Origin of the sequence: Streptomyces sp. NWU339 (assembly GCF_003143855.1) — a bacterium.
GTDB lineage: Bacteria > Actinomycetota > Actinomycetes > Streptomycetales > Streptomycetaceae > Streptomyces.
The window spans coordinates 56,045-112,426 of record NZ_QFRK01000006.1 but is presented as its reverse complement, the minus strand read 5'-3'; the positions used below and the strand labels follow the sequence as shown (position 1 = coordinate 112,426).

54 protein-coding genes and 2 pseudogenes (2 of these 56 only partly in view) are annotated in these 56,382 nt (G+C 72.1%); 37 read left to right on the top strand and 19 right to left on the bottom strand.

Annotated features, from left to right (window positions below; translation table 11 throughout):
* Positions 1-531, bottom strand: the 5' portion of a protein-coding gene (locus DIZ27_RS09875; protein ID WP_109377964.1) for an RNA polymerase sigma factor SigF. The gene continues 264 nt to the left of window position 1, outside the view; 531 of the gene's 795 nt are visible here — the first part of the coding sequence; it begins with the start codon at positions 529-531; its stop codon lies beyond the left edge, outside the window.
* Positions 532-1,071: 540 nt separating this feature from the next.
* Between DIZ27_RS09875 and DIZ27_RS09870 the strand changes: the two genes are divergently transcribed.
* Positions 1,072-1,593 carry a hypothetical protein gene (locus DIZ27_RS09870; protein WP_109377963.1) on the top strand — a complete coding sequence of 174 codons (522 nt, stop codon included), beginning with the start codon at positions 1,072-1,074 and terminating at the stop codon, positions 1,591-1,593.
* A gap of 7 nt (positions 1,594-1,600) precedes the next feature.
* On the opposite strand, the gene hemC is transcribed toward DIZ27_RS09870, so the two are convergent.
* Complete coding sequence (hemC, locus tag DIZ27_RS09865; protein ID WP_109377962.1) at positions 1,601-2,536, bottom strand: hydroxymethylbilane synthase; 936 nt, start codon at positions 2,534-2,536, stop codon at positions 1,601-1,603.
* 118 nt (positions 2,537-2,654) lie between these two features.
* Positions 2,655-3,431 carry an NPP1 family protein gene (locus tag DIZ27_RS09860; RefSeq protein WP_109377961.1) on the bottom strand — a complete coding sequence of 259 codons (777 nt, stop codon included), beginning with the start codon at positions 3,429-3,431 and terminating at the stop codon, positions 2,655-2,657.
* Between the two features lie 336 nt (positions 3,432-3,767).
* Between DIZ27_RS09860 and DIZ27_RS09855 the strand changes: the two are divergent.
* Positions 3,768-4,149: pseudogene (locus DIZ27_RS09855) on the top strand (hypothetical protein).
* A gap of 72 nt (positions 4,150-4,221) precedes the next feature.
* Here DIZ27_RS09855 and DIZ27_RS09850 read toward each other — a convergent pair.
* Positions 4,222-5,052 carry an aldo/keto reductase gene (locus DIZ27_RS09850; protein WP_109377960.1) on the bottom strand — a complete coding sequence of 277 codons (831 nt, stop codon included), beginning with the start codon at positions 5,050-5,052 and terminating at the stop codon, positions 4,222-4,224.
* A gap of 144 nt (positions 5,053-5,196) precedes the next feature.
* Here DIZ27_RS09850 and DIZ27_RS09845 point away from each other — a divergent pair, with 144 nt between their 5' ends.
* Positions 5,197-6,216, top strand: a complete 1,020-nt coding sequence (locus DIZ27_RS09845; RefSeq protein ID WP_258308316.1) for a TauD/TfdA family dioxygenase — start codon at positions 5,197-5,199, stop codon at positions 6,214-6,216.
* Between the two features lie 37 nt (positions 6,217-6,253).
* Here the strand turns inward: DIZ27_RS09845 and DIZ27_RS09840 are convergent, their stop codons facing one another.
* Positions 6,254-7,009, bottom strand: a complete 756-nt coding sequence (locus DIZ27_RS09840) for a dienelactone hydrolase family protein (RefSeq protein ID WP_109377959.1) — start codon at positions 7,007-7,009, stop codon at positions 6,254-6,256.
* Between the two features lie 180 nt (positions 7,010-7,189).
* On the bottom strand, positions 7,190-7,810 hold the full coding sequence (locus DIZ27_RS09835) for an L-threonylcarbamoyladenylate synthase (protein ID WP_181383462.1): 621 nt from the start codon (positions 7,808-7,810) through the stop codon (positions 7,190-7,192).
* A gap of 172 nt (positions 7,811-7,982) precedes the next feature.
* Between DIZ27_RS09835 and DIZ27_RS09830 the strand changes: the two genes are divergently transcribed.
* The 5 genes from DIZ27_RS09830 to DIZ27_RS09810 all read left to right on the top strand — a co-directional run bounded on the left by DIZ27_RS09830 (position 7,983) and on the right by DIZ27_RS09810 (position 13,620).
* Entirely contained in the window at positions 7,983-9,503 is a 1,521-nt protein-coding gene (locus tag DIZ27_RS09830) for a helix-turn-helix domain-containing protein (protein ID WP_258308315.1), read from the top strand.
* Positions 9,504-10,104: 601 nt separating this feature from the next.
* Positions 10,105-11,763, top strand: a complete 1,659-nt coding sequence (locus DIZ27_RS09825; protein WP_109377957.1) for a catalase — start codon at positions 10,105-10,107, stop codon at positions 11,761-11,763.
* A 174-nt stretch (positions 11,764-11,937) separates the two neighbouring features.
* Complete coding sequence (locus tag DIZ27_RS09820; protein WP_109377956.1) at positions 11,938-12,261, top strand: hypothetical protein; 324 nt, start codon at positions 11,938-11,940, stop codon at positions 12,259-12,261.
* Between the two features lie 136 nt (positions 12,262-12,397).
* A complete protein-coding gene (locus DIZ27_RS09815; RefSeq protein ID WP_109377955.1) occupies positions 12,398-12,931 on the top strand; it encodes a DoxX family protein in 534 nt (177 codons plus the stop codon).
* A gap of 125 nt (positions 12,932-13,056) precedes the next feature.
* Positions 13,057-13,620: a hemerythrin domain-containing protein gene (locus tag DIZ27_RS09810; RefSeq protein ID WP_109378094.1), complete on the top strand. Its 564-nt coding sequence runs from the start codon at positions 13,057-13,059 to the stop codon at positions 13,618-13,620.
* A gap of 67 nt (positions 13,621-13,687) precedes the next feature.
* On the opposite strand, the gene DIZ27_RS09805 is transcribed toward DIZ27_RS09810, so the two are convergent.
* From DIZ27_RS09805 to DIZ27_RS09785, 5 genes are all read right to left on the bottom strand, one after another.
* A complete protein-coding gene (locus tag DIZ27_RS09805) occupies positions 13,688-14,227 on the bottom strand; it encodes a hypothetical protein (protein ID WP_109377954.1) in 540 nt (179 codons plus the stop codon).
* Between the two features lie 222 nt (positions 14,228-14,449).
* Positions 14,450-15,832 carry an alpha-lytic protease prodomain-containing protein gene (locus DIZ27_RS09800; protein WP_109377953.1) on the bottom strand — a complete coding sequence of 461 codons (1,383 nt, stop codon included), beginning with the start codon at positions 15,830-15,832 and terminating at the stop codon, positions 14,450-14,452.
* 405 nt (positions 15,833-16,237) lie between these two features.
* Positions 16,238-17,002 carry a metallophosphoesterase gene (locus DIZ27_RS09795; protein WP_109377952.1) on the bottom strand — a complete coding sequence of 255 codons (765 nt, stop codon included), beginning with the start codon at positions 17,000-17,002 and terminating at the stop codon, positions 16,238-16,240.
* Positions 16,999-17,286, bottom strand: a complete 288-nt coding sequence (locus DIZ27_RS09790) for a hypothetical protein (protein ID WP_109377951.1) — start codon at positions 17,284-17,286, stop codon at positions 16,999-17,001. The genes DIZ27_RS09795 and DIZ27_RS09790 overlap by 4 nt, the downstream gene beginning before the upstream one ends.
* Complete coding sequence (locus DIZ27_RS09785) at positions 17,283-18,026, bottom strand: nucleotidyltransferase family protein (protein WP_109377950.1); 744 nt, start codon at positions 18,024-18,026, stop codon at positions 17,283-17,285. Before DIZ27_RS09785 ends, DIZ27_RS09790 begins: the two co-directional genes overlap by 4 nt.
* A 303-nt stretch (positions 18,027-18,329) precedes the next feature.
* Between DIZ27_RS09785 and DIZ27_RS45630 the strand changes: the two genes are divergently transcribed.
* The 5 genes from DIZ27_RS45630 (at position 18,330) to DIZ27_RS09760 (ending at position 26,829) form a co-directional block, all read left to right on the top strand.
* The gene (locus DIZ27_RS45630) at positions 18,330-18,929 is read left to right on the top strand and encodes a hypothetical protein (protein WP_258308314.1); all 600 of its coding nucleotides are present in this window, start codon (positions 18,330-18,332) and stop codon (positions 18,927-18,929) included.
* 24 nt (positions 18,930-18,953) lie between these two features.
* Positions 18,954-23,303, top strand: coding sequence for a cation-translocating P-type ATPase (locus DIZ27_RS09775; RefSeq protein WP_109377948.1), 4,350 nt, complete (start codon positions 18,954-18,956; stop codon positions 23,301-23,303).
* A 481-nt stretch (positions 23,304-23,784) separates the two neighbouring features.
* The gene (locus tag DIZ27_RS09770; protein ID WP_109377947.1) at positions 23,785-24,390 is read left to right on the top strand and encodes a hypothetical protein; all 606 of its coding nucleotides are present in this window, start codon (positions 23,785-23,787) and stop codon (positions 24,388-24,390) included.
* A gap of 169 nt (positions 24,391-24,559) precedes the next feature.
* Positions 24,560-26,296, top strand: a complete 1,737-nt coding sequence (locus tag DIZ27_RS09765; RefSeq protein WP_109377946.1) for a SulP family inorganic anion transporter — start codon at positions 24,560-24,562, stop codon at positions 26,294-26,296.
* A 191-nt stretch (positions 26,297-26,487) separates the two neighbouring features.
* On the top strand, positions 26,488-26,829 hold the full coding sequence (locus tag DIZ27_RS09760; protein WP_109377945.1) for a metalloregulator ArsR/SmtB family transcription factor: 342 nt from the start codon (positions 26,488-26,490) through the stop codon (positions 26,827-26,829).
* 64 nt (positions 26,830-26,893) lie between these two features.
* On the opposite strand, the gene DIZ27_RS09755 is transcribed toward DIZ27_RS09760, so the two are convergent.
* A complete protein-coding gene (locus tag DIZ27_RS09755; protein ID WP_109377944.1) occupies positions 26,894-27,553 on the bottom strand; it encodes a bifunctional 2-polyprenyl-6-hydroxyphenol methylase/3-demethylubiquinol 3-O-methyltransferase UbiG in 660 nt (219 codons plus the stop codon).
* 147 nt (positions 27,554-27,700) lie between these two features.
* Here DIZ27_RS09755 and DIZ27_RS09750 point away from each other — a divergent pair, with 147 nt between their 5' ends.
* Positions 27,701-28,153 (top strand): flavodoxin family protein, encoded by a 453-nt coding sequence (locus DIZ27_RS09750; protein ID WP_109377943.1) that lies wholly within the window; start codon positions 27,701-27,703, stop codon positions 28,151-28,153.
* A gap of 24 nt (positions 28,154-28,177) precedes the next feature.
* Here DIZ27_RS09750 and DIZ27_RS09745 read toward each other — a convergent pair whose 3' ends face one another.
* Positions 28,178-29,245: a YihY/virulence factor BrkB family protein gene (locus tag DIZ27_RS09745; protein ID WP_109377942.1), complete on the bottom strand. Its 1,068-nt coding sequence runs from the start codon at positions 29,243-29,245 to the stop codon at positions 28,178-28,180.
* A gap of 103 nt (positions 29,246-29,348) precedes the next feature.
* On the opposite strand from DIZ27_RS09745, the gene DIZ27_RS09740 reads away from it, so the two are divergent.
* Entirely contained in the window at positions 29,349-29,981 is a 633-nt protein-coding gene (locus DIZ27_RS09740; protein WP_109377941.1) for a GNAT family N-acetyltransferase, read from the top strand.
* A gap of 342 nt (positions 29,982-30,323) precedes the next feature.
* Positions 30,324-32,273: a DUF1996 domain-containing protein gene (locus tag DIZ27_RS09735; protein WP_109377940.1), complete on the top strand. Its 1,950-nt coding sequence runs from the start codon at positions 30,324-30,326 to the stop codon at positions 32,271-32,273.
* Between the two features lie 96 nt (positions 32,274-32,369).
* Here DIZ27_RS09735 and DIZ27_RS09730 read toward each other — a convergent pair.
* Positions 32,370-32,999, bottom strand: a pseudogene (locus DIZ27_RS09730) (MMPL family transporter); the annotation flags it as partial.
* Between the two features lie 190 nt (positions 33,000-33,189).
* Here DIZ27_RS09730 and DIZ27_RS09725 point away from each other — a divergent pair.
* The 7 genes from DIZ27_RS09725 to DIZ27_RS09695 are packed head-to-tail and all read left to right on the top strand — an operon-like array spanning position 33,190 to position 38,695.
* Positions 33,190-33,777 (top strand): hypothetical protein, encoded by a 588-nt coding sequence (locus DIZ27_RS09725; protein WP_109377939.1) that lies wholly within the window; start codon positions 33,190-33,192, stop codon positions 33,775-33,777.
* A 35-nt stretch (positions 33,778-33,812) separates the two neighbouring features.
* On the top strand, positions 33,813-34,079 hold the full coding sequence (locus DIZ27_RS09720) for a hypothetical protein (RefSeq protein ID WP_109377938.1): 267 nt from the start codon (positions 33,813-33,815) through the stop codon (positions 34,077-34,079).
* Positions 34,080-34,133: 54 nt separating this feature from the next.
* Positions 34,134-35,057 carry an oxygenase MpaB family protein gene (locus tag DIZ27_RS09715; protein ID WP_109377937.1) on the top strand — a complete coding sequence of 308 codons (924 nt, stop codon included), beginning with the start codon at positions 34,134-34,136 and terminating at the stop codon, positions 35,055-35,057.
* A gap of 58 nt (positions 35,058-35,115) precedes the next feature.
* Positions 35,116-35,622, top strand: coding sequence for an SRPBCC family protein (locus DIZ27_RS09710; RefSeq protein WP_109377936.1), 507 nt, complete (start codon positions 35,116-35,118; stop codon positions 35,620-35,622).
* Positions 35,615-37,264: an NAD(P)/FAD-dependent oxidoreductase gene (locus tag DIZ27_RS09705; RefSeq protein WP_109377935.1), complete on the top strand. Its 1,650-nt coding sequence runs from the start codon at positions 35,615-35,617 to the stop codon at positions 37,262-37,264. Before DIZ27_RS09710 ends, DIZ27_RS09705 begins: the two co-directional genes overlap by 8 nt.
* 34 nt (positions 37,265-37,298) lie before the next feature.
* Positions 37,299-37,817, top strand: coding sequence for a hypothetical protein (locus tag DIZ27_RS09700; protein ID WP_109377934.1), 519 nt, complete (start codon positions 37,299-37,301; stop codon positions 37,815-37,817).
* Positions 37,814-38,695, top strand: a complete 882-nt coding sequence (locus tag DIZ27_RS09695; RefSeq protein WP_109377933.1) for an SDR family oxidoreductase — start codon at positions 37,814-37,816, stop codon at positions 38,693-38,695. Before DIZ27_RS09700 ends, DIZ27_RS09695 begins: the two co-directional genes overlap by 4 nt.
* A gap of 26 nt (positions 38,696-38,721) precedes the next feature.
* Here the strand turns inward: DIZ27_RS09695 and DIZ27_RS09690 are convergent, their stop codons facing one another.
* From DIZ27_RS09690 to DIZ27_RS09685, 3 genes are all read right to left on the bottom strand, one after another.
* Positions 38,722-39,411 carry an adenosylcobinamide amidohydrolase gene (locus DIZ27_RS09690; protein ID WP_109377932.1) on the bottom strand — a complete coding sequence of 230 codons (690 nt, stop codon included), beginning with the start codon at positions 39,409-39,411 and terminating at the stop codon, positions 38,722-38,724.
* A 152-nt stretch (positions 39,412-39,563) separates the two neighbouring features.
* Positions 39,564-39,713 (bottom strand): hypothetical protein, encoded by a 150-nt coding sequence (locus tag DIZ27_RS45625; RefSeq protein ID WP_181383461.1) that lies wholly within the window; start codon positions 39,711-39,713, stop codon positions 39,564-39,566.
* Positions 39,714-39,818: 105 nt separating this feature from the next.
* Entirely contained in the window at positions 39,819-40,796 is a 978-nt protein-coding gene (locus DIZ27_RS09685) for a DUF6745 domain-containing protein (RefSeq protein WP_375231947.1), read from the bottom strand.
* A 143-nt stretch (positions 40,797-40,939) separates the two neighbouring features.
* Here DIZ27_RS09685 and DIZ27_RS09675 point away from each other — a divergent pair, with 143 nt between their 5' ends.
* Together DIZ27_RS09675 and pgm are read left to right on the top strand one after the other, a co-directional pair.
* On the top strand, positions 40,940-41,368 hold the full coding sequence (locus tag DIZ27_RS09675) for a hypothetical protein (RefSeq protein WP_109377931.1): 429 nt from the start codon (positions 40,940-40,942) through the stop codon (positions 41,366-41,368).
* An 89-nt stretch (positions 41,369-41,457) separates the two neighbouring features.
* Positions 41,458-43,098 (top strand): phosphoglucomutase (alpha-D-glucose-1,6-bisphosphate-dependent), encoded by a 1,641-nt coding sequence (pgm, locus tag DIZ27_RS09670; protein ID WP_109377930.1) that lies wholly within the window; start codon positions 41,458-41,460, stop codon positions 43,096-43,098.
* A gap of 46 nt (positions 43,099-43,144) precedes the next feature.
* On the opposite strand, the gene DIZ27_RS09665 is transcribed toward pgm, so the two are convergent.
* Entirely contained in the window at positions 43,145-43,669 is a 525-nt protein-coding gene (locus tag DIZ27_RS09665) for a hypothetical protein (RefSeq protein ID WP_109378093.1), read from the bottom strand.
* Positions 43,670-44,144: 475 nt separating this feature from the next.
* Between DIZ27_RS09665 and DIZ27_RS09660 the strand changes: the two genes are divergently transcribed.
* The 7 genes from DIZ27_RS09660 (at position 44,145) to DIZ27_RS09630 (ending at position 50,880) form a co-directional block, all read left to right on the top strand.
* The gene (locus DIZ27_RS09660; protein WP_109377929.1) at positions 44,145-44,579 is read left to right on the top strand and encodes an AraC family ligand binding domain-containing protein; all 435 of its coding nucleotides are present in this window, start codon (positions 44,145-44,147) and stop codon (positions 44,577-44,579) included.
* Between the two features lie 72 nt (positions 44,580-44,651).
* Positions 44,652-45,917, top strand: coding sequence for a glycosyltransferase family 4 protein (locus DIZ27_RS09655; protein ID WP_109377928.1), 1,266 nt, complete (start codon positions 44,652-44,654; stop codon positions 45,915-45,917).
* The gene (locus DIZ27_RS09650; RefSeq protein WP_109377927.1) at positions 45,914-46,738 is read left to right on the top strand and encodes a transferase; all 825 of its coding nucleotides are present in this window, start codon (positions 45,914-45,916) and stop codon (positions 46,736-46,738) included. The genes DIZ27_RS09655 and DIZ27_RS09650 overlap by 4 nt, the downstream gene beginning before the upstream one ends.
* An 80-nt stretch (positions 46,739-46,818) precedes the next feature.
* On the top strand, positions 46,819-47,169 hold the full coding sequence (locus DIZ27_RS09645; protein WP_146228922.1) for a hypothetical protein: 351 nt from the start codon (positions 46,819-46,821) through the stop codon (positions 47,167-47,169).
* A 196-nt stretch (positions 47,170-47,365) separates the two neighbouring features.
* Positions 47,366-49,096, top strand: a complete 1,731-nt coding sequence (ctaD, locus tag DIZ27_RS09640) for a cytochrome c oxidase subunit I (protein ID WP_109377925.1) — start codon at positions 47,366-47,368, stop codon at positions 49,094-49,096.
* A complete protein-coding gene (locus tag DIZ27_RS09635; protein WP_109377924.1) occupies positions 49,093-49,491 on the top strand; it encodes a cytochrome c oxidase subunit 4 in 399 nt (132 codons plus the stop codon). The genes ctaD and DIZ27_RS09635 overlap by 4 nt, the downstream gene beginning before the upstream one ends.
* A gap of 129 nt (positions 49,492-49,620) precedes the next feature.
* On the top strand, positions 49,621-50,880 hold the full coding sequence (locus DIZ27_RS09630) for an Ig-like domain-containing protein (protein WP_109377923.1): 1,260 nt from the start codon (positions 49,621-49,623) through the stop codon (positions 50,878-50,880).
* A 38-nt stretch (positions 50,881-50,918) separates the two neighbouring features.
* Here the strand turns inward: DIZ27_RS09630 and DIZ27_RS09625 are convergent, their stop codons facing one another.
* Positions 50,919-51,320 (bottom strand): hypothetical protein, encoded by a 402-nt coding sequence (locus tag DIZ27_RS09625; RefSeq protein ID WP_109377922.1) that lies wholly within the window; start codon positions 51,318-51,320, stop codon positions 50,919-50,921.
* Positions 51,321-51,520: 200 nt separating this feature from the next.
* On the opposite strand from DIZ27_RS09625, the gene DIZ27_RS09620 reads away from it, so the two are divergent.
* The 5 genes from DIZ27_RS09620 to trpD form a co-directional block, all read left to right on the top strand.
* Positions 51,521-52,132 (top strand): heme-copper oxidase subunit III, encoded by a 612-nt coding sequence (locus DIZ27_RS09620; protein WP_109377921.1) that lies wholly within the window; start codon positions 51,521-51,523, stop codon positions 52,130-52,132.
* A 79-nt stretch (positions 52,133-52,211) separates the two neighbouring features.
* Positions 52,212-53,024: a c-type cytochrome gene (locus DIZ27_RS09615; RefSeq protein ID WP_109377920.1), complete on the top strand. Its 813-nt coding sequence runs from the start codon at positions 52,212-52,214 to the stop codon at positions 53,022-53,024.
* Positions 53,021-54,079, top strand: coding sequence for a ubiquinol-cytochrome c reductase iron-sulfur subunit (locus DIZ27_RS09610; RefSeq protein ID WP_109377919.1), 1,059 nt, complete (start codon positions 53,021-53,023; stop codon positions 54,077-54,079). Before DIZ27_RS09615 ends, DIZ27_RS09610 begins: the two co-directional genes overlap by 4 nt.
* On the top strand, positions 54,076-55,728 hold the full coding sequence (locus DIZ27_RS09605; RefSeq protein WP_109377918.1) for a cytochrome bc complex cytochrome b subunit: 1,653 nt from the start codon (positions 54,076-54,078) through the stop codon (positions 55,726-55,728). Before DIZ27_RS09610 ends, DIZ27_RS09605 begins: the two co-directional genes overlap by 4 nt.
* 150 nt (positions 55,729-55,878) lie before the next feature.
* Positions 55,879-56,382, top strand: the 5' end (the start) of a protein-coding gene (gene trpD, locus DIZ27_RS09600) for an anthranilate phosphoribosyltransferase (protein ID WP_109377917.1). It continues 561 nt past the right edge of the window; the window shows 504 of its 1,065 coding nt (coding positions 1-504); its start codon is at positions 55,879-55,881; its stop codon lies off the right edge, out of view.

The following is a 56,382-nucleotide window of genomic DNA, read 5'->3' as shown; positions in this document are numbered from 1 at the left end:
CATCTCGGCCTCCAGCGACAGCGCGGAGAAGCATTCGAGGGCCTCCGCGCCGGTACGCACCTCGTCCTCGGTCAGCTGCGCGTACGCGGCGATCTCGGCGGTCGTCGGGGTCCGGCCGGGAGTGGTCTGCGTCAGTTCCTTCACGGCGTGCCGTACCCGGTTGCGCAGGTCCTGGACCCGGCGGGGGACGTGCAGGGTCCACATGTGGTCCCGGAAGTGACGCTTGATCTCGCCGGTGACGGTCGGCACGGCGTACGCCTCGAAAGCGTTGCCGCGCGCCGGATCGTAGTGGTCGACCGCCTTGACCAGGCCCAGAGCCGCCACCTGGTACAGATCCTCCAGAGCCTCACCGCGCCCCCGGAAGCGGACGGCGATCCGCTCGGCCATGGGCAGCCAGGAACGGACGAGCTCGTCCCGCAGCGCCTTGCGCTCGGGGCCCTCGGGCAGCCGGGCGAGGCGGAGGAAGTCCTCGGCGGTGTCGGGTGCGTCGTGGTGGGGATGCGGCTTCGTGGTGCTGCCGGCGATACGCATGACGCGCACCTCCCTGAGCAGGTGCCGGGTGGACGGGCACCGTGGGAGCGCGGGCTCGGACCGCACGGAGGAGGTCCCGGGGCGGCGAGCCGGTTCCCACGGTCGTGCCTCCGGTCCGAAGCACTGGCCCTTTCATTCCCCCACGCCGCGCCGGTGAAACTGCTTATCGAATTTCCGGGGCGGGAATTCGCGGGAATGCGAGGCAATGTGCGACAGGCGCACGCTGTGAAATCACGGAAATTCATTGTGTGAAGTTCCGGAAGGCTCGGGGGAGCCGGTCGGTGGCCGGGACGCGGGCGGGCTCGCGTCGTACGCCGGTGGCGCGGCCCGCCCCTGGGCCCGTCGATGTGATCGCGCCACGGGACGTGATGTGCGGCACGCCGCGGTCCGGGCCGGACGGCCGGTCCGGCGGATCGTTCCAGCGCAGCGCTTGATCAGCGATCAGAGGGGATGAACCACCTGACCACGGCGCATTCCGCGCATTTGACAGTGCCGGGAGCCCACGGATAGGAAGCAGCGACGGAAGTGGAAAGGTGAACCGTGTACGAGCCGAACGTGGTCGGGGACTGGCAGGAGTACGACGAGCATGCCGGTCTGCGGGTCTGCGTCCACCGTCTGGAATCGGGTGAACCGCCCCGAGGACGGGACGACGCCGCCCAAGGACTGACGTACTTCAGCGTCCGTGTGACCGTCGAGAACCGTGGTGAGCGGAAATTCGGGATTCATCTCGAGGACGGTCAGGTCGACGTACGGACAGGGCCCGACGGGGAGAGCGCGTTCATCGACTGGCGCAACTCACAGTTCATCGAGGGATTCGACGTCTATCCGCTGCGCCGCGCCACCGCCGTGCTCTACGCGGCAGCCCCCGAGGCGTCCCTGAGTCATGTCGATGTCCAGGTCCAGCTCCGGGCCGACGAGGAGTGGACCGGCCGCCGCCTGTGGTCGGGGGCCATCGCCGTGCACGACGGGGCCGCCGGGGCCCCGGGGGGCGGGGCCAGGGAGGGCCTCGCGCACCAGCTGAGCGCGTTCCTCCGGGACCAGGCGGAGGAGGGCACCGCCTGATCCGCCGTCAGTGGGCGATTCTGCCGATGATCTCGCGGGCGCCCTGACGCAGCAGGGCCACGGCGACAGAGGTGCCGAGCGTCGCCGGATCCAGCCGGCCCGCCCACTCGTGGGCGTTCAGCCGCACCTTGCCGTCCGGTGTGAAGACGCAGGCCCGCAGCGACAGTTCGCCGCTCCGGTCGACTCGTGCGTACCCGGCGATCGGGCTGTTGCAGTTCCCCTGCAGCACATGCAGGAACATGCGCTCGGCGGTGGCCTCCCGATGGGTGTCCGGGTGGCCGAGGACGCTGACCGCGTCGATGAGACCGGTGTCGCCCTCACGGCACTGCAGTGCGAGGATGCCCGCGCCGATGGGCGGCATCATCGTCTCGGGGGAGAGGACCTCGCTGATCACGTCGTCCCGGCCGATGCGTTCCAGGCCGGAGACCGCGAGCAGCAGCGCGTCCGCCTCACCGGCGGCGAGCTTCGCCAGCCGCCGGTTGGCGTTGCCGCGGAACGGCACGCACCGGAGGTGCGGGTGGGTGGCGGCCAGCTGCGCCACCCGGCGCACCGCGGACGTGCCGACCCTGGCCCCGGCCGGGAGTTCGTCCAGAGTGAGTCCGCCCGGGTGCACGAGCGCGTCACGGACGTCGTCCCGCTTCAGGAACGCGGCGAAAACGGTACCCGCCGGGAGCGGGCGGTCGGCGGGCACGTCCTTGACGCAGTGCACCGCGACATCCGCCTCCCCGGCCAGCAGCGCGGCGTCCACCTCCTTGGTGAACGCGCCCTTGCCCTCCACCTGCGACAGGTCGCCCAGCCACTTGTCCCCGGTGGTCCGCACGGGGACGACCTCGGTGCGCACACCGGGCAGGGCGACCGCCAACTCATCCTGGACGCGTTTTACTTGGGCGAGCGCCATGGGTGAGTCGCGGGAGACGATTCGGATCAGTTCGGGGACCGGCATGGCGACACGATAGACCCTTCCGCTCGAATCCCCTTGCCGTACGGACCGGTTGGGGGTCCGAACGGGGGATCCGTCCGGCCCCCCCGGTGACGGGCGGTCAGCTGTCCGGAAGCAGGGGTCAGGCGTTCGGGTCGAACGGTATGCCCGCCGGCTTCGCCGCGGTCAGATGGGAGGCGAAACTCCCGTCCTTGAGGCCGAAGTTCGCACTGCCGAAGTTGTGGGCGACGAGTTTGTCGCGCAGTCCGGCCGGATAGCCGTTCCATCCGACCAGCGGTGGGAACTGCCAGCTGCCCTTGTGGTTCTCCGGCGGTTCGTCACCCGGACCGGCGAGCCGGAAGCAGTGCGTGCTGATGCCGTCCTTGTGGTACACGATCTTCGGGTGTGTCCCGTCGAAGCGGACCGCCGACCGGGCGTGGATCGAGAACGAGCCGTGGTTGGACGTCGCGACGTACTGGGCGGTGTCGTTCTGCACCCACACCACGACATGCTCCCAGTCGTGGCGGTGGCCGCCGAGGCTGATGCCCGGCAGCGCCTGGTCCTTCTCGAAGTACAGGGCGTAGACGATGGCGCACCAGCCGTTGTTGCACTTCGAGCGCGAGTAGCCGTTGGTGTTGTCCAGGTCCGGGGCGTCACGGCAGTTGCCGTTGAGGGCGCCGGTCGGGTTGAGCCCGGGGTTGATCGCTCCGTCCGGGCCGATCGCGGGTGTGGGGTAGCACCCGTCGGTGTCGTAGTCGTAGGCGGGCTGGAAGGTCTGGTCGAGACTGTCCGCGTTCGCCGGCAGGGCCGGCGGCGGAGCGGCGAAGGCGGTGGCGGGGAAGGCGACGACGAGAGCGACGGCGCCGGCGAGACCGGTCAGCCATCTCCTGCGGTGCGTTCGGAACGTGCTCGACGACACTGCGTCCTCCTCATGGTCCGGGCGCAGCCCAACGGCTGTGGGGAGCAAGGGAGTTCAGCATCCCGGTTGTGCACTTCCGTGCCAAGGGGCCACGGGCGTACCGATGGTGAAGCGCTGCCCAACACTCGACGAGCCGTTACCGGATCACTCCATCTCGTCCGGAATGCCGGCGGACGCCTTCTCGGGCGTGAGATCCGGACGGGGCGCGCGGCCCGACGGTTTCGGCCTGCGCCGCCCGGTCCCGTTCGCGCCGACCCCGGCACGAACGGGAGGCCCGGTGCCCCTGCATACTTACTGTCCGGTAAGGCCGTGCGGCGGGTCGGCAGAGGAGGAACCATGCTCCGGTCCGATCGCTCGCCCCTGCTGCTCGCGGGCCTCCCGGCCGTCGCGGGCGCCACCCGTTTCACGGCCCCGCGCCGGTTCGCCCCCATCGTGCCGCGCTCCCTGCCCGGCTCGCCCCGGGCCTGGACCTACGCGAGCGGCGCCGCGGAGCTCGCGCCGACCGCCGGAGTGGCACTGCCGCAGACCCGTAAGGCAGCCGCGCCGGCCACGGCGGCTTTCTTCGTCGGGGTGTTCCCCGCCCATGTGACGATGGCCGTCGAATGGAGCCGCCGTCCCCACACCGCAGCGGGCCGCGGCCTGGGGACGGCTGCTCCTGCAGGTGCCACTGGTGCTGTGGGCGCGCGGGGTCGCCGGAGGTACGCAGGGCCGATCGTGAGCGGGCGACCGCGGCAGCGGTGACGACGTGGGCCGGCAGGCGGAGTTCGCCGGCGGCCCGGGGACGGGGCGGTCAGAACTCCTCGTGCACCTCCGGGTCCCCGCCGATGCGCCGGTGGGCCCGGTCGGCGATGGCCCGCATCTGGGCGGCGTCCAGTTCGAAGCCGAAGACGTCGAGGTTGGCGCGCTGCCGTCCGGGATCGGCCGACTTGGGCACGGGCAGTGCGCCGAGCTGGATGTGCCAGCGCAGCACCGCCTGGGCCGGTGTGACCCCGTGGGCCTCGGCCACCGAGGCCACGGTCAGGTCGTCCAGCACCTGTGAACCCCGGCCCAGCGGGCTCCAGCTCTCGACGAGCACGCCCTTGTCCGCGTGGTAGGAGCGCAGCTCCTCCTGGGGGAAGAACGGATGCAGCTCGACCTGGTTGACCGACGGCAGCACCCCGGTCTCCTTCTCCAGCCGTTCGATGTGGGCGGGGGTGAAGTTGGAGACCCCGATCGAGCGTACGAGCCCGTCCTCACGCAGCTTGATCATGGCCTTCCAGGAGTCGACGTACTTGTCGACCCGGGGGAGCGGCCAGTGGATGAGGTACAGGTCGACGTACTCCAGCCCGAGACGCGCGCGGGACTCCTCGAAGGAGGCGAGGGTCTCCTCGTAGCCGTGGTGGCGACCGGGGAGTTTCGTCGTCACGACGACCTCCTCGCGCGGGACGTCGGCGCGGGCCACGGCACGGCCGACGCCGGTCTCGTTGCGGTAGTTCGTCGCCGTGTCGACGAGGCGGTAGCCCATCTCCAGGGCCGCCGTCACCGACTGCTCCGCCTGTGCGTCGTCCATCGGCCAGGTGCCCAGACCGAGGGCGGGGATCGTCGTGCCGTCGTTGAGTGTGTGGTTCGGGATGCTGATCACGAGGGGACCCTCCCATGGACAGTGCCGTCACCCTCCAGCCTCACCGACCGGACGGCCAATGATCAACCTGACGGGCGGGCCGGACGGACGGCACGCACTCGTATGAATCGGCGGGATCCGTACAGATCGACGGAGAGGGCGCACATGACGACGGGCGGAAGCGGTGTGGGCGGGGCGGGCGGAGGGAGCACGGAGCGCGGGGCGGGCGGAGGGGAGGACGTCGAGAGGAACGCCGGTGTCGAGGTGTGTCCGGTCGCCGGGCACATCGGTGCCGAGATCACCGGCGTCGACCTCGCCGACGAGCCCGACGACGCCGTGATCGCCGCCGTCCGGGCGGCGGTGCTGCGCTGGAAGGTGGTGTTCTTCCGCGGACAGCGCCTGGACCACGCCGGACATGTGGCGCTGGCGCGGCGGTTCGGTGAGCCGGTCGTGCTCCCCCGGCGCGGGAAGGCCTCGCCGCCCGGCTTCCCCGAGATCGAGACGACCGCCGACCGGCTGGAGCTCGGCGGACGGTTCGGCATGGAGCACGGCGAATGGCTGCGGCGTCGCCGCCACACCCTGCTGCGCGGCTGGCACTGCGACCACGGCGCCCGCGTCGATCCGCCCGCCGCGACGATCCTGCGCGCGGAGACCGTCCCGCCCTACGGAGGCGACACCACCTGGTCGAATCTGGCCGCCGCCTACGCCGGACTGTCCGCTCCGGTACGGGAGTTCGCCGACCGGCTGCGCGCCGAGCACCGGCTGGGGGTCGGCTACCAGCCCCGGCCCGGCGGCGACGCGTATCTGCGGCACCTGCTGGACCACCAGACCGCCTCCGAGCACCCCGTGGTGCGGGTCCACCCGGAGACGGGGGAGCGGGTGCTGTTCGTCAACGGCTACTACGTCGAGCAGATCACCGGCCTGTCCCGGCCGGAGAGCCACGCCGTCCTGGAGATGCTGCTGGAGCAGGCGACCCGGCCCGAGTACACGGTGCGCTTCCGGTGGGAGCCGGGCAGCGTGGCGTTCTGGGACAACCGTGCCACCATCCACCTGGCTCCGAGCGACGCCGCCCACCTGGGCCACCCGCGGATCATGCACCGGGTGATGCTGACCGGTGACGTGCCGGTGGGTGTCGACGGCCGCCCCTCGGAGCCGATCACCGGAACCGCCCCGGGACGTTGGTGACCGGCCGATCAGCCGTCCGCCCCCGTTCAAGGGCCGCTCAGAAGGCGCGGCTCAACAGGTCCAGCAGCGCGGCCCAGTGACGCTCGTCCGCCTCCTTGTCGTACGCGGCGGTGTCGGCCTGTGTGTAACCGTGGCGGGCTCCGGCGTACACCTCGCAGCGGTGCCGGACCCCGGCCGCGGTCAGCGCCTGTTCCAGACGCTCGATCTGCTCCTCGGGCATCGACGGGTCCTGGTCGGCGTGAGCGAAGTACAGTTCCGCGGTGATCCTGTCGGCCAGCAGATGCGGGCTGTCCGGCGCGTCCGGCGCCAGCCCGGCCCCGTGGAACCCGGCCGCGGCGGCCACCCGGTCCGGGTAGGTGCCGGCCGTGCGGAGGGAGAGCACCGCGCCCATGCAGTAGCCCGTCACCGCCACGGGACCGCCCGCCACCGCGGGGTGGCCGGCCAGCCACCGGAGGTAGGCGTCGGCGTCGCGCATGGCCCGCTCCGGCGTCAGCTCCTGCATGATCGGCGCGATGCGCCGGAAGATCTCCGGCCGTGCCCGCGGGTCGATGAACTCGGGCAGCTCGGTCACGGGAGCGGGCCCGTGACGGTAGAACACGTTCGGCACCAGGACGGTGTACCCGGACTCCGCCAGCCGGTCGGCCATGGCCCGCAGCCCCGGACGCAGCCCGAAGGCGTCCATGTAGAACAGGACCGCGGGGCGGGGAGCGCCGTCGGCGGGACGCGTCAGATAGGCGTCGGCGGTGCCGTCCTCGGTGGCGATGTGAGCGGTGGTTCCCTGTACGGCGGTCATGACGGGCAGGCGCCTTCCTACGGGATGTCGGCCGGGATCCGCGCCCGCGGCACGGGACGGATCAAGCCCATCCTGACACGACACGGGACCGGCACTTCGGCCGTATCCGGGTCGACTCGGGCGAGGAGACGCTTCTTTGCTCATCACGTCCGTGTCTCCTCCCCACGCCCCCGACCGCCCCTACTCGAACCGTGAGGTGTCGCCCGCGCCCCGCCGTACGATCTCCGCCTCGCCGCCGGAGAAGTCGATCACCGTGGTCGGCTCGGTGCCGCAGTCCCCGGAGTCGAGCACCGCGTCCACCTGGTGGTCGAGCCGGTCCTTGATCTCCCAGCCCTGGGTCATCGGCTCGTCCTCACCGGGCAACAGCAGGGTGCTGGAGAGCAGGGGCTCGCCGAGCTCCGCCAGCAGCGCCTGGGTGACGACGTGATCGGGGATGCGCACGCCGACGGTTTTCTTCTTCGGATGCTGCAGCATGCGCGGCACCTCCTTCGTCGCGGGCAGGATGAACGTGTAGCTGCCCGGCGTGGACGCCTTGACCGCGCGGAACACGTCGTTGTCGATCCGTACGAACTGGCCGAGCTGCGCGAAATCCCGGCACACCAGAGTGAAGTGGTGGCGGTCGTCCAGCTTGCGGATGGTACGGATCCGCTCGATGCCCTCCCGGCTGCCCAGTCGGCAGCCGAGTGCGTAGCAGGAGTCCGTGGGGTACGCGACCAGGGCGTCGGCGCGGATGCTGCCGGCGATCTGGGCGATGGTGCGCGGCTGGGGGTTGTCGGGGTGCACGTCGAAGTACTTCGCCATTCACCGAGCTTATGCCGCCCGGGCGGCAGGACCGCACACCCCGGCCGGTGCCCGCCCGCGCCACGGCCGGGCACCCTGGACACTGTGTCCGGCCATGGTGAGCTCGACGCATCGGTGGGGTAACGTCCGGGGCCGGGCGGAAGACGGCCGGCGGAACGAGGGGAAGACCGAGGTGGCAGCCCGTAGGGACGGAATCCGGCGGCCGGAGCCGACGGCAGGGGAGCGATCGGAGCAACCCGGGTGGGCACGGGAACTGCTGGAGCACCTGCGGCCGACGGGCCGTGACGTCCGCAGGATCGTCGACTGGCTCGCCGGCACCGTGCACGCGTCGGTGGCTCTCCGGGACGCCTCCGGCGCCCTCGTCGCCGGGACCGGGCTGCCGCTGGACGAGGACCTCGTCGCCGCTGTCACCTCGGGCCGGATCGCCTCTGCGGCCTGGGAGGACGGCGAGCACCACCTGCGCCTGGTGAAGGTCGGGCACCCCTTCGAGGTCTGGGCACTGGCCGTCTCCCGAGACGCCCCGTTCGACCGGCACAGTGCCGACGTCGTCGCGCACACCGCCCAGGTCGTCGAGCTCTTGCTGACCGCCCGCGAGACCGCCGCGGCCGGGCAGCGGCTGCGGCGGGCCAGCGCCGACCTGCGGCTGGCGATCCTTCAACTCCTCATGGTCGAGGACACCGTCGCCGCCCGCCGGGTGGCCGCGGGACTCTGGCCGGGCCTGCTCGACGCCGACACGGCATGCGTCTACGTCGTCGAGTCGGAGCCAGCCCACCGCGACCGCCTCGCGGAGGAGTGCCTGGACACCACGCGGGAGGAGGCCCTGGTCGTGCGGTGCCCGGCCATGGACGGGCACGTGATCGTCGTCAGCCCCCGCGAGGCCACCGCCGGCGAACTGAAGTCCCTGGTCGAACGGCACCCGGACATCTTCCTCGGGGGCAGCGTCTGGCAGAGCCTGGCCCGGACCGCCACCGCGTACGGGCAGGCCGTCAGCGCCCTCGCCGTGGCGCGCTTCCGCCCGGACAAGACGGCGGTCTACGCCGAGCGCACCCATCCCGAGCGGCTGATGGACCCTGCGGCCCTGCGCGGCTGGGCGGCCCGGCTGCTGCGCCCACTGGACGCCGTCTCGCACCACATCCGCGCCGAGCTCCTCGCCACCACCCGCCTCGGCCTGGAGTTCACCGCCGTCAACACGGCCAAGATCCTCGGCGTGAGCCGCAACACGGTGCGCGCCCGCATGGAACGCGTCGAGACCATGCTGGGTACCGACTTCGACGACGTCACCGCCCGTGCCGTCGTGCACCTGGCGCTGCACACCCAGATCAACCTCCAGGACGGACGGGCGGGCGGCACCTGCGCGACACCCGCCCCGGGGCTCACGCACCTGGTGTCCGGGCCCGCCGTACGCTCCTGGGCCGAAGGGCTGCTCGAACGGCTGGACCGGGACGCCCGCCCCCTGCGGCGCACGCTGCGTACCTGGATCGCCGCCGGCGTCAACGCCGAGCGGGCCGCGCAGCTCCTGGGCGTCCACGCGCAGACCGTGCGCGAGCACGTACGCAGTTCCGAGCCGGTCCTGGAACGCCAGCTGCTGGCCGCCGGGACCGACCTGTACGAGGTCGTGCTGGCCCATCTGGCGCTGGGAGACCTCGAGCACCCGGTGTTCACGGGCCCCGCGCCGGCGCCCTCATCCGGGTGAACGACGGACCGGATTTTCGACGGTTCCGTGGCCGACCGCGCGGGGTGAAAAGGGTTTTATCGGACTCACTTGTGCACGGCTGAGTGCTGTGGTCGGCGCAGCGGGCATCGGTGCGATACACACCCGTGTCGCCGTTCACATAGGTTCGTCCCTGCCGCGGGAGCACGACCGGAACGGGGGACCGGTCGCGCTCCCGCGTGTCTTTCCCACCAGGACCCGCCGCCGGCCCGTCCCATGACAGTCGTGGCGGCCGCGGACGGCCCGCCGTTCTCGCACCGACCCGCGCGCCGCGGGCGTGCGCGCCGTCGCTCCGAGTCGCCGCTCTCCGCGATGCACGGCAGCATGGCCCTCGTACGCACGCCACCGGCGGGACGCGCGCGATGCGCGCGGCCAGGCCGTTCGGCGGCGGGAGGTTCCGCGAGCGGGCCCCGGCCTCCGGGGCCGCGTGAGCGACCACGCGGCCCCGGAAGCCGGGCAGTCCGCGAGCCCGGGACACCGGAGGAACACACCACCCGGACCGGCCGCGACGGCCGGCCCACGGCCACACACCACCGTGTCCCGGCCCGCCACCAGCCATGAGCAGCCGAAGGAGTCCACGAACATGACGGACGTTTCGAGCCGGGGTCCTGCCCCGGGCGACGACCGCAAGGTACTCACCAACCGGCAGGGCCATCCGGTCCACGACAACCAGAACCAGCGCACGGTCGGCGCCCGCGGGCCCGCCACGCTGGAGAACTACCAGTTCCTGGAGAAGATCAGCCACTTCGACCGGGAGCGCATCCCCGAGCGCGTCGTGCACGCCCGGGGAGTGACCGCATACGGTCACTTCGAGGCCTACGGCACCTGGGGGGACGAGCCGGTCAGCCGTTACACCCGGGCCCTGCTGTTCCAGGAGCGCGGCAAGCGTACGGACGTGGCCGTCCGGTTCTCCACCGTCATCGGCGGACGCGACTCCTCCGAGGCCGCCCGCGACCCGCGCGGCTTCGCCGTGAAGTTCTACACCGAGGACGGCAACTGGGACCTCGTCGGCAACAACCTCGGCGTCTTCTTCATCCGGGACGCGATCAAGTTCCCGGACGTCATCCACGCCCTCAAGCCCGACCCCGTCACCTTCGAGCAGCAGCCGCGGCGCATCTTCGACTTCATGTCGCAGACGCCCGAGTGCATGCACATGCTGGTCAACCTGTTCAGTCCGCGCGGCATCCCCGCGGACTACCGTCACATGCAGGGCTTCGGCGTGAACACCTACAAATGGGTGAACACCGAGGGCGAGACCAAGCTCGTCAAGTACCACTGGATGCCCAAGGCGGGCGTCCGATCCATGACCGAGGAGGACGCCGCGAACGTCCAGGCCGGCTCCCTCGGCCACGCCACCAAGGACCTCTACGAGGCGGTGGGGCGCGGCGACCACCCGGAGTGGGAACTGCTCGTCCAGATGATGGACGACCACGACCACCCGGAACTGGACTTCGACCCGCTCGACGACACCAAGACCTGGCCCGAGCAGGACTTCCCGCCGAAGCCGGTCGGCCGGATGGTGCTCGACCGGATGCCGGAGAACTACTTCGCCGAGAACGAGCAGATCTCCTTCGGCACCGGTGTCCTCGTCGACGGCCTGGACTTCTCCGACGACAAGATGCTCGTCGGCCGGACCTTCTCCTACAGCGACACCCAGCGCCACCGGGTCGGCCCGAACTACCTCCAGCTCCCCGTCAACCAGGCCAAGGCCGCCGAGGTGAACACCAACCAACGCGACGGCCAGATGACCTACTTCGCGGGCCAGACGGAGGAGAGCCCCCAGGTCAACTACGAGCCGTCGCTCATCGGTGGCCTGCGCGAGGCCAAGGAGCCGTCGCACGACGAGCAGGGCCCGGAGATCCGGGGCTACCTCACCCGCAAGCGCATCCCCCGCACCAACGACTACCTCCAGGCGGGCCAGCGCTACATGCTCATGGAGGACTGGGAGCGCGACGACCTGGTGAAGAACTTCGTCGACCTGATCTCCCAGTGCGACCGGCCGGTGCAGGAGCGCATGGTGTGGCACTTCCTGCTGGTCGAGAACGAGCTCGGCCGCCGGGTCGGCGACGGACTCGGCATCGCTCCGGGGGACGTCGCCGGTCTGGAGCCCCTCGCCGGCCAGGACCTCACCGACGAGGACCGCAAGCGGCTCGCCAACCTGGGCGACAACCCGCCGCGTGACGTGCGGGGACTGACGATGACCCACTGCGTCCCCGACGAACGGCACGTGGTGAACCGTTGAGCAGGTCACCGGCCCCCGGGCCGGCCCCGCCACGGGGCCGGCCCGGGGGCGTTCGCGTCGTGCGCCCCTTCGCGCCCGGCACTCGCCCCCCGACTTGTCACAACTCGTCACGCAGGACGGTGAAAACGCGCTGCCCGCCGATCGAACGGGCCGGTTCCGGGGACCAATCGAGTCATGACAAGCGCATCGTTCCAACGTACCCTCACCCTGCCAGCCTCCGTGTGCGACCAGGCCGCACAGCACCTGGAGCAGGCCGCCAAGCGGACCGTCGACGGGGCCGGGATCCCGTTGAAGGCTTTCCGCGCGGCCGCCGACAGCGACTACACCCTCCCGGTCTCCGTGGTGGAACAGGCCGCGGCCTGCCTGCTCGTCCTGGCCACCGAGACCGCCCAGACGGTACGGCCGTCGGCGCTGCGCGCCACCATCGGCGTCGCCCTGAGCCTGCGCGACGCCGTCCAGGCGGTCCGCCGGCCCGCGCTCACGAACCGGTTCTGGTGAGGCACCGTCCGCCGTCACCGGAGCAGGTGTCGCCGAATGGCCCGTTCCCGCGGGGGAACCCGGCGACCCGCACCACGGACCCCACCGACAGCACCCTGATACTCCCGAGACCCCCGATACCCACCAGGAGAAGGCCATGAGTCTGCTGCGCGCCGTCGGCCGCCCGATGCTGGCATCGATGTTCGTCGCGGGCGGCCTGGAATCCGTTCGCAACCCCAAGGCCGTCGTCCCGGTCGCCGAGCCCGTCGTCCGGCCCGTCGCCGAACGCGTCGCCGTGCTCCCGGACCGCACCGAGCAGACCGTACGGCTCAACGGCGCCGTACAGGTCGTGGCCGGGCTGCTGCTGGCCGCCGGACGAGTCCCACGCACCGCCGCGCTCGCACTCGCGGTCACGCTCGTGCCCACGACGCTCGCCGGGCACCGCTTCTGGGAGGAGGACGACCCCGCCCAGCGTGTCCAGCAGCGCATCCACTTCCTCAAGAACCTGGCCATGCTCGGCGGTCTGCTGATCACCGCCGACGACACCGGAGCCGCCCCCTCGCTGCTGTGGCGCGGCCGTCACACGGCCCGCGAACTGCGGCGCGACGCCCACCTGGTGCGGCACGCCGCCCGGGCGGGAGCCCGCCCCGCCGCGGTGGCCGCCCGCGTCCGGGCCAAGCTGCCCGGCTGACCCGGGACCCGTCGGTTCGGTGAGGGAGCCGACGGGGGTCCGGATCGCGTTAGCCCCCCGGAGCCCGGGGAACCCAGAGGCGGGTGGACCCGGCCGGGTGCCACCACGATCCGGAGGTGAAGAACATGGGACACGGAGGCAACGTCATCGACGAACTGGTGACCGATCACCGGGAAGTCGAGGATCTCTTCGGCAAGATCGAGGACCTGCCGCCCGGCCACAAGGACCGCAAGGTGTACGCGGACCAGGCGACGATCGAGCTCGTCCGGCATTCGGTGGCGGAGGAGGCCTACCTCTACCCGGCCGTGCGCGAGTACGTGGAGAACGGGAACACCCTGGCCGACAGGGAGCTCGCGGACCACGCCAAGGCCGAGCAGGTCATGAAGGACCTGGAGAGCCGCGACGCGGAGGACGCCGAGTTCGACCGGCTCGTCGGCATGCTGATGGGCGAGATCCGCGAGCACATCGCCGACGAGGAGCAGAACCTGTTCCCCAAGCTGCGCGCGTCCTGCTCCCCGGAACAGCTCGACCAGCTCGGTGACAAGGTCCGGCAGGCCAAGAAGACGGCCCCGACCCGGCCGCACCCCGCCGCCCCGGACAAGCCCCCGGCCAACAAGCTGCTGGCACCGGGCGCCGGCCTGGTCGACCGGCTCCGCGACGCGCTGAGCGGTCGCGGCAAGCTCGGCTGACGCCGTCCGTGGACCTGCCCGGGCCGCCGCAAGCGGTCCGGGCGGAGGGCGCGTACGGGGCCCGGCGTCAGGCGGTGAGCGTGTGGTCCGGACGGAGACGGTCGAGCAGATGGGAGCGGTGCAGCTCGGCCACGGGCGCCAGCAGGTCGGGGTGGCGCAGCAGCGCCGCTGCCCTCCGGTCGGTCTCGTCGGGTGCGAGCAGCCGCCGGAACTCGGTCGGCGCACCGGTGGTGTGAGTTCCCCCGGCGAGCGCGGTCACGGCGTGGGAGGCCATGTCCGGGTCGGCGAGCAGGCAGGCCGCCCAGCTGGTCACGACCTCGTCCACCCAGGTGCGCCAGGCGTCCGTGTCGTCCGGGGCCTCCGGGTCGGAGTCAGTGCCGCTGTCGACTCCGGTGACCCCGTCGAGCCGTGCCGAACCGCCCGGGCCCGCCAGGCCGACCAGAGCGGCGTCCATCGCCGTCGGATACCGGAGCCACGCGGCGACCGTCACCGCCTGCCGCGCCTGCACCTCGCACAGGGCGGAGGCGAGCGCTCCGCCGGAGGCGGGGAAGGAACGGGTCAGCCACTGCGTGGTCGCCGCGATGACAGGGGAGAGATCTGCTTTCACTGCCGGGCCGTCCGAGCTGGTGGGGTCAAGGACTTCTGCCCGGAAACGGTAGCTTCCGGCGCACCCGGCCGGATATGGCCCCGGTCTCCTTCGGGGCGTGGCTTGGGCCACACCGGCCGGGGCCGCCCGTTCGCCCCGCGGTGTCCGGACGCGTCGGCAGGGCACCGGGCGGCCATGGACGACCCGGCCGCCCGGAGCTTCACCGCAGCCCATGTGAAGCGGTCACCCGCGCTGCCACAGGGCCGGGGTCTCGGCCGGTGTCCACGCGCCCTGGGCCTGGTGGCTCTGCAGACATCGGTAGCGCACGCCGTCGCTGGCCACCACGGCTCCGGCCTCGTACACGCGGCCCTCGGTCCACTCCTGGCCGCCACCGTCCTGCGGGGCCGGGGCCGGTGTCGTGGCCTGGGCGGTGGTGGTGAGGACGAGGCCGAAGTCGCTGAGGATCGGGTTGACCGGCTGGTAGAACGTCGTGCCACCGCTGGTGCAGTTCCCGGAGCCGCCGGAGGTGACGCCCTGCGCCTGGGCGCCCGCCACGAACGGCCCACCGGAGTCGCCCGGCTCGACACACACCGTGGTCCGGGTCAGCCCGCCGACCGTGCCCTGGGGGTAGGCGACACTCGTGTCATGCTGCTGGATCGTCCCGCAGTGCCATCCGGTGGTCGAACCGGACCGGCACACCGCGGCACCGACGAGCGCCTGCACCGATCCGGTGACCTGCACCTCCTGACCGTCCTGCGCCTTGACGCCGGGCGTGGCCGTCCACCGGTCGTTGGTGGCCACCCACGCCATGTCCTTGCCGGGGAACGTGGAGGCCTGGAAGGTGCCCTGGGCGGTGCGGTCGTAGCCGGTCGTCACCGCGCCGGGCGCGCCGCAGTGGCCCGCGGTGACGAAGCCCTGCTGCTCGTCCCCGGTGACGGAGAATCCGACGGAGCAGCGGGTGGTGCCGTTGATGTAGAAGGCGTCGCCGCCGGTGATGTCCTGCATCAGGCGCGGTGAGTCCGTCGTCGGGTGGATGCCGACGTCCGAGTCCTGGAGCCCCGCCGCCTCGACGAAGGCGGTGCCGGCCGCCTGGCTCCTCGCCTGCACCATGATGCGGTTGTTCGGCACGTCGACGTACCACACCGGCGTGTCCAGGATCTGGACCCGGGTGGCCGCCGCGTCCAGCTTCGCCTTGGCCGCCACGAGGTCGGACAGCGTCCGCCGGACGACCGAGGCCGTCGCACCCTGGGCCTCGATGGCGGGGACGTCCCCGGCGTCGACGGTCGCGACCGTGAGGTTCTCGGAGGCCGTGCCGTGCACCCAGGCGCCGGCGAACCGCTCGCCCAGGGCGATGCGCAGACGGCCCGCGCGGGTGCCCGCCTCCGCCTCGTTGGCCAGCCGTTCGGACGCCTGGGCCTCGGTCAGCCCCAGGTCGCGCCGCAGGGCGCCGAGCAGCTGCGCCGCCGGCCGGTCGGCGTCGCCGCCCAGAGGCCGGGCGGCGCCGGGCGCGAGTCCCGCCGTGGGCGGGAGTCCGGCCGCCGCGACGGAGGGGAGGCCGGTGAGGACGAGGCCGCCGAGAGCGGCCAGGGCCGCTCGACGCGCGGTCCGGGCGTGTCTGAGGGCCATTCGGTACGTCTCCTTCGTTCGGAGGTCGGCCGCCGCGAGCCCGGGACCTGTCCGGCGGTTTCCGCCGGGCCCGCTGCCGCACCCCGCCGCGCTGCCGGGCCCGCCCGCGTACGTCCCGTACGAGGACGGCCCTCCGCCCTGCGACGCTCCCTCACTGCCTGAAGGGCGTGGGAGGCACCCCGGCGCCGGACTTCGCGGACCGGTCCGGCAGGAAACGCCGGACAGGACCTAGGCCTTGCCCGCGGCGCCCGATGCGATGCCAGGAGCGCGCCGATTTCGCGCTTTGGTGCGGGGGATGGGCCATGTGCAGTACCAGGACGCGACGGCAGGCGCCGGGTGTGGTCATACGGAAGCGCCGCCGGCAACGGGCCGACGACGCTGGACGAGCGAGGTGCGCGGCTGTGTTCAGCCGAACGCTTCGGTACCCGCTGACGTGCTCACGCGTTCTGGGACCGGCAGATGGTAGACGTGGAAGGCGCGACCGATGACCGGCTGGGCGACATTGCGCACCCTGACGCCTCCGCCGGTCATGCCGTGCTCCGTACCGGCGTGCGCGTGCCCGTGCACGGCGAGGTCGGCGCCGGCCGTGTCGATCGCCTCGGCCAGCAGGTAGCTGCCCAGGAACGGATAGATCTCCAGCGGCTCCCCGGCCAGGGTCTCCGGCACGGGGGAGAAGTGGGTGAGGGCGATCCGGAGGTCGCAGCCCTCCGCGCCCAGCCGCTCCAGGGACGCCCGCAGCCCGTCGGCGCACCGGCGCGAGTGCCGGACGAACTCCTTCATCACCGGCTCGCCGAACTCCCCGGCGCTGCGCCCGACGAACCCGCCCCCGAACCCCTTGGTGCCGGCCACCCCGATGCGTGTGCCGCCACTGCGCACGACCGTCCCCTCGCCTTCCAGGACCCGGGCGCCGGCGTCCCGCAGGATGGCCGTGACCTCGTCCGGGTGGTCGTCGTGGTGGTCGTGGTTGCCGAGCACGGCGACCACCGGGACGGCGAGGTCCCGGATCTCCTCGGCCACCACGCGAGCCTCCTCCGGAGTACCGTGCCGGGTGAGATCGCCCGCCAGCAGCAGCAGGTCGGCGCAGTCGGGCAGGGTGTCGAACGCGGGACGGAGCAACCCCTGGCTGTCCGGCCCCATGTGGATGTCTCCGACAGCGGCGACCCGGATCATGTCAGCTCCTCCGCCTGGTCGGGCGACGACGTCTCGTTGACCACGACGTCGCAGTGCACCGGAAGCCCGGCGAGCTCCTCGCGCACGACGCGCAGGACCTCCTCGCGGGCGGGGGCCGAGGGAACGGCCCCCGTGACCAGCACGGCCTCGCCGCGGACCTCGATCCGTACGCCGAGCTCACCGAGCTCCCCGGCGGCGAGACGGTCCTGGAGATGGGCGACGCGGTACTCCCGGCTCTGCGCCGGGGGCACGCCACCCGCCGGTTCGGCACCTCGGCTGCTCATGGGGATGCTCCTTCCGCGGGCTCACGGACGACGGTTTCCCCGGACGACGGGGTGTCCGGGGGGCGGGGCGCCCGGATGACGTCCAGACGTTCCAACAGGAAGAAGAAGGCGGCCGGCATGGGCTCGTCCCCGCAGTCGCGCCGCACCCGGTCCCAGTCGACCTTCTCGCGCAGGGCCCGGGCGATGGGCAGGACCGCGCCGAAGTCGAGGTGGTGCTCGGAGAAGGCGGCGATCAGACTCCACAGCAGGTCGGTCGGTGCCAGGACGGGCATGCGCACCGACTCCACCGGGAGTTCCTCCGCCCGGTCGAGCATCTCCGTGGAGACGGGCCGGTGCGCCAGCTCGAAGATGATGTCGACGTCCTGGCCGAAACACGTGGCCTTGATCAGCCAGTCCTCCGGCGGCGTGTACACCGTCAGCCCGGCCTCGTGGAGTGTGGCGGCCACGGAGTCGGCGTCCTCGGGGCGGACGCAGAAGTCGACGTCGTGCTGGAGGTTCCCGCTGCCGCCATGGGCGTGCACGGCGACGCTGCCGGCCAGTGCGAAACGGTGCCCGTTCCGTTTGAGGATCGACCCGACCTGTTTGGCCGCCTCCAGGATGGCCTGGTTGCGGTCGCGGGGAAGCTCGCTGTTCTCCTCCCCGGTGCGTGCCGGTGTCCGGTCGGGCGCGTCCGTGGCCGGCCGGACACCGGGGGTCCCCGGGCGCCGGGCGAGCGGGGCGCCGTCGCCGTTCTCCGTCATGTCCTCTCCCCTGTTCCCCTGTCATGTCCTCTTCCCTCGCCCGACCGGACGATCCGCACGGCCGCGGCCCCCTGCCCCTGCCCCGAAGACGGGCCGACCGCTGTGTGTGCACTGAGTACCCGGGGCACCCGGTCCGACACCGGCGGAGGTACGAGGCGCGGGGACCGCTGTCCGTGCGGCGGGGCGGCGACGGGACCACCTCGGGTGAACAGGAAAAGCGCTCCGGCCGTTCACGGCTGAATATGGGCCACAAGGCAGGGAAGCCGATGGGTGCCCCTGGGTGATGCGCTTGCGGAGGTCGACATGAACGAGGTGAACGACATGAACGACATGAGCAAGGACACGTCTCGTTCGTCGGGTCTTCCGCAGCCCTTGAGGGCCGTGGCGTCGGGCCTGCGGCATGTGCCGGGCGCGGAGCAGGTGGGGAAGGCGGCCGGCGGTGCGCTGGACGCGATCGGGGCGGTGTCCCCGCGCGGTCGCCGCATGGCCGTCTACGCCGGAGCCGGCGTGCTCGGTGTGGCCGGCGTCGTCGAGTGGCCGGTGGCGCTGACCGGCGCGGCCGTCGCCTGGCTCACCCAGCAGCGTCCGGCCCGGCCGCCGGAGACGGAGTCGCCGAACGGCGCGGCACCGCCCGGCGAGCACGGGATGCACCGCCCGGAAACCGGAACGGAACCGGAGCCCGCGCCCGGACCGCCCACCGACCAGGGCCCCGGCGACCGGCTGGGCCCCTCCCGCCACCGGCACGAACCGGCGGAACCCCACGTGCACGAACAACCCGCCAAGGTGGGTGACACCGCGACGGCGTCCGCGCTCAAGCAGGTCGCCGAAGCCACCGCGCACCACGAACCGCACACCGGGCGCCACCCGGGCCGGGACGGCGCACACGACCCGCAGACCGGCTGATCCAGGACCACGGGACACCTCCAGATGCTCACACGCTTCGACGTCGCCCCCCTCGCCGGGGCCGTGGCAGGGGCCGCCGCAGGCGCCGCCCGCAGCACCGCCCGGGGCATGACGTCCGTCCACGACACGACGCACCGCATCGGCAACGTCGCCCGCAACGCCCTGGACGGCGGCCGGCACTGGCGGGCCGGACACCGCGTCCACCTGGCGCTGCGGAATCCCGGCGGCGACGTCGGCCCGCTCGCCCGCAAAGCGGCCGACGAACTCCTCGACCACCCCGACGTGCTGACGGCGTACTGGGACGAGGGACTGACCCGCCTCGTCGTGACGGTGGCGAAGGACGCGGCCGGCGACCGGGTGGCCGAGCGGGCCGTCGCGCTCGCCGCGCGCCTCGGACTGACCGAGGACGCCGATCCGGAGGAGGACGAGACCCCTCACCCCGGCGACCCCCGCGAGGTACGGGTCAGCGCCGCCGCGCTGCTGCTGGACGCCGCCGGTGCGGCCGGGGCCCTCGCCGGGCGCTCGCTGGGCCTGCCGCGGACCCCGAGGACGGTCACCGCCGCCGTCACGCTGATGCGTGAGAACCCCCGCTTCCGCGCCCTGCTGCGGCAGCGGTTCGGCTGGAACGGCAGGGAACTCGTCCTCGCCGCCGCCAACGCCGCCGCCCATGGAGCCGGACAGTCGCCCATGTCCCTGGTCCTCGACGGGCTGCTGCGGACCGGCCAGCTGACCGAGGCGGTGGCCCGGGCCGCGGCCTTCGAGGCGCTGCACGACGACCTCTGCACCGAGGAACGCGCCAGCGTCCCCGGTCCCACCGACAGCCGCCCACCGCTGCGGGTCACCCCCGCCCAGGCCTACGCGGCCAACGCCGGCACCGGCAGCCTGGCCGGTGCCGCCGCCGCCCTCCTCGTCACGCACGAGACCCAGGAGGCAGCCGAAGCCGTCCTCGCCGGATCCCCCAAGGCGGCACGCTACGGCCCGGCCGCCTTCCAAGCGGCCCTCGGCACCTTCCTCGCCCGGTCCGGGATGCTCGTACGCAGTGGGGAGCGGCTGCGCCAGCTGGAGATCGCCGACTCCCTCGTCCTGCACGCCGACGTCCTGCGCAGCCGCCCGCCGGGCACCCCGGACGCCGACGGCGGGACCGCCGCGTTCGACGACCCGGTCGACCCGTTCGCCGAAGCCGTCCTCGACGCGGCCCGCCGGGCCGGGCTGTACGTCGTGATCACGGGCGGCTCCGACCTGAAGGACATCACCCGGCTCGCGGACGAGGCGGCCCCGGCGGACATGCCGCTCGGCGACGTCGTACGGGCGCTGCAGAACGACGGGCACATCGTGGTGAGCGTCGCCCGTGTGGCCGAACCCGGTGACGGCGAGGTGGCGGACGGGCTGTCCGCCGGTGACGTGGCCGTCGCCCTCACCGACGCGCGGTCGGCGGTCGCCTGGGGAGCCGACGTGCTCGCCCCGGGCGGAACGGCCGACGTGTGGCGGCTGCTGACGGCCATTCCGGCGGTCCGCCGGGTCGGCCGCCGCTCGCAGGTCCTGGCCCGCGCGGGCGCCGCCCTGTCGGGGCTCATGGTGGCCCGTGGCGGCAAACCCGGCGGCCGCGCCTGGCGGCGGCTCACCCGGCACGCCCCGGTGAACATCGCCGCGGCCGGCGCCCTGCTCTCCGGCTGGGCCGAGGCCGTCGGCGTGGCCCGCGCCACGCCGCCCGAACCCCGGCTGCACGTGCCCTGGCACGCGCTGGAGCCGCACGAGGCGCGCGACCGGCTGAGCAGCCCCGCGACCGACGCTGAACCCCGCGGTCTCGCCCTGCTCGTCGACCGGTCCCGCCGGCGGGCGGCCCGGTTCGCCCGTACCCCCGTGGCGGCCCCGGCCCGCTGGACCTGGCAGGCGGCCGGTGCCGTCCGCCGGGAACTCGACGACCCCCTCACGCCCGTCCTGGCCACCGGGGCGGTCGCCTCCGCCCTGCTCGGCTCGCTCGTCGACGCGCTGCTCGTCGTCGGCGCCATGGACCTCAACGCCGTGGCGGGCGGACTCCAGCGGCTGCGCGCGGAACAGGCGCTCGCCCGGCTGGCCGCCCGCCAGCAGCCCAAGGCACGCCGGCAGGACACCCGCAGGCGCACGGTCACCGTCGACGCGGTCCGGCTGCGGCCCGGCGACCGGATCAGTCTCGCCGCCGGCGACGTCGTACCGGCCGACGCACGACTGCTGGAGGTGGACGGGCTGGAGGTCGACGAGTCGGCGCTCACCGGCGAGTCCCTGCCCGTGGCCAAGGACGTCGACGCCACTCCCGGCGCGCCGGTGAGCGGGCGGACCTGCATGGTCTTCGAGGGCACCACCGTCGTGGCCGGCCGGTCCGTCGCGCTGGTGGTGGACACCGGCGACCGCACCGAGGCGGGCCGCGCCGTCGCGCTCGCCGCCCGCACCCCACCGCCCGCCGGCGTCCAGGCGAGGCTGCAGGAACTGACCCGCAAGGCGCTGCCGGTGACCCTCACCGGCGGCGCACTGGTGGCTGGGCTGTCGCTGCTGCGCGGCAGCCCGGTACGGCAGGCCGTCAGCGGCGGGGTCGCGGTGGCCGTCGCCGCCGTCCCCGAGGGACTGCCGCTCGTCGCGACCGTCGCCCAGATGGCGGCGGCCCGCCGCCTGTCCCGGCGGGGCGTCCTGGTGCGCACGCCCCGCACGCTGGAGGCGCTCGGCCGGGTCGACACCGTCTGCTTCGACAAGACCGGCACCCTCACCGAGAACCGGCTGCGCCTGGTCCGGGTCGCCACCGCCGACGGCACCGTCCTCGACCCGGGCGCCGAGTCCGCCGTGCCGGTGGTACGGCTGGCCGCCCGCGCCTGCCCGCAGGTGGAGACGGGCCAGGGCCGCCGGATCGCGCACGCCACCGACGAGGCGGTCCTCGACGCCGCACCGCCCGACGGGTCCTGGGCGCCCAGCGGTGAGCTCGCCTTCGAGGCCAGCCGGGGCTATGCCGCCGCCGTCGGCCGGGACAACGACGGCACCCACTCGGACGCCGGTGACCTCCTCGTGGTCAAGGGGGCCCCCGAGACGGTCCTCCCCGCCTGCCGCGACCTGCCCGACGAGACGACCGAAACGGCCCACACCCTCGCGGGGCAGGGGCTGCGCGTTCTCGCCGTGGCCCGGCGGCCCTGCCGGGGCCCGGACGCCACCGCCGAACTCGAAGCCGACCTCGCGGATCTGGAGTTCGTCGGGCTGATCGCCCTGGCGGACGTCCCGCGCGACACCTCGCAGGCCCTCCTCACGGAGCTGCGCCGCTCCGGCATCCTGCCCGTCATGCTCACCGGCGACCACCCGGAGACCGCCCGCGCGATCGCCCTGCAACTGGGCTGGCCGGAGGCGACCGAGGTGGTCACCGGCGACGAACTGGTCGCCATGGGCCGCCGCGACCGGGTCCGCGCCCTGCATGGTGCCGGAGTCGTCGCCAGGGTCGCGCCCGAGCAGAAACTCCATGTGGTGGAGGCGCTGCAACAGGCGGGCCGGGTGGTGGCCATGGCCGGCGACGGCGCCAACGACGCCGCGGCGATCCGCGCCGCCGACGTGGGCGTCGGCATCGAGGCGCGCGGTTCGGCCGCCGCCCGCAACGCCGCCGACCTCGTCCTCACCACCGGCGACCTGTCGGTCCTGGTCGACGCGGTCCGCGAGGGTCGCGCGCTGTGGCGCAGCGTCGCCGACGCGGTGAGCATCCTCATCGGCGGCAACGCGGGCGAGGTCGGCTTCAGCGTGCTGGGCACCCTGCTCGCCGGCTCCTCACCGCTGTCGACCCGTCAGCTGCTGCTGGTCAACCTGCTCACGGACATGTTCCCGGCGATGGCGGTGGCGGTGACCCCGAGCGACGATCCGTCGACGGCGGCCCATGCCGAGACCGGCCCGATGGGCCTCGACGTCCTCGGCACCCCCCTGCTGCGCGCCATCCGGCGCCGGGGCGTGACCACCTGCCTCGGCGCGGTCACCGCGTACCTGATCGGCCGCCTCACTCCCGGCAGCAACCGCCGCTCCACCACCATGGCCCTGTGCGGCGTGGTCGGCGCCCAACTCGTGCAGACCCTTTCCGGCCGCCGGCACAGCCCCCTGGTGTGGACGACGGCCCTGGGCTCCGCCGCGGTGCTCGCCGCCCTCGTCCAGACCCCCGGCGTCAGCCACTTCTTCGGCTGCACCCCGCTGGGGCCCGTGGCCCTGACAGGCGTGACGCTGGCCATCGCCCTCTCGGCCCTCGCACCGCGCCTGGAACGCCTGGAGACGGTCCGGCGCCTGTACGAGCTGCTCTCCCGCCTCGCCCTGAGCCTGGGGGCCGGCGCCCGGCAGGCCCGGCACCTGCTGCACAGCGGCATCGCGCGGCCGGTGGTGGCGTAGGGGCTCTTGTCCCGGAGGAAGCGACCGCGGACCGGGACGGCAGCGGCCCGAGCGGAACTCCCCGGGTGCGCTCAGACTGGAAGAGCAGGGCGGCCCCGGAACCCTTCGGGGGTCCGCCGATGCAGGCGGGCGGGGGCTGCGCCCGAAGCCGAAGCCCGCCAGGACCGAGAAGGGTGAGGATCGGCATGAAGGGTTACGTCTTCCACGGCCCCGGGCACCCGCACCTTCCCGCTCGAACGCATGCAGGACGCGTACGACGTCTTCGGCAGCGCCGTCGCGCCCGGGGCCGTTCCGGCTCCGGGCCGTTCCCGGGCCGTTCTCGGGCCGGTCCGAACCCGGGACAGGGCCGTTCGACCCATGCGCCGAACGGCCCCGGTGACGGACCCTGAAGAGGAGGCGCCGCGGTCCCGACGAATCGGCCGGCGACATGCCGACGCGACTCGTCGTGGTCTCCGGCACCCGCGCGAGGAGGTGACGTCCCATGGCGCGGACGCGTGGTGCGCGGCCACGCAGGGTGTGGTGGTGGCGCTGGCGCAAGAACCCGCTGCGGCGCCGCAGCGATCTGATCGAGGCCTGGCTGCTGCTGGCCACCCTCGTCCTCGCCCTCCTGGCCGGGGCGTTCGTCGGCCTGGCGGCGGCGGGGGCGGTGGACGGGTCCCTCGCGGGGCGCCGCGCCCAGGCCCACACCGTCCAGGCCGCACTGGTCGGGGACGCGGCAAAGGCGCTGCCCACGCCGGTGGCCGAGGACGGTGACGGCAGCGGCCACGTGTGGGCCAAGGTCCGGTGGACCGCCCCCGACGGCACCGTCCGCACGGGCCGGGCGGAGGTCGTCCCCGGGAGCAAGGCCGGCAGCGTGGTCACCGTGTGGACGGACGGGGAGGGGCGTCTGGTCTCCGAACCGACCGGTGGAGCGGACGCTCAGTTCCAGATCGTCATGGCGGGCCTCACGGTCGCAGCCGCGAGCGGGGGACTGGTCCTGCTCGGCGGACGGCTCGTCCAGGTGCGGCTCCAGCGGCGGCGCGCGGTGGCGTGGGAGGCCGAGTGGCGGCTGGTCGAGCCGACGTGGCGGAAGCGCATGACGGGCTGACGGACGCACGGTCCGAGCGGAGCACGCGTGGACCATATGCGCTGTTCACTATCTGCTGAATTGCAAAAATTGGCAATTGCCTACATCCTTGACTGACATGCCCGTCGTCGTGGGCCCTCGAGGCACGCCGTGCGACGGAGCGCCGTAGCCACCGGGAAGTCGAGGGGTTGTGTCGGTACCGTTGCTGCTCGCCGGGGTCTGGGCCCGGATCACGTCGCTGCTGCCCGCCCGCGGCGACCTCGACCAGATGCGGCGCGATCCGCGCCGGGACCTGCTCGCCGGACTGACCGTCGCCATCGTCGCACTGCCCCTCGCCCTCGGATTCGGCGTCTCCTCCGGGCTCGGCGCGGAGGCGGGGCTGGCCACCGCCGTGGTCGCCGGCGCGCTGGCCGCCGTGTTCGGCGGCTCCAACCTCCAGGTCTCCGGCCCGACCGGGGCGATGACCGTGGTGCTCGTCCCCATCGTCGCCGACCACGGCGCGTCGGGCGTGCTCACGGTCGGGCTGATGGCGGGCGTGATCCTGGTCGTGCTGGCGCTGCTGCGGGCCGGAGGCAGTATGCGGTACGTGCCCGCACCCGTGGTGGAGGGCTTCACGCTCGGCATCGCGTGCGTGATCGGACTGCAGCAGGTCCCCAACGCCCTCGGCGTCCCCATGCCCGAGGGCGACCGGGTGCTGGTGGTGGCCTGGCGGGCGTTCGAGGAGTTCGCGCGCACCCCCGACTGGACCGCCGTCGCCCTGGCGCTCTCGGTGGCCGCCGTGATGCTGATCGGGGCGCGCCTGCGGCCGACCGTGCCGTTCTCCATCCTGGCCGTGATCGCGGCCACGTTCGTGGTCCAGGTCGCCGGACTGGACGGGGTACGCCCCATCGGCGACCTGCCCTCCGGCCTGCCCGCCCCCTCGCTCGCCTTCCTCGACACCGGCGCGCTGGCCGGACTGGTCGCACCCGCCGTGGCCGTGGCGGCGCTGGCCGCGCTGGAGTCGCTGCTGTCCGCCTCCGTGGCCGACGGCATGACCGTCGGCCAACGGCACGACCCGGACCGCGAACTGTTCGGCCAGGGCCTGGCGAACATCGCGTCGCCGCTCTTCGGCGGCGTCCCCGCGACCGGCGCGATAGCCCGCACCGCGGTCAACGTCCGCACCGGAGCCACCTCGCGACTGGCCGCCCTCGCGCACGCGGCGGTCCTCGCCGGGATCGTCTTCGCGGCCGCCCCGCTGGTGTCGAAGATCCCGCTCGCCGCACTGGCGGGCGTCCTCCTGGCCACCGCCGTCCGCATGGTCGAGGTCGGCTCGCTGCGCGCGATGGCCCGCGCCACCCGCTCCGACGGGCTGGTCCTCGTCCTCACGGCCGTCGCCACCCTCGCCCTCGACCTCGTCCTCGCCGTGATCATCGGGCTGGCCGTCGCGGGCCTCCTCGCGCTGGGCGCCGTCGCCCGGCAGGCGCACCTCGCCCCGCTCCCGCTCGACCAGGGCGACCACACGGAGGAGGAACGCGAACTGCTGGCCGAGCACATCGTCGCCTACCGCGTCGACGGCCCGCTGTTCTTCGCCGCCGCCCACCGCTTCCTGCTGGAACTGACCGAACTCGCCGACGTGCGCGTGGTCATCCTGCGGCTCTCCCACGTGAGCGTCGTCGACGCCACCGGCGCCCTGGTGCTCAAGGACGCGGTGGCGAAACTGCGGCGCCGCGGCATCGTCGTCATGGTCTCCGGCGTCCGGCCCGGCCACCGCAAGGTCCTCGACTCCGTCGGCGCGCTGGAGTCGCTGCGGGACGAGGGCCGGGAGCACGCCACGACGCCGGAGGCGATCCGTGCGGCCCGCGACCACCTGGAGCTCACCGGCGTCCTGCCCGCGCCCAGGGCCCCGCAGCCGGCCGCCGCGCCCACCAGACCGCCGAACGGGCCCTGACCGACTGGGGATCGGCCGGCACAGCCACCGGAACACAGGGATGTATGAAGTTGCTAATGTCGGAAAACCCAGAAAATGGCGAGGTCGGGTGCCGACGACGTACAGGCGAGGCGAGGGGCCTCGGACCGGACGACGGGGCCGGGGCGGCGCGCCGGAAACCGGAAACCGGAAACCGGAAAGGGGACGGCACGATGACCATGCCGCTGTACCAGCTGAAGGCCGAGTTCTTCAAGACCCTGGGCCATCCCGCCCGCATCCGGGTCCTGGAACTCCTCAGCGAGCGCGAGCACGCCGTCGCGGAGATGCTGCCCCAGGTGGGCATCGAACCGGCTCACCTCTCCCAGCAACTGGCGGTGCTGCGCCGGGCGAACCTCGTGGTCAGCCGCAAGGAGGGCTCGACCGTGTACTACTCGCTGACCAGTCCGCACGTGGCGGAACTGCTCCGGGTGGCCCGCACCATCCTGTCCGGAGTGCTGGCCGGCCAGGCCGAACTGCTCGCCGACCTCAGGGGCGAGACGAAACCGCTTCCGTAGCGCGGCCGAGGTCCCGCTGCGCGGGCCGTCCTCGCCGGAACCGCCCTGTCCCGCGGCCCCGGCGTCAGCCCGCCGGGGCCGCCTCCCCGCCCCCGCGACGGCCGTGCAGGAAGAGCTGGGGCTCCGGCGTGGCGTCGGGGTGGGCCGGGACGAACATCACGCTCTCCTCCGACAGCACCGTCAGCCCCGCCTCGCGTACCAGTGCGGTCACGGCCTGGGCGGCGAAGCTGGTGACCCGCACGTCCTGTCCCATGAAGACACCGTCGAAGCCCTCGACGTCCAGGGGCACGGTGGCCAGCGCGAACAGGCCGCCGGGGCGCAGGGCCAGGGCCAGCCGCCGCACCAGGTCCGCCTGCTCCGCACGGGACATCTGGAGCAGGGCGAAGTACACACAGACGGCATCGAGGGAACCGTCCTCGAGCGGCAGCTCGCGGATGTCACCGCGGCGGAACTCGGCCTCGGGCACCTGCCGGGACGCGATCTCCACCATCACCGGCGACACGTCGACGCCCAGCACCCGGTGACCGGCCGCGGCGAGCGTGGCGGCCGTGGGCCGGCCCGTCCCGCTGCCCACGTCCAGCACCCGGCTGCCGGGCGGGAGCCGTTCGAGCAGCCACGCCAGCGAGGCCCGGTGCGCCTCGGAGGCGGCGAACGCCTTCTCGTAGTCGCTGCCCAGCGCGTCGAACACCGCCGCTGCCGGTGACCTGCGATTCCCGTCGGCCAAGACGCACCCCGTCTCCGCGTGTCGATGCCGGGCATCGTGCCATCCCCGAGCCGCTCTCACAACCGTTCCCCGCTGCTCCTTTCGGCGCTCCTCCCACACCTCGGACCGGCTTGCGAAGGCCCCGGCCGGCACGGCAGGGTCGGGGGTGTGCCGACTCTGCTGATCATCCATCACACGCCCTCGCCCAACTGCCAGACGATGTTCGAAGCGGTCCTGTCCGGCGCCGGCGCCCCGGAGATCGAGGGCGTCCGGGTCGTCCGGCGGGCGGCGCTCTCCGCCACGGCCGGCGACGTCCTGGACGCCGACGGCTATCTGCTCGGCACCCCGGCGAACCTCGGCTACATGTCGGGGGCGCTCAAGCACTTCTTCGACCAGGTCTACTACCCGTGCCTCGACACCACCCGGGGCCGGCCGTTCGGTTACTACGTGCACGGCGGCAGCGACGTCACCGGGGCGGTGCGGGGCATCGAGTCCATCACGAAGGGCCTCGGCTGGCGGCGCGCCGCGGACGCGGTGACCGTCACCGGCGAACCCGACAAGGCCGCCCTCGAGCGGTGCTGGGAACTGGGCGCCACGCTCGCCGCCGGACTGATGGACTGACCCGCCCGGGCCCCGGTGGCGGGATCAGCTCCCTCCGTCCACCCGGCGCCGGTCCTGCTCGTTCCAGGCGCGGGTGTCCCGAGGCCGGGTGTACGGCTCGGCCTCCGGCGGATGACCACCGGCGATGGCCCGCTGCCGGGCGATCTCCGCGTCGAACTCCAGGCCCAGCAGGATCGCCAGATTGGTGATCCACAGCCAGACCAGGAAGACGATGACACCGGCCATCGTGCCGTACGTCTTGTTGTACGAGGCGAAGTTGGCGACGTAGAACGCGAAACCGCCGGAGGCGGCCAGCCAGAGCAGCAGGGCCAGGAAGCTGCCGGGGGTGATCCACCGGAACCCCCTGACCCGGGTGTTCGGAGCGGCCCAGTACAGCAGCGCGATCATGATCGTCACCAGGACGACCAGCACCGGCCACTTGGCGATCGACCACACCGTCAGCGCGGCGTCCCCGATGCCGAGGGTGCCGCCCACCTGACGGGCCAGACCACCGGTGAAGACGACGATGAGCGCACTGACCACGGCCAGCACCATCAGCACGACCGTCATCCCGAGCCGCACCGGCAGTACCTTCCACACCGGGCGCCCCTCGGGTATGTCGTAGACCGCGTTGGCCGAGCGGATGAACGCCGCCACGTAGCCCGACGCCGACCACAGGGCGAGCACGAGACCGAGGATCGCCATGACCGAGCCGGTACCCGCGTTGCCCTGCAGTTGCTCGACGGCCCGGGTGATGATGTCGCGGGCCGCCCCGGGGGCGAGTGCCTGGACGTTCTCCATCACCTTGTCCGTGGTCGAGCGGCCCGTGACGCCCAGCAGCGACACCAGCACCAGCAGTGCCGGGAACAGCGCCAGCACACCGTAGTACGTGAGCGCGGCGGCCCGGTCGGTCAGCTCGTCGTCCTTGAACTCGCGCAGCGCACCCTTCAGCGCGGCACCCCAGGCCCCCTTCGGGAGCCTGGTCGGCGCGTCCGGTGCCGCCTGCTCCACCTCGTCGCTCGGCCCTTGCTCCACCGGTTCCCGGTCTGAGCGCTCCGCCTCCGGGGTGTCACCGCCGGACCGCCTGTGGCGTCCCGGGACATTCAGCTTCATGGCCTTCGGGTAACCACGGAACGGGAAGTCACTCCGCGCACGAGCGGCCGCGGGAGCGGAACAAGGTTGTGGGAGCGCTCCCAAAGCGTGCAGGATGCCGGGCATGATCTCGTCTCCCGTGATTCGTCCGTACCGTCGTGAGGACCGACCGGCCCTCGACGACATCTGTGTCCGTACCGCGCACAACGGTCGGGACGCCCGCCCCCACTACCATGACCCCGGCATCCTCCCGGCGGTCTTCGCCGCCCCCTACGTCCACCTGGAGCCCGAACTGGCCTTCGTCCTGGACGACGGGAAGGGGCGCGCGGTCGGTTACGTCCTCGGTGCCGCCGACACGCCCCGCTTCGCGCGGGACTTCCGTGCCGCGTGGCTGCCCCTGGTCGCCGATCGTCACCCCGAGCCGGACGGGCCGCCCCGGACGCCGGACGAGGAGATGGCCTGGCTCCTGCACCGCCCCGAGCGGATGTCCGTCCCCGAACTGGCGGCCTACCCCGCTCACCTGCACATCGACCTGCTGCCCCGGTGGCAGGGGCGCGGGTACGGCCGGGAGCTGATGCGGACGTTCCTCAAGGCGCTGCACGACCGCGGGGTGCCCTCGGTCCACCTCGTGATGGCGAAGGCCAACAGTTCCGCCAGGGCCTTCTATGACCGGATGGGCTTCCATGAGATCGAGGTGCTCCTCGACGATTCCGTCACCTGCCTCGGGCGCTCGACGCGGGACCACGACCGGCTCTGAGGACCCCATGCGCCGGCGGACGGCGGACGTGAGCTTCCGCTGACCAGTGGTCGCTTCATCTGCCCGGCCCCCGAAGTCCCCACCGTGCACGCCGAGTCGGGCGGGAGCCCCGGGGCCCGGGTGCCCTGCGGTCCCCGGGGCTCCTGAGATTTCTCGAAGAAACCGTGAGGCACTTGAACACGCCGCGACGCGCTTACGTATGGGGCGTGGGAATTCCATGCCCGCCCCCCGCGACAAAAGCGTAGGAGTACTGCCTTGGCACGCAACACACGCAGACGCCCACGAGGTCCACAGCGCGCGACCTTCGCCGCGGTCGCGCTGATCCTGGGCGGAGGGGGGTTGATGGCGGCCAATGTCTACGCTTCCGCGACGGAGGACGACGCCGCGGGCGGGGCCGGTCAGGCACGCGTCCTCGGCGGCGCCACCATCGACTGCCCCGACGTGGCGACCAACCTGACCACGGTCCCCGAGGAGGCGCGGCCGGACGTCGACAAGGAACTGGCCGCGCTGGACGAGCAGATCGCCCAGGCCTATCAGCGCCTGGGGGAGTCCGCACAGGCCATTCAGCAGGACCCCGGCGTCGCCGACGACAAGGTCATCGACCCGCTCGAGAAGGAGCGCTCCGCGACCCTCGAACGCATCGCGGCCGCCATGGAGGAGGAGGGAGACCGCCCCGAGGGCCTCGGTGAACTCGCCGACTGCTCCGTCCGCGACTCCGGAAACGCGTCCGCCCAGCCGGGAGACGGCCAGGACGGGAACGGCCAGGAGGGCGACCAGGGCGAAGGGGGCGACAACAGCGGCAACGGCCAGGACCAGGGCGGCGGAAACGGCGGACAGGCGGGCAACGGGCCCGTCGCCGCGGACTTCGTGGACATCAAGAGTGTCCAGCCCAACGTGGTCAAGCCCGACCCGACGGCGGACGCCTCGAAGGGCACCTTCGTCAGCAGTTGCGGAGTCAACGAGAACGGTCTGTTCAACTCGGACAACGTGATCGCGGCCCCCGGTGTCGCCAACGGCGCGCACCACTTCCACGACTACATCGGCAACCAGGCCACCAACGCCTTCTCCAGTGACGACCAGTTGGCGGCGGCCGACACCAGCTGTGAGGACCAGGGCGACAAGTCGTCGTACTACTGGCCCGTGCTGCGGCTGCAGAACGGCACCGAGGAGCAGGACGCCAACTCCCCCGGCGGCGGCATCGAGGGCAACGCCGGTGAGATCGTGACCCCCAAGGAGGTCACGCTGACGTTCGTGGGCAACCCGCGGGGCGAGGTCACGGCCATGCCGCGGCTGCTGCGCATCATCACCGGTGACGCCAAGTCGTTCGTCAACGGTCCCGCCAACGCCAACGCGTCCTGGAGCTGCACCGGCTTCGAGGACCGGCAGCTCGAGGACAAGTACCCGCTGTGCCCGCAGGGCAGTGACGTGGTCCGCACCTTCGACTTCCAGAGCTGCTGGGACGGCCGCAACACCGACAGCGCCAACCACCGTACGCACATGGCGTTCATGGACGCCCAGGGCAACTGCCCGTCCGGTTTCACGCCCGTGCCGCAGCTGGTCCAGCGCATCGTCTACGACGTCGACGCGCCGAGCCTGAACGACGGCGGCGCGACGACCCCGCTGTTCGCCGTGGACTCCTTCCCGGAGCAGCTGCACAAGCCGGGCACCGACCACGGCGACTTCATCAACGTCTTCGACGAGGACCTGATGCAGGAGATGGTCGACTGCATCAACAGCGGACGCACCTGCGGTGTCGGCGCCGGCGACGGTGGAGAACAGCCGGGTGAGGACCCGAAGGAGGAGCCCACCGAGGCTCCCGGCAACGGCGGCAACGGCGGCAACGGTGCCGAGCAGCCCGGTGACGGCACCGCCCAGCCGGGTGACAAGGGGGGCAAGGGCGACAAGGGTGGCAAGAGCGGCGACGGCGACGGTCGGCCGGAGAACCCCTCGGAGCCCCCGGCCGACGCCCCGGCCACCGAGGAGCCCGCGGGTGACGACGCCACCACCCCGCCCGGCGACAAGCAGCCCGAGGTCCGGGCCTCGGTCGCGCCCAAGGGTGAAGGTGCGGCAGGCGCGGGCAACCAGCAGGGTGACGGCGCCGGCCAGGAGACGCCGGGCGTCGGCACGGCGACCGACGACGCCGGCCGGCAGGCCGCGGCGGCCGACGCCACCGAGCCGCAGACCGTGGGCGGCGGCCTGGCCGAGACGGGTGCCCAGCTCTGGCCGGCGGCCGCGGGCGCGGTCCTGGTCATCGCCGGCTTCGTACTGCTGCGCCGCGTGCGCCGCACCTGACCCGGACGTCCCGCGCGGCGAGGCGCGGGTACGCACGACGGCGGCAGGCCCCCGGGGCCTGCCGCCGTCGTGTCGTACGTCCCGCCGTCCGGGCCTTCAGGAAAGCGTCGGCGCACCCTCGCCCTCCGTGTCGATGTGGGGCAGGATCCGCTCCAGCCATCGCGGTGTCCACCAGGCGTGCCGGCCGAGCAGGGTCATGACGGCCGGCACCATCAGCAGGCGTACGACGGTGGCATCGATGAGAACGCTGACGGCGAGGCCCAGACCCAGCATCTTGACCACGATGTTCTCGCTGATGATGAACGCCGCGAACACGCTCACCATGATCGGCGCGGCGCAGGTGATGACCCGCGCGGTGATATCCAGGGCGCGGGCGACCGAGTCCTTGGCGTCGCCGGTGCGCAGCCAGGCCTCGTGGACGCGGGAGAGCAGGAAGATCTCTTGGTCCATGCCGAGGCCGAAGACGATGGCGAACATCATCATCGGCACATAGCTCTTGATCGGCACCGTGCCGGACACGCCGAGCGCGGTCCCGCCCCAGCCCCACTGGAAGACGGCGACGACGACGCTGTAGGAGGCGGTGACGGACAGGACGGTGAGGACGGCCGCCTTGAGGGCGACGAGCAGCCCCCGGAACACCGCCAGGGCGATCAGGAAGGCCGGCGCGACCACCACGCCGATGATCAGCGGCAGCCGGTCGGCGATGAGGTCGCGGAAGCCGACCTGGGGGCGGGCCCGGCCGCCACGGTGCGGCGCACCGGGGCCTCGGTCGGTCACCCCGGCTCCGTCCCCGTCGGCGGCCTCTTCCCTCTCGCGTTCCTTTCGGTGCAACCTTCGGTCCAACTCGGTCGTCTCACCCGATATCAGTAGGAGGCGACCCTTGGGGGCTGAAATAATGAAAACAAGAACAATTTGTATGACTCTGGCGCTCGTGGGCGGCGCGCTGGGAACCGCGGCGGCCCCCGCCGCGGCCACGCCCGCCGTCTCCACCCGGGCCGTCTCCGTCCAGGCCGCGACGCCCCGGTCCACGGCGTGCCCCACCGGCTGGGGCAGCCTGGTCAGGAGCGCCCCCACGGTCACCACGACACCGGTCCGGGACGTCAGGACCGGACACCACACCTGCTACGACCGGATGGTCGTCGATCTGCCGGGAGCGGGCGGCAGCGGCATCGGGTACACGGTCCGGTACGTCGACCGGCTGTACCAGGACGGCTCTGGCCGGCCCGTCCCCGTCGCCGGCGGCGCCGTCCTGGAAGTGCGGGTGGCCGCTCCGCCGTACGACCCCGAGACCGGTCGGCCCACCTACCCCGCGCGCGCCGGACAGCCCCTGCCGGGAGTGGACCTGACCGGGTACCGCACCTTCAGGGACGCGCGGTTCGCAGCCGGCTTCGAGGGCGACACCCAAATCGGGCTCGGGGTGCGCGCCAGGTTGCCGTTCAGGGTGCTGCAGCTCCCGGACCGTCTCGTGATCGACGTCGCCCACAGCTGGACGGGCGCGAGCTGAGCGCGATTGTCAGTGGTGGATGCCACCCTGCCGGTATGGACGAACTGGAGTTCATGCGCGGCAGGGTCTACGGAGCGGACCACGACGATCCGGGGCCGCGCGACGGGCGGTTGTACGCGGAGCTGGCAGGAGGGCCGCTGGACGGTCTCCTGCTGGACATCACGGACCGCTCCGAGACGGAACTGCGAGGCGGCGTCGGGCTGCCCACCGAGATGGGCCGCTACGGCACGGGCGGCCGCGCCCTGTACGTGCCCCGCGGCAGGGGCGGGCGTGTGTTCGACTGGAAGGGCGATGTTCCCTGAACACGTGGCCCGCGCCGGCCGGCCGGCGCGGGCGCGAGGAGGCGGGAGTGAGCCATGGGACTCCTTTCGGACGGCGGCCGGGTGGTGCGCGACCGGATCGGTGACGCGATCTTCTCCCGGGTGGCGGGACCGGACGGCCGCGACAACCGTGCCCGTATCCACTGCACGCCCGGTCCGCGCTGGTTCGGTCCCGAACGGCCCGTCAGGCGGGTGCACGGGGATGCCTCGATGTTCATCGGCGGACTGTCGGCACTGCTGCTCCAGTCACTCCATCCGCTGGCCATGGCCGCCGTCGCCGGGCATTCCGGGTTCCGCGGGGATCCGTGGGGCCGCCTGCAGCGGACCAGCACCTTCCTCGCCATGACCACCTACGGCCCGGCCGACAACGCCCAGCAGGCCGTCGACCGGGTACGGGCCGTGCACGAGACGGTGCGCGGCACGACCGCCGACGGCCATGAGTACCACGCCGCCGACCCCCACCTGCTGTGCTGGGTGCACATCGCGGAGGTCGACATGTTCCTGCGCGCCCACCAGCACTACGGCGCCCGCCCACTGGACGACGAGGGCTGCGACGGTTACGTGGCGGACATGGCGCACATCGCCACCGCGCTCGGCGTGCCCGACCCGCCGAGAAGCCGAGCCGAACTCGCCGACCGGCTGGCGGACTACCGCGGGGAACTGCGGTCGACCCCCGAGGCACGCGGCGCGGCGCGTTTCCTGCTGCTCAGCCCGCCCGTTCCGGTCCTCGCCCGGCTGCCCTACGGCGCCCTCGCCGCCGGCGCCGTGTCCCTGCTGCCGAACTGGGCGTCCCGCGCGCTGTGGCTGCCCCGGGTGACGCCCGCCGAGGGCATGCTCGTCCGCCCGTTCGGCACAGCCGTCACCGCGGGCATCCGCTGGGCGCTGGCCCCGCCCGTCGACCGGGCGGGGCGCGGACAGCGTGGTCGTCCGCCCGGGCCGGGGCGGGGCGCCGTCGGTTGACACGACCGATTCGGGGCACTCAGTGCTGGCTGGTGCCGTTCGGACACAGGAGGTCGAAGTGGCGGTTCGTCATCGACTGATCAGCACGAGTCCGCAGACGGTCTGGGCCGTCCTCGCCGACGGCCGTCGCTACGCACAGTGGGTGGTGGGGACCTCGTCCTCGGAGCCGGTCCGGGGGCAGTGGCCCCAGCTCGGCGCGGCGATCCGCTATGAAGTGCGGCTGGGGCCCCTCCGCCTGACCAACGAGACGGTCGTCCGATTCTGTGAGCAGGGCGAGGTCCTGGAACTTGAAGCCAACGCGGGGCCGCTCGGCACGGCGCGCATCGCCATCGAGCTGCGGCCGTGGGGAGACCAGTGCCTGGTGCTCGTGGACGAGCATCCACTGCGCGGAATCGGCGGACGCCTGCACAACGTGGCCGTGGAAGCCCTGTTCCAGGTGCGCCACCGCGCCATGCTCGCCAGGCTGGCGAAGCTCTGCGAGGCCGAGGCCGCCGAGGAGGAGCGTCGCCGCCCCCTCGGGCAGGTCGTGTCGCCGAAGCCCGGTCAGGGAGGCGCTCGTGCCTGATGCCGTGGTGATCGGGGCCGGCCCCAACGGACTCGTGGCGGCGAACCTCCTGGCCGACGCGGGCTGGAGTGTGGAAGTCCTGGAAGAGCAGCCGGAGCCCGGCGGCGCGGTACGGCACGACCGGGGCGTCGATCCGGACTTCGTCAGTGACCTCTGCAGCTCCTTCTATCCGCTCGCCGCCGCGTCCCCGGTGCTCTCCGGGCTCCGCCTGGAGGACCACGGGCTGCGCTGGAGCCATGCCCCGCATGTCCTGGCCCACCCGTTGAGCGATGGCAGGTGCGCGGTGCTCGATCGCCGGATCGATGTCACCGCCGACTCCCTGGAGGCCTTCGCGCCGGGCGACGGAGCCGCCTGGCGGCGGCTGCACGACGTGTGGCAGGACCTTCGCCCCGACCTCCTGAACTCCCTGTTCACCCCCTTCCCGCCGGTCCGCTCCGCCGCCCGGCTCGCCGTCCGGCTGCGCGGCGCGGGCGGCCTGCGGATGGCCCGCACCCTGGTGCTGCCCGTCCGCCGCCTGGGGGAGGAGGAGTTCCGGGGTGAGGGGGGCGGGATGCTGCTGGCCGGCAACGCGCTCCACGCCGACCTGGCACCGGAGGCCGCGGGCAGCGGGGGCTTCGGCTGGCTGATGTCGATGCTCGGACAGACCTACGGCTTCCCCGTGCCGTCCGGCGGCTCCGGCGCCCTCATCGAGGCGCTGTCCCGCCGGCTGGCCGCACGCGGCGGCCTGCTGCGCTGCGGTCGGCGCGTCGACCGCGTCGTCGTGCGCGAGGGCCGGGCGGTGGGGGTGCGCACCGCGGACGGCGAGACGATCGGCGCCGGGCGGGCCGTCCTCGCGGACGTGTCCGTACCGGCCCTGTACGGCGAACTCGTCGACGCCGCGCACCTTCCCGCCCAGCTGGTGTCCGATCTGCGGCGCTTCCAGTGGGACTTCGCCACCTTCAAGGTGGACTGGGCACTCGACGGCCCGGTGCCCTGGCAGGCCGAGCAGGCCGCGGGCGCCGGCACCGTCCACCTCGCGGACGGCGTCGACGAACTGACCCGGTTCGCGGCCCAGATCGCCATGCGCCGGGTCCCCGATCGTCCCTTCTGCCTGTTCGGGCAGATGACGACGTCCGACCCCGCTCGTTCCCCCCGGGGCACCGAGTCCGCGTGGGCCTACACCCACGTGCCCCACACCATCGCGGGCGACGCGGGCGACGAGGGACTCACCGGTACCTGGGACGCCGGGGAGCAGGAGATCATGGCCGACCGCGTCGAGCGCCAGGTCGAACGGTTCGCACCCGGGTTCCGCTCCCGGATCCGGGCCCGGCGCGTGCTCGCCCCGCCGACGCTCCAGTCCCTCGACCGGAATCTGCACGGCGGCGCCATCAACGGCGGCACCACGGCCATGCACCAGCAGCTCTTCTTCCGCCCGACGCCCGGCACCGGACGACCGGAGACGCCCGTGAAAGGTCTGTATCTGGCGTCTGCGGGAGCACACCCGGGCGGCGGTGTCCACGGCGCACCGGGTGCCAACGCCGCCCGCGTGGCCCTGCGCCGGCACCTGACGCCGGGTCTGTCACGGGTGCAACGCCTGCTGGCCCGCCGGGACCGCACCGGCCGCAGACAACCCGGCCCGGGCCCCCGAGCCGACGGCGGATGACCGAACACCGACGACCACAGGCGGAGGCGAGACGATGACCCGTCACGACGACGGTCCCGACCGCGCGCACCAGCGCCCCGAAGGCGTCAGCCGCGCCACCGTGGAAGCCCTGGGGTCGCTGTCGAAGGCGCTGGAGACCACCGAGCGCGCCCGGGGCCACCTCTACAGCTTCCACCAGCTCACCGGCACCGCCGACCTCGAACTGGACCGGGCGGTCGAGCTTCTTCGCGAGGCCGGGCACCCGGAATGGGCCGAGGCGGTGCGCACACAGGTCCTTGGCCGGAACGTGATTCCCGGCCACTGGACGTTCCAGATCGTCGAGGCCTACGACCACACGTACTACGAGCCGTTCAGGGAATTCGAACGCGCCGCCGTCGAGGAACTCGCCGAAGGGCACGACCACCTCTACGAGGCGGAGATGAAGGAAGCCCGCCGTACCGTCGGTCACCCCGACCACACCGCCCGTCCCGACACCACCCCGGATCCCGGGGTGCGGACGGAGGAGCGCAATCGCGCGGACCGCACCCGAGCATCCCGGAGGGAGGGGCCATGAACGCCAACCCGCTCCACGGCCGCACCGTCGTGGTGACCGGCGCCGCGCGGGGAGTCGGAGCGGCCCTGGCACGCGACCTGTCCCGGCGAGGGGCCCGGCTCGCCCTGCTCGGTCACGAGAAGGCGGCACTGACGTCGGTGGCGGCCGGCCTGCCCACGGCGGCGCTGGTCTGCGAGGTCGACGTCACCGACGATGCCGCCCTCGGCGATGCCGCCGCACTGGTGCGCACGCGCCTCGGCACACCGTCCGTCGTCGTGGCGAACGCGGGTGTCGCGGAAGGCGGCCCGTTCGCCACCTCGGATCCCGCCGACTGGCGCCGGGTCATCGACGTCAACCTGACGGGAAGTGCGGCGACGGCCCGCGCCTTCCTGCCCGACCTGCTGGCGACGCGGGGCTACTACCACCAGGTCGCCTCGCTCGCCTCGATCGGCGCCGCCCCCATGATGAGCGCCTACTGCGCCTCCAAGGCCGGGGTGGAGGCCTTCGCCCACGCGCTGCGGGCCGAAGTGGCGCACCACGGCGTGGCCGTGGGCATCGGATACCTGAACTGGACCGACACCGACATGATCCGTGACGCCGACCAGCACCCCGTGCTGCGGGAACTGCGCGCCCGGATGCCGCCGCCCGCCCGGCGCGTGTACCCGGTGGACCAGGTCGCCGCCCGGCTGGCAGCGGCAGTGGAGCAGCGCAGTACGGCCGTGTACGTGCCCCGCTGGCTGCGCCTGGCTCAGGCGGCGCGCGCCGCGCTGCCGCCCGTGGTGCTGCGGGTCGCGCGGCGGGAGCTGGCCCGCCTGGAGGCCGAGGACCCGATGCGGCACACGGGCCTGCTGGGCGCTGGTGGGGAAGCCGACCGGGTGGCCGCCCGGAGGAACGGGTGATTCCTGGATCAGCCGCGACATCGGCCTCAGGGTGCGGGCGTGGCCTCCCGCACGGCGCGGTGAACGGCCCGCGCCAACCGGGCGCCCCACAGGGAGCGGGGCCCGGCGAAGGCCTGCGGCTCCTCGCCGGGGCGGGGGATGCGGGCGGCGACACACACCGCGTCGGTGGGGGTCCCGGAGCAGTCGTGACCCGCCTCCAGGAGGGCCTGCACCTTTGCCTCCGTGGCCGTGGCCACCGCGTTGACCAGGGCGGCGTCGGTGAGCGGCACCGGCACGGCGACGACGATGTTGATCGTGCCCGGAGCGCCTGTGCCGTCCGTGCCGTCCGTGCCAGCTGCCGGAGCGGCGGCCCAGCCGCGTACCTTGATGCCCGACGTGACGACCGCCTCCGCGCCGCCGTCGTGCGCGCGGGCGTACGACGAGACGTCTGCGGCCGTCATCAGTCCCACTCCCGGACCGCGTGCGCCTGCCCCGGAGGCGAGGGCGGCGAGGTGCCGGTCGGGGTCGGTGCGCCGATAACCGTGGGAGACCTGGGCGTTGAGGACCCAGGCCCGCTCGCCGATGCCGCCGCCCAGTACCGCGCTGCTGATCATCCGCAGGCCCGGCCCCGGAAACCACAGCAAGGCGTGCAGTCGTTCGCCGTCCTCGACACGGGTCAGGCAGCGTGGGCGCAACAGCCCGACGGGTGTGCGGGGCGGCGGGAGGACGGCGGTCACCGGGCGGAACTCCTTGCGGGATCGGGGTCGGCCGATCGTATGCCGGACCGGCCGACCCGGCACGCAAGGGTCCCGCCCAGCCCTCCGCCGGCGTCACCGCTCCCATCGGCCGGACGTCGCCGCGGGCGCGTGCGGAAGGGCGGGGGACACGGTCAAGGGCGACGGTCGCGGAGCTTGCTCAGCAGGCGCTGAGCCTGTGCACGGCGCCGGGGGTCGGCCGCGGCACGCCGTACCTGCTCGGTCGCGCGCTGCCCCTGGGGGCTCCTGGCGAACCGCTTGATGCGCTCCACGATGCCGGGCATGAGGGCTCCTTTCCACGGGCCTGCGCCCTTGTCGTCCTCGGCGTTGCTGTTCTCCTCGCCTACCCCCTGGAGGACGGACTCAGCCCTGTGGACACCTGTGCGGACTCACGTCTGCCTCAGCGGCTCGTACGCCTCGGGGGCCACACCGAACGTCCAGGCCACCCCCTTCCGGGCGGTCCGCGTCGTCGGCGGCACCCGGAGCCAGTACGTGCGACGGGTACCGTCGGGCTCCGGAGTGGAGTTGACGACCTCCACCATCACGACCGCCTCGTCGCCGACGAGTTCGACACGCCAGAGCGTGCCCGTCTCGTCCTGGTGCACGGGCTCGGCCCCGGAGTCGGTCAGATAGCGGTCGTAGCCGTAGTACTCGAGCATCACCCGGCGCAGTTCGGCGTTCTCCTCGGCCCGGATCCGCTCCGGCGTGAGGGTGCGCAGCTCCTTCAGGAAGGCACGCGGCACCGGCATGCCGCGCCAGGCGCACAGGGCGAAGCCGTCGGGGAACTCCAACGCCGGGCCGTCGCCGTGGTCCAGCCGGCCCGCCTCGTCACGGTGCAGGGCGACCGGACGCTCGCACACCACCGCCACCTTCTCGAACGGCCACCACCAGCCGGCGCTGCGGCACACCCGGGCCAGTCCGGCGAGCGGGGACCCGGCGCCGCCGTCCAGGGCGGCCAGCCACGGCGCGTCGTGCTGCCCGAGCAGCGCGTCCAGGAGGACCAGCCGTATCGAGGTACGGGCGTCGGCGTCGCCGGCCTGCCCGAGCACCTGGAACCCGCCCGGCGGCTGCGCGCCGAACTCCCGGAACGGGTGTACCTGTGGGTCAACGCCGCCGAGGGCCACACGTACGACGACGTCGAGGCGGAGGTGTGGACGGCACTGGATCCGCTGTTCGGCTACAGCCGCCGCCCCCACGCCAGCGCGGGCCGGCCCTGCCGCACCGGGGAGTCGGTGATCTCCGTCGACGGGGAGGGCACGGTCCGCCGCTGCCACTTCGTCCGCGCCGAGCTCGGCAACCTCTACGACGGCACCTACCGGCGGGCACTGGGCCCCCGGGCCTGCCCCCTCACCAGCTGCGACTGCCACATCGGCTACGTCCACCTGGAGACACTGCCGCTCTACGACGTGTTCGCGGGCGGTGTCCTGGAACGCATCCCGGCGTCGCCCGCGCGGACCGGTCCGGGCGACCGGGCGGGTTTGCCGTGGGGCTCAGCGGCAAGTCGGTTTCCATGAGTGAACAGAACAAGAGCCCGAATCAGAAGACCACCTCCACCCGGACCGCCGCGTCCAAGGCCCGGAACGCCACGGAGAAGGCGACCGCCCCCGCCGAGCGGACGGCCTCCGACGCCGTCGGCAAGGCGAATGACGCGGCGTCAGCGGCCAGGTCGGGCGCGGAGCGCGCGGCCGAAGCGGCGAACGGCGCCGTGCAGAGCGCGGCCAGGGGAGTCGAGGCGGGCCGCAGGGCGGTCGTCGCCACCTCGGGGCAGGTCGCCGCCACCGCGGTGACCGCCTGGACGGTCCTGTCGAACCGCAAGTTCGTCGCCGCCGGTGTCGGCGCCGGCCTGACCGTACTGAGCGCCGCGTCCTACGCGGTGGGCCGCCGTGCGGGACGCCACACCCAGGGGCCTCTCACGCGGATGACCGGCGGACGCATCTGATCCGGGGCGGTTCCACTCGCGCGGTGCGGCCCCGAAGGGGAAGGATGTGTCCGCAAGCGCACATACAACCCCTGCCAAGGAGTGGGCACATGCAGCACGAGAGAGCGGGCGGCCCGGCCGGCCCCGAGGATCTCGTCGACGTCGCTCGGCTGGTCACGGCGTACTTCGCCGTGCGTCCGGACCCGAAGGAGGCCGGGCAGCGCGTCGCGTTCGGGACGTCCGGGCACCGCGGCTCGTCCCTGGCGGGCGCGTTCAACGAGGACCACATCGCCGCGACCAGCCAGGCCATCTGCGAGTACCGTGCGGGGCAGGGCACCGACGGCCCGCTCTTCCTGGGCGCCGACACCCACGCGCTCTCCGAGCCGGCCAGGGTCACCGCCCTGGAGGTGTTCGCGGCCAACGGCGTCACCGTGCTCATCGACAGCGCCGACGGGTACACGCCGACCCCCGCGGTCTCGCACGCGATCCTCACCCACAACCGGGGCCGCGCCGCGGGCCTCGCCGACGGCGTCGTCGTCACCCCGTCCCACAATCCGCCCGCCGACGGCGGTTTCAAGTACAACCCGCCCAGCGGCGGCCCCGCCGGCTCCGAGGCGACCACCTGGATCCAGGACCGGGCGAACGCCCTGATCAGCGGCGGCCTGAAGGACGTCCGGCGCATCCCCTACGCCCGCGCCCTGACCGCCCCCGGCACCGGCCGCCACGACTTCCTGGGGACGTACGTCGCCGATCTGCCCAGCGCGCTGGACCTGGACGCGATCCGGGCGGCCGGCGTCCGGATCGGTGCCGACCCGCTGGGCGGGGCGTCCGTCGCCTACTGGGGCCGCATCGCCGAACAGCACCGCCTGGACCTCACCGTGGTCAACCCGCTCACCGACCCCACATGGCGGTTCATGACCCTGGACTGGGACGGCAGGATCCGCATGGACTGTTCCTCGCCGCACGCCATGGCCTCCCTCATCGCACAGCGGGACCGCTTCGACATCGCCACCGGCAACGACGCGGACGCCGACCGGCACGGCATCGTCACCCCGGACGCCGGCCTGATGAACCCCAACCACTACCTCGCCGCCGCCATCCACTACCTCTACGCACACCGCGAGCAGTGGCCGTCCGGCGCCGGTGTGGGCAAGACGCTGGTGTCGTCCGCGATGATCGACCGTGTCGCCGCCGACCTGAAGCGCGAACTGGTCGAGGTGCCCGTCGGCTTCAAGTGGTTCGTCGACGGACTGGCGGGTGGCACCCTCGGCTTCGGCGGGGAGGAGTCCGCCGGCGCCTCCTTCCTGCGCCGCGACGGTTCGGTGTGGACCACCGACAAGGACGGCATCCTCCTCGCGCTGCTCGCCTCCGAGATCACGGCGGTCACCGGAAAGACCCCCTCCGAGCACTACGCCGCTCTCACCGCGCGCTTCGGCGAGCCCGCCTACGAGCGGATCGACGCCCCGGCCACCAGGGAGGAGAAGGCCCGTCTGGCGAGGCTCTCCCCGGCACAGGTCACCGCCGACACCCTCGCCGGGGAGACGGTCACCGCGGTGCTCACCGAGGCCCCCGGCAACGGCGCGTCCATCGGAGGCATCAAGGTGACCACGGCCAATGCCTGGTTCGCGGCCCGCCCTTCGGGCACCGAGGACGTGTACAAGATCTACGCCGAGTCCTTCCAGGGCCCCGACCACCTCCGCCGGGTGCAGGAGGAGGCCAGGACGGTGGTCCTGTCGGCGCTGGGCGGCTGAGCGGCCGCGCGTCGCCGGCCACTCGGCACGAGGGACCGGCGACGCCTCAGCCCGCCCGGACCTCCGACGTGGTCGGGGAGGGTGAGGCGAGTCCGGTCGGCGGCGACGTCGCCGTGGGCAGCTCCGCGGGGATGTCCTCCGACTGCTGCAGCACGGTCTCGCCGGGCCCTTGGCGCGCTGTGCCCGCCCCGGTGGACAGCAGGGACCATGCGCCCAGGGCCAGCGCGATCGCGGCGGCCGTGCCGATCACCCGGCAGGCCCGGCGCACTCTGGCCCTGCCGTCCAGGTCCCGCCACGACGGCCCCTCCCACGGGTCCTCGGGGTGCCACAGGTCACCGACGAAGGCCGTGGTGTCGTCCGCCTGTCCCTCCGTGCCGCAGCGGGCGTCGGCGCGCGCCGGCCGCGGCTGCCACCCCGCCGCCCGCTGCGAGGCGGAGGGCTCGACGGGGGCGGAGGCACGAATGGCACGCTCGTTGTCCGTGAGGAACCGCTGCCAGACCTCGTCCGGCAGGGACGGGGTGCCGTCCCCGCCCTCCGGCGTCTCGCCGTTCTCCGGTCGCTGCGCGGTCACGTCCGTTCGTTCCTCTCCGGTGCGGGAGCCCGCCGACGACACCACAGCCGACTCGCACCAGGACCCCGGCAGGATCATTGCACAGTGCAAAATCCGAAGACCAGGGGCCCGACGGCCGAGGTTTTCGCACTTTTCTTCCTTCCTTCGCCCCACCGGACGCACACGTCACACCCGTGGCGCGAGCCGCACTCCGGCAGGCTCCGGACGCGGTGGGGCTCGATGGAACAGCGATGGGGCGTCCACCGGGGGAACGGACGGCTCTCGAGCGCCTCGACACCGCTGGAGCAGCTCATGTCCGATGAGAAACCGCCATCGACCCGGACGGCCCTGCGCCGGATGCCGGTCGTGGTGACGGCGGTGATCGCGTTCGTGGACGTGGCGGTCGGGTCGGCTCGCCGCACTGCCCTCCCGACGCGTCAAATATGCATGCTAGGTTCGTATTTGAGAGGCCCCGCACACAGGACGGTGACACCCCATGACGGCAGACGGCGACGATGCCACCGAGCACGACGGCGACCTCCCGCTGCCGCGGACGCTGTGCGACACAGCAGCGCTGGCGGCGATCGAGGACGCGCCGGCCGGCGCCCTGTGGCGGCTCGCGGAGCCGGGACGGCAGCTCGACGCCAATGTCGTACGCCTCCCGCCCGGCCGACGGGTCGACACCCACCGGGAGCCCGACCTCGACGTCCTCCTGCTGGTCCTGGCGGGCGAAGGCTCGCTGACCGCGCCCGACGGCACGCAGTCCCTGCGCGCGGGCACCCTGATCTGGCTGCCGCACGGCTCCACGCGGAGTCTCGCCGCCGGCGACGAGGGACTGACCTATCTGACCGCGCACCGGCGCCGCCCCGGCCTGCGGATCACGTCACCGGGCGCCGCGAGCCCTTCGGACGGCCCTTCCCGGCAGCGGTGACAAGGCGAAACCGACACCAAAAAAGTAATAACAACAGACAACTTCTGAGCACTTCAGGCGGTCTAGTCCGCCATGAAGATCTCTTTCCTGATTCACAACGCCTATGGGATCGGAGGCACGATCACCACCACGTTCAACCTCGCGGCGGCACTGGCCGAGCGTCATGACGTGGAGATCGTCTCCGTGTTACGGCACCGGGAGCGCCCCCACCTCCCCCCGCACCCCGGAGTGGGGCTGCGGGCCCTGGTGGATCTCAGGCGGGAACGGGACGACCCCCGGCACCGCAGACCGGCAAAGGTGTTCCCCTCGGCCGAATACCGCTACCACCAGTACAGCGAGTTGACCGACCAGCGGATCGTCGAGTGCCTGGAGGGCATCGACGCCGACGTGGTCATCGGAACCCGGCCGGGACTCAATGTGCACCTCGCGCTCCAGGTTCCGCAGCACGTCGTACGCGTCGGTCAGGAACACCTCACCCTCGACAACCACCCGCCGAAACTGCGTACCGTCCTGCGCCGCGCCTACCGGCGGCTCGACGTGCTCACCACCGTCACGGAGGCGGACGCCGCCGCCTACCGGCGCAAGATGCGGCTGCCCGGGGTACGGGTGGAGGCCCTCCCGAACAGCGTCCCCGACCCCGGGCTGCCCGCCGCGGACGGCACCGCCAAGCTGGTGATCGCGGCCGGCCGGCTGGTCCCCGTGAAGCGGTACGACCTGATCATCGAGGCGTTCGCCCGGGTCGCGGCCGAGTACCCGGACTGGCAGCTGCGCATCTACGGCAAGGGCGAGGAACAGGCCGGGCTGCGGCGCCTGATCGAGTCGCTCGGCCTGTGGAACAACGTTTTCCTCATGGGCGCGGCGACCCCCATGGAGGCGGAATGGGTCAAGGGCTCGGTCGGCGTGGCCGCGTCCGACTTCGAGCCGTTCGGCATGACGATCGTCGAGGCGATGCGGTGCGGACTGCCCGTCGTCAGCACCGACTGCCCCTACGGGCCCGGTGAGATCATCAAGGACGGAGTCGACGGCAGACTGGTGCCGGTCGGGGACGCCACCGCCCTCGGCGCGGCCCTGCTGGACCTCGTCCGCGACGACGAACTGCGCCGCCGCATGGGCAGGGCGGCCCTCGGCAACGCCCGCCGTTACGCGCCCGGCCCCGTCGTGGCGCAGGCGGAACGCCTGGCCCGGGAAGCCGTGGCGGCCCGAAGCGCCGGACAGCGCCTCGCACCGGAGGACGGCCGCGAACACCGAGCCCTGGCCGGTCGGGGCCACGCCGCCGCCGACCTCGCCCGCGCCGCCGCGTCCGACGCGCTGCGCACCCTCTGGAAGGGGCGCCGATGAGCACCCGGCGGGACACGGACGACCTGCGTGCCCACTGCACCGTCGACACCGACGGCCGGATCACCTTCCGCCTCCGGCTCCGATCGCCCGGCCGCCCCCGACTGGCGCTGGTGCCACGGCCGAAGAAGAACCGGCCGGAGCGGCCGGCGCACCTCCTCGACCTCGAACCCCACGGCGACGACGGAGAGGTCCGGGCGGTGCTCGCACCGCGACCGGAACTCACGGAGGGCCGCTGGGACGCGTATCTGCTGAGGGAACCGGACGCCGGACGGGAACGGCTGCGCCCCGGCCTGCGGGACCTGCGCGTGCTCGTCGACGGAACACTTCGGGTCGGGCTGCCCCCGGTGGCGGTCCGGGTGCCCTATGCCACGAAGGACGGCTTCCTCGCGGTCCGGGCCTGGCTGCGTACCGCTCATGCGGAGGCCGGTCGGCTCGACCTCACCGACGGTGCGATGACGGTCCGTGCGCGCCTGTACGGCGCCGAACTCACCGATGACGCAGAGGTGTTGCTCCGGCTACGGGGCGACAGGGCCACCGTGCGCGGTTACCGGCCGCGGGCCGAGGGCAACGCGTTCGACTTCTCCGTGCCCTTCGCGGAGTTGACGGCCGCGGCGGCCGGCAACCAGGTCTGGGACGCCTTCCTCCGTCCCGCCGCCGACGCCCCGCTGGTCCGGATCGGCCGGCTCCTCGACGACATGGCCGACCGCAAGACGGTGTGCGTGTACCCGGAGTCCGCGGTCGGCGGAGCCGTCCTGCGCCCCTACTACACCGTCGACAACGACCTCGCCGTCGAGGTGACCGCGGCGGACCGACCACGGTGACCGAGCGATCGTCATGACGACCGGCATCGTTCACCCGCGGCCGCCACGAGCTGCGGGTGCACCGGGTGGTGGGGGCACCGGTGGACTCCCGTGTCACCCACACCGGCTGGGCCACCGGCCCCGACGAGCCGCCTCTCGTCCCTGCACGGCCTGTACGGCTGGGACGGTCCCGCCCCGGTCCTGGTCCGCGCCCCCAGGGCACGGCCTTCACCCGCTGGGCGCTGGTACCACGGCTGACCGGCCGGGCCGGCGGCACGTCCGTCCACGTCAGCCTGGCGAGCCTGACCGCCGCGTCGGCCCCCGGGCCCTTGTCGGAGGCGGTCCGGGAGATCCGGGTGGACGAGGCGGCGATCGAGGCCGGGTGGGCCGACGGCGGAGCCCGCACCCGGATCACGTTCGACCCGGTGGAGGTCGGCCCCGCACAGCGGTGACGCCCGCTGCGCCGAACGGCCCCGTCACCTGGCGGCTCGTCCCGCAGTCCTGGAGAGTCGTCCCGACCGGTGCGTGGGTCGCCGACCGGCCGGCACACACCGCGACGCGCCGGGCGGAGTACGGGTCTTACAACTATGGCCGCGATTGCGGAATCCTGCCGGAGGGATTCTGAGCTTATGAGCAAGGAGCGGAAAAGTGGCGGTGCACAATGCGTCGGACTCACTCGAGTCGGACACTTACGAGGACGAACTACCGGTCCGGCGGAGGCGCCCCGGGAAAGTCGTCGTCGCATGGCTGACCACGACTGATCATAAGACCATCGGCACCCTATATCTCACCACAGCATTCGGATTCTTTGTTTTCGGTGGCATTCTCGCGCTGCTCCTGCGCGCCGAACTGGCCCGGCCGGGTCTGCAGATCGTGTCGAACGAGCAGTACAACCAGGCGTTCACGATGCACGGCACGATCATGCTGCTGATGTTCGCGACGCCGCTGTTCGTCGGCTTCGCGAACTGGATCATGCCGCTGCAGATCGGCGCCCCCGACGTCGCCTTCCCGCGGCTGAACATGTTCTCCTACTGGCTCTTCCTGTTCGGCTCGCTGATCGCACTCAGCGGCTTCCTCACCCCGGACGGGGCCGCCAGCTTCGGCTGGACCGGCTACAGCCCGCTGTCGAACGCGGTCCGCTCACCGGGCCTCGGCTCCGACCTGTGGATCATGGGCCTGGCCTTCCAGGGCTTCGGCACCATCCTGGGCACGGTCAACTTCATCACCACGATCATCTGCATGCGCGCTCCCGGCATGACCATGTTCCGCATGCCGATCTTCACCTGGAACGTGCTGCTCACCGGCGTGCTGGTCCTGCTCGCCTTCCCGGTGCTGGCCGCCGCGCTCCTGGCGCTCGAGTACGACCGCAAGTTCGGCGCAATGGTCTTCGAGGCGTCCAACGGCGGGGCGGTGCTGTGGCAGCACCTGTTCTGGTTCTTCGGCCACCCCGAGGTGTACATCATCGCGCTGCCGTTCTTCGGCATCGTGAGTGAAATCATCCCGGTCTTCTCGCGCAAGCCGATCTTCGGCTATCTGGGCCTGATCGGCGCGACGATCGCGATCGCCGGTCTGTCGGCGACCGTGTGGGCGCACCACATGTTCGCCACCGGCGCGGTGCTGCTGCCGTTCTTCTCCTTCATGACCTTCCTGATCGCCATCCCGACCGGTGTGAAGTTCTTCAACTGGATCGGCACCATGTGGAAGGGCAGTCTCTCGTTCGAGACGCCGATGCTCTGGTCCATCGGCTTCCTGGTGACCTTCCTGTTCGGCGGTCTGACCGGCGTCATCCTGGCCTCGCCGCCGCTGGACTTCCACGTCACCGACTCGTACTTCGTCGTGGCGCACTTCCACTACGTGGTGTTCGGCACCGTCGTCTTCGCGATGTTCGCCGGCTTCCACTTCTGGTGGCCGAAGTTCACCGGCAAGATGCTCGACGAGCGGCTCGGCAAGGTCACCTTCTGGACGCTGTTCATCGGCTTCCACGGCACCTTCCTGATCCAGCACTGGCTGGGCGCCGAGGGCATGCCCCGCCGCTACTCGGACTACCTGGCGGCCGACGGCTTCACCGCGCTGAACACGGTCTCCACCATCGCCTCGTTCCTGCTCGGCATGTCGCTGCTGCCGTTCTTCTACAACATCTGGAAGACGGCCAAGTACGGCGAGAAGATCGAGGTCGACGACCCGTGGGGCTACGGCCGTTCCCTGGAGTGGGCCACCTCGTGCCCGCCGCCGCGGCACAACTTCCTCACCCTGCCGCGGATCCGCTCCGAATCCCCGGCCTTCGACCTGCATCACCCGGAGATCGCCGCCCTCGACCAGCTCGAGAACGCCGGTCACGGTGAGAAGGTCCTCTCCGGCGGCAAGGAGGCCGGCAAGTGAAGATCCAGGGCAAGATGTTCATGTGGCTGAGCCTCTTCCTGCTCGTCGTGGCGGTTGTCTACGGCGTGTGGTCGAAGGAGCCGGCCGGCACCACGGCCCTCTTCCTGGCCTTCGGCCTGAGCATCATGGTCGGCTTCTACCTGGGCTTCACCGCCCGGCGGGTCGACGTGGGCGCGCAGGACAACAAGGAGGCGGACGTCGCCGACGACGCCGGCGAGGTCGGGTTCTTCAGCCCGCACAGCTGGCAGCCGCTCTTCCTGGGCATCGGCGGTGCCCTCGCCTTCCTGTCCATCGCCATCGGCTGGTGGCTGATGTTCTTCGCGATGCCGGTGATCCTGGCCAGCATCTGGGGCTGGACCTTCGAGTACTACCACGGTGAGAACCGCACCCAGTAGCACATGTCGCGCGACGCAGGGCCCGGACACTCCGTCAGGAGTGTCCGGGCCCTGCGTCTGCCACACCGAACATCACTCGTTCGAGTCGCCCGGCGCGCCGGAGTTGACGAGGCTCCCTAGCGTGAGGTCATGAGACGTGATCCGCGCAACCGCACCGTCGTCGGCTGCACGCTGCTGGTGATCGCCCTTGGTGCGGGCGTCGCCGGTTGCTCCGCCGCCGGTGACCCGCTGTCCGCCGAGCCCTACGACGCGGCGGACCAGATCTCCTTCAACGGTCCCACCACCGAGGGCGCGACGGTCGATCCGGACACGCCCCTGGAGGTCGTCGCCGAGGACTCCGACGGGCGCATCACCGACGTCACGGCCGTGGACACCAAGGGCCGCCACGTGGCGGGTGAACTCGCCGCCGACGGCAGCCGCTGGCACAGCACCTCCCCGCTCGTCGCCGACGCGAGCTACACGATCCGGGTGAGCACCGAGGGCGTGGACGGGGCTCCCGGCCGCAAGGTCCTCGCCCTCACCACCGGCAAGCCCGCCACCAAGAGCCTGGGCGTCGTCTTCGGCCCCGAGGCGGGCACCTACGGCGTCGGCCAGCCGCTCACCGCCGAGCTGACCGAGCCGGTCGAGGACCCCGCGCAGCGCGCCGTCGTGGAGCGCGGCCTGAAGGTGTCCTCCACGCCCTCGGTGGAGGGCTCCTGGCACTGGGTGGACGACAAGAAGCTCCACTTCCGCCCGAAGGACTACTGGCCCGAGAACGCCACCGTCCGGGTGCGCAGCACCCTGGAGGGCGTCAGGATCAACGACCGTCTCCGGGGCGGCAGGACCGAACCGCTGACGATCAGGACCGGCGACCGCGTCGTAGCCGTCACCGACGTCGCGGCGCACCGGCTGACGGTCTACAAGGGCGACAAGCAGATCAGGACGATCCCCGTCACCGCCGGCAAACCCGGGTTCGAGACGCGCAACGGCATCAAGGTGGTCCTCGGCAAGGAGCGCACCGTGCAGATGCGCAGCAGCACCATCGGCATAGCCGAGGGCTCCGCCGAGTCGTACGACATGCCCGTCCACTTCGCCACCCGGGTGACCTGGAGCGGCGAGTACGTGCATGCCGCCCCCTGGTCCGTCGGCTCCCAGGGCTACGCCAACGTCAGCCACGGCTGCGTCGGCATGAGCACCGGCGAGGCCGAGTGGTTCTACAACACCGTTCGCAGGGGTGACCTGGTCACGGTCGTGAACTCGGGCGGCGCCGACATGGATCCGTTCGGCAACGGCTTCGGCGACTGGAACCTCAGCTGGACCGACTGGCGCGCGGGCAGCGCCCTGACGGGCGGCGGCGCGGGGGGTCCCGCCCCGGAGGAGAAGGCGCGCCTGCGCCCGCAGCCGGCCTGAGGGCCACCGCGAGCGCCGCGCCGGTGAGGACCGTGCGTTCAGGCGTTCAGGGCGCTCTTCTGCCGCAGCAGGGAGGCGAGGGCCGAGGCGAACTCCACCGGCTCCACCGGCAGCGTCACAGCCGCCTCCGCGCGGCTCCAGGTGGCCAGCCAGGCGTCCTGGGGGCGGCCCATGAGCAGCAGCACCGGCGGGCACTCGAAGATCTCGTCCTTGATCTGCCGGCACACGCCCATGCCGCCCATGGGCGTGGCCTCGCCGTCCAGGACGCAGACGTCGATGCCGCCCCGGTCCAGCTCCTCGAGGACGGCCGGGACGGTCGCGCACTCCAAGAACTCCACGACGGGCGCGTCCGGGGCCGGCCGCCGGCCGGTGGCGAGCCGCACCTGCTCCCGGGTGTTGGCGTTGTCGCTGTAGACCAGCACCGTGGCGGTCGCCTGCATTGTTCCTCCACGCTTCTGAGGGGGCTCGGCATCGTCGGTACCGCGCGTGCCGATGGCGCGGATGCTACCCCTTCGGACAGCTTGTCAACACTGGTTCGGACGTCACTTCGATGGGCCATCCGGGCACTGCAGGAGGGGCGAACACACCGAACGGCACCCCCCGGGGTGAGGGCGGGATAAGCGACCGACATAATGTCGGCGTGGCGACAGCAACGACAGTAGACACCGGGCACGCGCTCCCGTCGGTCAACCGACCGAACCTCACCAGCGTCGGAACCATCATCTGGCTGAGTTCCGAGCTGATGTTCTTCGCGGCCCTCTTCGCGATGTACTTCACCCTGCGATCGGTGACCGGACCCGACTTCTGGTCGAAGCAGGCCGACACCCTGAACTTCCCGTTCTCGGCGACGAACACCACGGTCCTGGTGCTCTCCTCACTCACCTGCCAGCTCGGCGTGTTCGCAGCCGAGCGCGGTGACGTGAAGAAGCTCCGGGCGTGGTTCATCGTCACGTTCATCATGGGCTCGGTCTTCATCGGCGGTCAGGTCCTGGAATACACCGAGTTGGTCAAGCACTACGGTCTGACCATCTCCTCCGACCCGTACGGCTCGGTCTTCTATCTGACCACCGGCTTCCACGGCCTGCACGTTCTGGGCGGCCTGTTCGCCTTCCTGCTGGTCCTCGGCCGGACCTACGCGGCTCGGAGGTTCACCCATGACCAGGCGACGGCGGCCATCGTCGTGTCCTACTACTGGCATTTCGTCGATGTCGTCTGGATCGGCCTCTTCGCCACGATCTACATGATCAAGTAGGCGGGCTCGAATCCGCGCGCTCGAAGAGCGCACCTATCCAGAAGCATCGACGCAGAAAATCCTGACACCGGGGTAATCCGTGAAAAAGCTCTCCGCACGACGACGCCACCCGTTGGCGGCGCTCGTCGTTCTGCTCCTCGCGCTGGCATGCACCGGGGGGCTGTACGCCGTGTTCGCACCCGCGAGCAAGGCGCAGGCCGACGAAACCGCCCAGTCCCTCGCCATCGAGGAGGGCAAGAAGCTCTACGCCGTCGGCTGCGCCAGCTGCCACGGCACCGGCGGTCAGGGCAGCACCGACGGCCCCAGCCTGGTGGGCGTGGGTGCCGCGGCCGTTGACTTCCAGGTGGCCACCGGCCGGATGCCGGCCGCCACCTCGCAGAGCGCGCAGCTCCCGCGGAAGAAGGCCGTCTACAACCAGGCCGAGATCGACCAGCTGGCGGCGTACATCGCCTCCCTGGGCGCCGGCCCGGCCATTCCCACCGAGGAGCAGTACGGCCCCGAGGGCGCCGACATCGCCAAGGGCGGTGAGCTGTTCCGCAACAACTGCGCGCAGTGCCACAACTTCACCGGCAAGGGCGGTGCGCTCACGCACGGCAAGTACGCCCCGAGCCTCGACAACGTGGACCCCAAGCACATCTACGAGGCCATGCTGACCGGCCCGCAGAACATGCCCTCCTTCCCCGACGGTTCACTGTCGGAGCAGAACAAGAAGGACGTCATCGCCTACGTGAACGCGGTCAACGGCAAGGAGACCGACAGTCCCGGCGGCCTGGCGCTCGGCGGGCTCGGCCCGGTCGCCGAAGGTCTGTTCGCATGGATCTTCGGACTCGGCGGGCTGATCGTGATCGCCGCCTGGGTCGCCGCTCGGACCGCAAAGGCCAGGAAGTCATGAGTAGCCAAGAGACTCCCGACGAGAAGCTGCCCGCGGAGCAGGGCGCCGCGCACGGCGCGGTCCGCGTCGCGGACGAGAAGAACCCGTTCGCCGACCCCGGGCTGCCTCCGCACGAGCCCCGGATCCAGGACGTCGACGAGCGGGCCGCCAAGCGGTCCGAGCGTACGGTCGCCCTCCTGTTCACCGTGTCGATGCTGGCCACCGTCGCCTTCATCGCCGCGTACGTGGCGATCCCGATCGACAAGTCGGTCTTCATCTTCCCGCTCGGTCGGATCGGCGCGCTGAACTTCGCGCTCGGTACGACCCTCGGCATCGCCCTGTTCACCATCGGCGTCGGCGCGGTCCACTGGGCCCGCACGCTGATGTCGGACCAGGAGCTCACCGACGAGCGGCACCCGATCACGGCCTCGCCCGAGGTCCGCGAGAAGGTCATGGACGACTTCCGCCAGGGCGCCAAGGAGTCGGCGCTCGGACGGCGCAAGCTGATCCGCAACACGATGTTCGGCGCGCTCGCCCTGTTCCCGCTCTCCGGAGTGGTGCTGCTGCGTGACCTCGGGCCGCTGCCCGAGGACAAGCTGCGCAACACCCTGTGGTCCAAGGGCAAGCTGCTCATCAACATGAACACGAACGAGCCCATGCGGCCGTCCGACATCGCCGTGGGCTCGCTGACCTTCGCCAAGCCCGAGGGCCTGGAGGAGGACCAGCACGGGTTCATGAACGAGATCGCCAAGGCCGCCCTGATGCTCGTCCGCATCCAGCCGGACAACATCAAGGACAAGCAGTCGCTCGAGTGGTCGCACCAGGGCATCCTCGCGTACTCGAAGATCTGTACCCATGTCGGTTGCCCGATCTCCCTGTACGAGCAGCAGACGCACCATGCGCTGTGCCCCTGCCACCAGTCCACCTTCGACCTTGCCGACGGCGCCCGGGTGATCTTCGGTCCCGCCGGACACGCCCTGCCGCAGCTGCGCATCGGTGTGAACGACGAGGGCTACCTCGAAGCGCTCGACGACTTCGACGAGCCCGTCGGTCCTGCATTCTGGGAGCGCGGATGAGTACCACGACCAGCAGCACGAACCCATCGGGCGCGGGACGCTCCCGCGGGAAGGCGCCGGCCGGCGAACGGGTCGCCGACTGGGCGGACAGCCGGCTGGGGATCTACTCCCTGGCCAAGGCCAACATGCGCAAGATCTTCCCGGACCACTGGTCGTTCATGCTGGGTGAGGTCTGCCTCTACAGCTTCATCATCATCATCCTCACGGGTGTGTATCTGACGCTGTTCTTCCACCCGTCGATGAACGAGGTGGTGTACCACGGCAGTTACGTCCCGATGCAGGGACAGCTGATGAGCGAGGCGTACAAGTCGACGCTCGACATCAGCTTCGACATCCGCGGTGGTCTGCTGATCCGGCAGATCCACCACTGGGCGGCGATCGTCTTCCTCGCCGGCATGTTCGTGCACATGATGCGCGTGTTCTTCACCGGCGCGTTCCGCAAGCCGCGTGAGATCAACTGGGTGTTCGGCTTCCTGCTGTTCGTCCTGGGCATGTTCACCGGTTTCACCGGTTACTCGCTCCCGGACGACCTGCTCTCCGGCACCGGTGTCCGCTTCACGCAGGGCGCGATCCTGTCCGTGCCGATCGTCGGCACGTACATCTCGATGTTCCTGTTCGGCGGGGAGTTCCCGGGGACGGACTTCGTCGCCCGGTTCTACTCGATCCACATCCTGCTGCTGCCGGGCATCATGCTCGGCCTCGTGGTGGCGCACCTGATCCTGGTCTTCTACCACAAGCACACGCAGTTCGCGGGTCCCGGCAAGACCAACAAGAACGTCGTGGGCATGCCGCTCCTGCCGGTGTACATCGCCAAGGCCGGAGGCTTCTTCTTCCTGGTCTTCGGTGTGCTGGCCATCATCTCGGCGACCGTGTCGATCAACGCGATCTGGAACATCGGTCCCTACCGGCCGGACATGGTCTCCACCGGGGCTCAGCCCGACTGGTACATGGGCTTCGCCGAGGGCCTGGTCCGTGCCATGCCCGGCTGGGAAGTCAACTTCTGGGGTCACACGCTGGTCCTGGGCGTCTTCATCCCGCTGGCGCTGTTCGGCGTCTTCCTCGCGATGATCGCGCTCTACCCGTTCATCGAGTCCTGGATCACCGGGGACAAGCGCGAGCACCACATCCTGGACCGGCCGCGCAACGCCCCGACCCGTACGGCCTTCGGTGTCGCCTGGGTCACCGCGTACATGATCATGTTGATCGGTGGTGGCAACGACATCGTCGCCACGCACTTCAACCTCTCGATCAACGCGGTCACCTGGTTCGTCCGCATCGGGTTCTTCCTGGGACCGGTCGTCGCGTTCATCGTCACCAGGCGGATCTGCCTCGGCCTGCAGCGCCGGGACAAGGAGAAGGTGCTGCACGGCCGCGAGTCGGGCATCATCAAGCGCCTGCCGCACGGTGAGTTCATCGAGGTCCACGAGCCGCTCAGCCAGGAGCAGCTGCACACCCTCACGGCGCACCACCAGTACGAGCCGGTCGAGATCGGCCCGCTGGTCGACGAGAACGGCGTCGAGCGCAAGGTGAAGCCGGCCGAGAGGCTGCGCGCCAAGCTCAGCAAGGAGTACTACGGCGAGGGGTCCCAGATCCCGAAGCCGACCGTCGAGGAGTACCGGGAGATCACGAGCGGCCACGGCCACCACTGATCACCTGAACCTCGTACGACATCCAAGTCGCCACACGACGGCGAAGGGGCCCCCGTCCGCAGACCGGACGGGGGCCCTTCGCCGTGCTCCGGGCTGGATAAGGTGGGGGGTGAACCCCCTTTACACCTGTCTACGACCCAGGAGCGGCAGATGAGCGCTGTGACCCCCGCAGGAGGCAATACCGCGGCGGACCGCTCCTGGCCCGTCCTGCTGAACGGACTGCTGGACGGACACGACCTGTCCGCCGACGACACGGCCTGGGCGATGGACCTGATCATGCGCGGTGAGGCCACCGACGCGCAGATCGCCGGGTTCGCCGTGTCCCTGCGGGCCAAGGGCGAGACGGTCGACGAGATCGTCGGCTGCGTCCGGGCGATGTACGACCACGCCATCGCGATCGAGGTGCCGGGGGAGACCGTCGACATCGTCGGCACCGGTGGCGACGGCGCCAAGACGGTGAACATCTCCACGATGTCCTCGATCGTCGTCGCGGGCACCGGGGCGAAGGTCGTCAAGCACGGGAGCCGGGCCGCCTCCTCCGCGTCCGGTGCCTCCGACGTCCTGGAGAAGCTCGGCGTCAACCTGGAGCTGACCCCGCAGCGGGTCGCCGAGGTCGCCGAGCAGGCCGGGATCACCTTCTGCTTCGCGGTGAAG

Bases quoted from the DNA above. Each gene is read 5' to 3' on its own strand.
- hemC (WP_109377962.1), bottom strand. From the start codon at position 2,536: ATGCCGGTCCCCGAACTGATCCGAATCGTCTCCCGCGACTCACCCATG.
- DIZ27_RS09845 (WP_258308316.1), top strand. From the start codon at position 5,197: ATGACGACGGGCGGAAGCGGTGTGGGCGGGGCGGGCGGAGGGAGCACG.
- DIZ27_RS09840 (WP_109377959.1), bottom strand. From the start codon at position 7,009: ATGACCGCCGTACAGGGAACCACCGCTCACATCGCCACCGAGGACGGC.
- DIZ27_RS09835 (WP_181383462.1), bottom strand. From the start codon at position 7,810: ATGGCGAAGTACTTCGACGTGCACCCCGACAACCCCCAGCCGCGCACC.
- DIZ27_RS09825 (WP_109377957.1), top strand. From the start codon at position 10,105: ATGACGGACGTTTCGAGCCGGGGTCCTGCCCCGGGCGACGACCGCAAG.
- DIZ27_RS09820 (WP_109377956.1), top strand. From the start codon at position 11,938: ATGACAAGCGCATCGTTCCAACGTACCCTCACCCTGCCAGCCTCCGTG.
- DIZ27_RS09815 (WP_109377955.1), top strand. From the start codon at position 12,398: ATGAGTCTGCTGCGCGCCGTCGGCCGCCCGATGCTGGCATCGATGTTC.
- DIZ27_RS09810 (WP_109378094.1), top strand. From the start codon at position 13,057: ATGGGACACGGAGGCAACGTCATCGACGAACTGGTGACCGATCACCGG.
- DIZ27_RS09800 (WP_109377953.1), bottom strand. From the start codon at position 15,832: ATGGCCCTCAGACACGCCCGGACCGCGCGTCGAGCGGCCCTGGCCGCT.
- DIZ27_RS09795 (WP_109377952.1), bottom strand. From the start codon at position 17,002: ATGATCCGGGTCGCCGCTGTCGGAGACATCCACATGGGGCCGGACAGC.
- DIZ27_RS09790 (WP_109377951.1), bottom strand. From the start codon at position 17,286: ATGAGCAGCCGAGGTGCCGAACCGGCGGGTGGCGTGCCCCCGGCGCAG.
- DIZ27_RS09785 (WP_109377950.1), bottom strand. From the start codon at position 18,026: ATGACGGAGAACGGCGACGGCGCCCCGCTCGCCCGGCGCCCGGGGACC.
- DIZ27_RS45630 (WP_258308314.1), top strand. From the start codon at position 18,330: ATGAACGAGGTGAACGACATGAACGACATGAGCAAGGACACGTCTCGT.
- DIZ27_RS09775 (WP_109377948.1), top strand. From the start codon at position 18,954: ATGCTCACACGCTTCGACGTCGCCCCCCTCGCCGGGGCCGTGGCAGGG.
- DIZ27_RS09770 (WP_109377947.1), top strand. From the start codon at position 23,785: ATGGCGCGGACGCGTGGTGCGCGGCCACGCAGGGTGTGGTGGTGGCGC.
- DIZ27_RS09760 (WP_109377945.1), top strand. From the start codon at position 26,488: ATGACCATGCCGCTGTACCAGCTGAAGGCCGAGTTCTTCAAGACCCTG.
- DIZ27_RS09745 (WP_109377942.1), bottom strand. From the start codon at position 29,245: ATGAAGCTGAATGTCCCGGGACGCCACAGGCGGTCCGGCGGTGACACC.
- DIZ27_RS09740 (WP_109377941.1), top strand. From the start codon at position 29,349: ATGATCTCGTCTCCCGTGATTCGTCCGTACCGTCGTGAGGACCGACCG.
- DIZ27_RS09735 (WP_109377940.1), top strand. From the start codon at position 30,324: ATGGCGGCCAATGTCTACGCTTCCGCGACGGAGGACGACGCCGCGGGC.
- DIZ27_RS09725 (WP_109377939.1), top strand. From the start codon at position 33,190: ATGACTCTGGCGCTCGTGGGCGGCGCGCTGGGAACCGCGGCGGCCCCC.
- DIZ27_RS09720 (WP_109377938.1), top strand. From the start codon at position 33,813: ATGGACGAACTGGAGTTCATGCGCGGCAGGGTCTACGGAGCGGACCAC.
- DIZ27_RS09715 (WP_109377937.1), top strand. From the start codon at position 34,134: ATGGGACTCCTTTCGGACGGCGGCCGGGTGGTGCGCGACCGGATCGGT.
- DIZ27_RS09700 (WP_109377934.1), top strand. From the start codon at position 37,299: ATGACCCGTCACGACGACGGTCCCGACCGCGCGCACCAGCGCCCCGAA.
- DIZ27_RS09695 (WP_109377933.1), top strand. From the start codon at position 37,814: ATGAACGCCAACCCGCTCCACGGCCGCACCGTCGTGGTGACCGGCGCC.
- DIZ27_RS45625 (WP_181383461.1), bottom strand. From the start codon at position 39,713: ATGCCCGGCATCGTGGAGCGCATCAAGCGGTTCGCCAGGAGCCCCCAG.
- DIZ27_RS09675 (WP_109377931.1), top strand. From the start codon at position 40,940: ATGAGTGAACAGAACAAGAGCCCGAATCAGAAGACCACCTCCACCCGG.
- pgm (WP_109377930.1), top strand. From the start codon at position 41,458: ATGCAGCACGAGAGAGCGGGCGGCCCGGCCGGCCCCGAGGATCTCGTC.
- DIZ27_RS09660 (WP_109377929.1), top strand. From the start codon at position 44,145: ATGACGGCAGACGGCGACGATGCCACCGAGCACGACGGCGACCTCCCG.
- DIZ27_RS09655 (WP_109377928.1), top strand. From the start codon at position 44,652: ATGAAGATCTCTTTCCTGATTCACAACGCCTATGGGATCGGAGGCACG.
- DIZ27_RS09650 (WP_109377927.1), top strand. From the start codon at position 45,914: ATGAGCACCCGGCGGGACACGGACGACCTGCGTGCCCACTGCACCGTC.
- DIZ27_RS09630 (WP_109377923.1), top strand. From the start codon at position 49,621: ATGAGACGTGATCCGCGCAACCGCACCGTCGTCGGCTGCACGCTGCTG.
- DIZ27_RS09625 (WP_109377922.1), bottom strand. From the start codon at position 51,320: ATGCAGGCGACCGCCACGGTGCTGGTCTACAGCGACAACGCCAACACC.
- DIZ27_RS09610 (WP_109377919.1), top strand. From the start codon at position 53,021: ATGAGTAGCCAAGAGACTCCCGACGAGAAGCTGCCCGCGGAGCAGGGC.
- DIZ27_RS09605 (WP_109377918.1), top strand. From the start codon at position 54,076: ATGAGTACCACGACCAGCAGCACGAACCCATCGGGCGCGGGACGCTCC.